This is a genomic window from Acinetobacter sp. YH1901141, from assembly GCF_013416935.1.
Classification (GTDB): domain Bacteria; phylum Pseudomonadota; class Gammaproteobacteria; order Pseudomonadales; family Moraxellaceae; genus Acinetobacter; species Acinetobacter towneri.
The window spans coordinates 1-41206 of sequence record NZ_VPEY01000024.1; the positions used below are offsets into that span (position 1 = coordinate 1).

At 39.6% G+C, this 41206-nt stretch carries 39 protein-coding genes and 2 pseudogenes; 29 read left to right on the forward strand and 12 right to left on the reverse strand.

The genetic code is table 11. The features are described from left to right. The coding region (locus tag FTV52_RS11625) for an RNA-guided endonuclease TnpB family protein (protein WP_179990854.1) at window positions 1-300 on the forward strand (300 nt) is incomplete at its 5' end. A gap of 89 nt (window positions 301-389) precedes the next feature. Here the strand turns inward: FTV52_RS11625 and FTV52_RS11630 are convergent. Continuing rightward, the gene (locus FTV52_RS11630) at window positions 390-1277 is read right to left on the reverse strand and encodes a DMT family transporter (RefSeq protein WP_179990855.1); all 888 of its coding nucleotides are present in this window, start codon (window positions 1275-1277) and stop codon (window positions 390-392) included. 187 nt (window positions 1278-1464) lie between these two features. Next, window positions 1465-1614 (reverse strand): hypothetical protein, encoded by a 150-nt coding sequence (locus FTV52_RS11635; protein WP_004973540.1) that lies wholly within the window; start codon window positions 1612-1614, stop codon window positions 1465-1467. A gap of 207 nt (window positions 1615-1821) precedes the next feature. Between FTV52_RS11635 and FTV52_RS11640 the strand changes: the two genes are divergently transcribed. Next, on the forward strand, window positions 1822-3246 hold the full coding sequence (locus tag FTV52_RS11640) for a PLP-dependent aminotransferase family protein (protein WP_179990856.1): 1425 nt from the start codon (window positions 1822-1824) through the stop codon (window positions 3244-3246). 76 nt (window positions 3247-3322) lie between these two features. On the opposite strand, the gene FTV52_RS11645 is transcribed toward FTV52_RS11640, so the two are convergent. The 3 genes from FTV52_RS11645 to FTV52_RS11655 all read right to left on the reverse strand — a co-directional run bounded on the left by FTV52_RS11645 (window position 3323) and on the right by FTV52_RS11655 (window position 7367). Next, the gene (locus FTV52_RS11645; RefSeq protein WP_257221734.1) at window positions 3323-4681 is read right to left on the reverse strand and encodes a DcaP family trimeric outer membrane transporter; all 1359 of its coding nucleotides are present in this window, start codon (window positions 4679-4681) and stop codon (window positions 3323-3325) included. A gap of 108 nt (window positions 4682-4789) precedes the next feature. Then, window positions 4790-6163, reverse strand: a complete 1374-nt coding sequence (locus tag FTV52_RS11650; protein WP_154320738.1) for an MFS transporter — start codon at window positions 6161-6163, stop codon at window positions 4790-4792. A gap of 289 nt (window positions 6164-6452) precedes the next feature. Next, the gene (locus FTV52_RS11655; protein ID WP_096901617.1) at window positions 6453-7367 is read right to left on the reverse strand and encodes a LysR family transcriptional regulator; all 915 of its coding nucleotides are present in this window, start codon (window positions 7365-7367) and stop codon (window positions 6453-6455) included. 116 nt (window positions 7368-7483) lie between these two features. Here FTV52_RS11655 and FTV52_RS11660 point away from each other — a divergent pair, with 116 nt between their 5' ends. The 12 genes from FTV52_RS11660 (at window position 7484) to pcaD (ending at window position 18715) form a co-directional block, all read left to right on the forward strand. Beyond that, a complete protein-coding gene (locus tag FTV52_RS11660; RefSeq protein WP_004973532.1) occupies window positions 7484-8593 on the forward strand; it encodes a muconate/chloromuconate family cycloisomerase in 1110 nt (369 codons plus the stop codon). Window positions 8594-8606: 13 nt separating this feature from the next. Continuing rightward, complete coding sequence (catC, locus tag FTV52_RS11665; protein ID WP_096901615.1) at window positions 8607-8897, forward strand: muconolactone Delta-isomerase; 291 nt, start codon at window positions 8607-8609, stop codon at window positions 8895-8897. A gap of 147 nt (window positions 8898-9044) precedes the next feature. After that, a complete protein-coding gene (gene catA, locus FTV52_RS11670) occupies window positions 9045-9965 on the forward strand; it encodes a catechol 1,2-dioxygenase (protein ID WP_179990857.1) in 921 nt (306 codons plus the stop codon). 73 nt (window positions 9966-10038) lie between these two features. Continuing rightward, on the forward strand, window positions 10039-11427 hold the full coding sequence (benA, locus tag FTV52_RS11675; RefSeq protein WP_096901613.1) for a benzoate 1,2-dioxygenase large subunit: 1389 nt from the start codon (window positions 10039-10041) through the stop codon (window positions 11425-11427). Further along, window positions 11424-11915: a benzoate 1,2-dioxygenase small subunit gene (gene benB / locus FTV52_RS11680; RefSeq protein WP_096901612.1), complete on the forward strand. Its 492-nt coding sequence runs from the start codon at window positions 11424-11426 to the stop codon at window positions 11913-11915. The genes benA and benB overlap by 4 nt, the downstream gene beginning before the upstream one ends. Window positions 11916-12010: 95 nt before the next feature. Next, window positions 12011-13027, forward strand: coding sequence for a benzoate 1,2-dioxygenase electron transfer component BenC (benC, locus tag FTV52_RS11685; RefSeq protein WP_019837573.1), 1017 nt, complete (start codon window positions 12011-12013; stop codon window positions 13025-13027). 38 nt (window positions 13028-13065) lie between these two features. After that, window positions 13066-13851 (forward strand): benzoate diol dehydrogenase BenD, encoded by a 786-nt coding sequence (gene benD / locus FTV52_RS11690; RefSeq protein ID WP_004973522.1) that lies wholly within the window; start codon window positions 13066-13068, stop codon window positions 13849-13851. Window positions 13852-13910: 59 nt separating this feature from the next. Continuing rightward, complete coding sequence (gene benE, locus FTV52_RS11695; protein WP_096901610.1) at window positions 13911-15131, forward strand: benzoate/H(+) symporter BenE; 1221 nt, start codon at window positions 13911-13913, stop codon at window positions 15129-15131. 27 nt (window positions 15132-15158) lie between these two features. After that, window positions 15159-15845, forward strand: a complete 687-nt coding sequence (locus FTV52_RS11700; RefSeq protein WP_104851986.1) for a 3-oxoacid CoA-transferase subunit A — start codon at window positions 15159-15161, stop codon at window positions 15843-15845. A 22-nt stretch (window positions 15846-15867) separates the two neighbouring features. Next, window positions 15868-16521, forward strand: coding sequence for a 3-oxoacid CoA-transferase subunit B (locus FTV52_RS11705; protein ID WP_104851987.1), 654 nt, complete (start codon window positions 15868-15870; stop codon window positions 16519-16521). A gap of 138 nt (window positions 16522-16659) precedes the next feature. Further along, a complete protein-coding gene (gene pcaF, locus FTV52_RS11710; RefSeq protein WP_070155120.1) occupies window positions 16660-17865 on the forward strand; it encodes a 3-oxoadipyl-CoA thiolase in 1206 nt (401 codons plus the stop codon). A gap of 70 nt (window positions 17866-17935) precedes the next feature. Then, a complete protein-coding gene (gene pcaD / locus FTV52_RS11715) occupies window positions 17936-18715 on the forward strand; it encodes a 3-oxoadipate enol-lactonase (protein ID WP_096901607.1) in 780 nt (259 codons plus the stop codon). Window positions 18716-18814: 99 nt separating this feature from the next. On the opposite strand, the gene FTV52_RS11720 is transcribed toward pcaD, so the two are convergent. Further along, the gene (locus FTV52_RS11720; protein ID WP_096901606.1) at window positions 18815-19984 is read right to left on the reverse strand and encodes a thiolase family protein; all 1170 of its coding nucleotides are present in this window, start codon (window positions 19982-19984) and stop codon (window positions 18815-18817) included. A 438-nt stretch (window positions 19985-20422) separates the two neighbouring features. Here FTV52_RS11720 and FTV52_RS11725 point away from each other — a divergent pair, with 438 nt between their 5' ends. Next, on the forward strand, window positions 20423-21031 hold the full coding sequence (locus FTV52_RS11725) for a TetR/AcrR family transcriptional regulator (protein ID WP_004973506.1): 609 nt from the start codon (window positions 20423-20425) through the stop codon (window positions 21029-21031). 180 nt (window positions 21032-21211) lie between these two features. Here the strand turns inward: FTV52_RS11725 and cysK are convergent, their stop codons facing one another. Further along, complete coding sequence (gene cysK / locus FTV52_RS11730; RefSeq protein WP_004973505.1) at window positions 21212-22210, reverse strand: cysteine synthase A; 999 nt, start codon at window positions 22208-22210, stop codon at window positions 21212-21214. Window positions 22211-22452: 242 nt separating this feature from the next. On the opposite strand from cysK, the gene plsB reads away from it, so the two are divergent. The 7 genes from plsB (at window position 22453) to FTV52_RS11765 (ending at window position 31521) form a co-directional block, all read left to right on the forward strand. After that, window positions 22453-24957 (forward strand): glycerol-3-phosphate 1-O-acyltransferase PlsB, encoded by a 2505-nt coding sequence (gene plsB, locus FTV52_RS11735; RefSeq protein WP_178319045.1) that lies wholly within the window; start codon window positions 22453-22455, stop codon window positions 24955-24957. Between the two features lie 191 nt (window positions 24958-25148). Next, the gene (locus tag FTV52_RS11740) at window positions 25149-25460 is read left to right on the forward strand and encodes a metalloregulator ArsR/SmtB family transcription factor (RefSeq protein ID WP_004973501.1); all 312 of its coding nucleotides are present in this window, start codon (window positions 25149-25151) and stop codon (window positions 25458-25460) included. Between the two features lie 118 nt (window positions 25461-25578). Then, window positions 25579-27303: a SulP family inorganic anion transporter gene (locus tag FTV52_RS11745; protein ID WP_178866767.1), complete on the forward strand. Its 1725-nt coding sequence runs from the start codon at window positions 25579-25581 to the stop codon at window positions 27301-27303. Between the two features lie 212 nt (window positions 27304-27515). Then, window positions 27516-28712 (forward strand): serine/threonine transporter SstT, encoded by a 1197-nt coding sequence (sstT, locus tag FTV52_RS11750; protein WP_179990858.1) that lies wholly within the window; start codon window positions 27516-27518, stop codon window positions 28710-28712. 37 nt (window positions 28713-28749) lie between these two features. Further along, window positions 28750-29424: a YoaK family protein gene (locus tag FTV52_RS11755; RefSeq protein ID WP_131261946.1), complete on the forward strand. Its 675-nt coding sequence runs from the start codon at window positions 28750-28752 to the stop codon at window positions 29422-29424. Between the two features lie 15 nt (window positions 29425-29439). Next, window positions 29440-29973: a DUF2058 domain-containing protein gene (locus FTV52_RS11760; RefSeq protein WP_004973493.1), complete on the forward strand. Its 534-nt coding sequence runs from the start codon at window positions 29440-29442 to the stop codon at window positions 29971-29973. A gap of 261 nt (window positions 29974-30234) precedes the next feature. Continuing rightward, a complete protein-coding gene (locus FTV52_RS11765) occupies window positions 30235-31521 on the forward strand; it encodes a mechanosensitive ion channel family protein (RefSeq protein WP_096901601.1) in 1287 nt (428 codons plus the stop codon). A 487-nt stretch (window positions 31522-32008) separates the two neighbouring features. Here FTV52_RS11765 and FTV52_RS11770 read toward each other — a convergent pair whose 3' ends face one another. Then, entirely contained in the window at window positions 32009-32491 is a 483-nt protein-coding gene (locus FTV52_RS11770; protein WP_004973490.1) for a hypothetical protein, read from the reverse strand. A 230-nt stretch (window positions 32492-32721) separates the two neighbouring features. Here FTV52_RS11770 and FTV52_RS11775 point away from each other — a divergent pair, with 230 nt between their 5' ends. Beyond that, window positions 32722-34155, forward strand: coding sequence for a GGDEF domain-containing protein (locus FTV52_RS11775; protein WP_207973578.1), 1434 nt, complete (start codon window positions 32722-32724; stop codon window positions 34153-34155). 51 nt (window positions 34156-34206) lie between these two features. Beyond that, complete coding sequence (locus tag FTV52_RS11780; protein ID WP_179990859.1) at window positions 34207-35697, forward strand: amidase; 1491 nt, start codon at window positions 34207-34209, stop codon at window positions 35695-35697. A gap of 99 nt (window positions 35698-35796) precedes the next feature. Here FTV52_RS11780 and FTV52_RS11785 read toward each other — a convergent pair whose 3' ends face one another. From FTV52_RS11785 to FTV52_RS11795, 3 genes and pseudogenes are all read right to left on the reverse strand, one after another. Further along, complete coding sequence (locus FTV52_RS11785) at window positions 35797-36978, reverse strand: MFS transporter (RefSeq protein WP_004973484.1); 1182 nt, start codon at window positions 36976-36978, stop codon at window positions 35797-35799. A 189-nt stretch (window positions 36979-37167) separates the two neighbouring features. Next, window positions 37168-37368: pseudogene (locus FTV52_RS11790) on the reverse strand (I78 family peptidase inhibitor); the annotation flags it as partial. A 237-nt stretch (window positions 37369-37605) separates the two neighbouring features. After that, window positions 37606-37911 (reverse strand): DUF4298 domain-containing protein, encoded by a 306-nt coding sequence (locus FTV52_RS11795; protein ID WP_179990860.1) that lies wholly within the window; start codon window positions 37909-37911, stop codon window positions 37606-37608. Window positions 37912-38176: 265 nt separating this feature from the next. Between FTV52_RS11795 and FTV52_RS11800 the strand changes: the two genes are divergently transcribed. From FTV52_RS11800 to FTV52_RS11815, 4 genes are read left to right on the forward strand one after another with little or no spacing between them, the layout of a single operon-like run. Continuing rightward, window positions 38177-38530 (forward strand): hypothetical protein, encoded by a 354-nt coding sequence (locus tag FTV52_RS11800; RefSeq protein ID WP_096901594.1) that lies wholly within the window; start codon window positions 38177-38179, stop codon window positions 38528-38530. Between the two features lie 5 nt (window positions 38531-38535). After that, window positions 38536-38955 (forward strand): hypothetical protein, encoded by a 420-nt coding sequence (locus tag FTV52_RS11805; protein WP_131260874.1) that lies wholly within the window; start codon window positions 38536-38538, stop codon window positions 38953-38955. Further along, complete coding sequence (locus FTV52_RS11810) at window positions 38952-39401, forward strand: hypothetical protein (RefSeq protein ID WP_179990861.1); 450 nt, start codon at window positions 38952-38954, stop codon at window positions 39399-39401. Before FTV52_RS11805 ends, FTV52_RS11810 begins: the two co-directional genes overlap by 4 nt. A gap of 43 nt (window positions 39402-39444) precedes the next feature. Next, window positions 39445-39582: a hypothetical protein gene (locus tag FTV52_RS11815; protein ID WP_158660382.1), complete on the forward strand. Its 138-nt coding sequence runs from the start codon at window positions 39445-39447 to the stop codon at window positions 39580-39582. 489 nt (window positions 39583-40071) lie between these two features. Here the strand turns inward: FTV52_RS11815 and FTV52_RS11820 are convergent, their stop codons facing one another. Continuing rightward, window positions 40072-40233: a hypothetical protein gene (locus tag FTV52_RS11820; RefSeq protein WP_004973471.1), complete on the reverse strand. Its 162-nt coding sequence runs from the start codon at window positions 40231-40233 to the stop codon at window positions 40072-40074. A 693-nt stretch (window positions 40234-40926) separates the two neighbouring features. On the opposite strand from FTV52_RS11820, the pseudogene FTV52_RS11825 reads away from it, so the two are divergent. After that, window positions 40927-41206 (forward strand): annotated as a pseudogene (locus tag FTV52_RS11825) (IS4 family transposase); the annotation flags it as partial.

A 41206-nucleotide genomic window follows, 5' to 3' on the forward strand; every position in this document is an offset into this window, starting at 1 on the left:
GCACAAACCAGATTGGCTAAATCAGTGCTAGATGCCAGTTGGACAACACTAAGAACCATGCTCAAGTATAAATGCGAGAACGCAGGGGTATGTTATGAAGAAGTCAATGAAGCCTATACCACCCAAATTTGTTCGTGCTGTGGCTCACGCTCCAGTAGTCCGGAAGGTAGAGCAGGACTTGGAATAAGAGAATGGCAGTGTGTGGAGTGCGGTACGCTCCATGATCGGGATGTAAATTCCGCACTGAATATTCTTGCGCTCGGGCATGAGCGTCTAGCAGTAGGAATCTCCGTCCTTTAGGTCGGGGAGGATGTCAAATTTCTGAGATGCTCAAATGAAGTCAACGGATTTGACATAAGTTTGAAACTACATAGCTGTGAAATATAACACTATGCCCAAATGACCAACATTGCTGCAAGCACGACCAATCCCAATCCCCAATGATCGGTACGGGCAAGTTTTTCTTTAAAGAAATACGCTGAAATAAGTAAGCTGAATAATATTTCAATTTGTCCGAGTGTTTTCACAATCGCCACAGTTTGCATACTCATGGCACTAAACCAGCCCAGTGATGCTAAAAAACTGCAGACGCTCACTTTAAAAGTTAATCCAACCCGCTGCCACATGGCATATAAGGTATGTCGTTTAAATATACCTAAAAAAGCCAATAAGATAAAACATTGTAAGCCAATGACCCACACCAAAACCCATGCAGCACGGTGAATAAACGGTAAGAAATCCAGCTCTAGACTGGCTTCACGCACCAATAAAGAAGTCACCGCAAAGCTGAGTCCACTACCGATTCCAATGGCTAAAGTTGTGAATGAAAAATCACTACGTTGATTGCCTTTACTCAGTAGAAATACCGCAATACCGCCTATCGCAACACCTAACCAAGCCAATGCGCTTAAATGTTCTTGTAGGAAAATCACGCCTACAATTGCGGCTAAAACTGCTTCACTTTTGGCAAGTCCGACACCCACCGCATAATTTTTCTGTTGAAACAGTTTTACCATTAAAGCTGTGGCTAAAATCTGACACACTGCTGCAATAATGATATACAGCCAAAACATCGAACTAAAATGTAGTTTGGCTTGAACAGGCTGCTGCCATCGTAAAATGCTTAAATACGCCAATGCAAAAGGCAAGGCAAAAATAAAACGTGCCAAAGTCACGCCATAAACATCTACACTTGTGCTGAGTTGTTTTTGAAAGGCATTGCGCCATGCCTGCATAAATGCAGCCATTAAGGTAAAGAGCACCCAACTCGAAATCATTGCAACCACAAATGCTTTACTGATAAAGTTATAATTTACGCCTATTCCGTTATTTTTGCGATCTTTATTGCTTTTGAGTTATGCGCTTACGATCTCTTTTATAAACAAAAAAAACATTCATTAAAATTCAAATGAATGTTTTTCATATCTTGAAGCGATTATAGGTGTGCTGTTATTCAAAAACTGTTTAGAACTTATCTAAATTCACCACAACAGCCACACCGATACAAAATAAAGCTACATACACGGTAAACCAAATAATCATGTGCTTAAATGCTTTGTCTGAAATACTGCTATCGGCATATTTCTGTGGTTTGCGTGAGTTATCTTCTTGCATATCGACTCCAATCTAGCCAGATTATGGGGATATACAGATTATGTAAAATTCTAAAGCATTGCTGTAGATACAAAATATTCATTAAAAACTATAACAGTTGATTTTAGATACATGCCAATCTGTTATAAAAACAGAAATTATTTAATGTTTTAAACCTAAAAATAGATCAAAATAAGTAACAGCTGCAAAAAATGCTTGAGTCATACCATGTATAAATCTGAACAATTGGCGTTGAACATTCGGCAACTCATTGAAAATGGTGCATGGAAAGCACATAGCAAGTTACCTTCGTTAAGAGAACAATCACAAATCAGTGGTTATAGCTTAATGACCGTGCTAAACGCTTATCAAGAACTTGAAGCTCAGGGATTGGTTTACGCTAAACAAAAGTCGGGGTTTTATGTCGCAGAACGTCTCAATCAAACTGAACGACCTGTACCAAGCAGTTTGAGTTTAAATGCACATATTCAAATGAACTCTTTGGTCTTTGGCTATTTAAAATCAATTCAGTCTGCAGATGTCAGTCCTTTAGGCTCTGCCTTTCCCAATGCAGAATTACTGTTTAACCCAAAGTTAATGCAAATTTTAGCGCAGCACGCCAAGCGAAAAAGCAGTTATTTTAGCCACGACCACATGCCACCGGGCAATTATGAATTAAGAACCATAATTGCAAATCGCTACTGTTTACAAGGCATACCCACCCATGCAAATGACATTGTCATTACATCTGGCGCATTAGATGCGCTCAATTTGTCATTACAAGCTTTGACCGAACCTGGAGATTTTATTCTATTACAAGAAACTATTTTTTATGGTGCATGGCAAGCGGCTGAACGTCTTGGTTTACAGGTGATTACCATTCCAGAACACCCTGTTTCAGGTTTCGATTTAGACTCATTTGAACAAGCCTTAAAACAATACCCAATTAAAGTCTGCTGGTTGATGTTGAATATTCATAACCCTATTGGCTTTAGTGTCAGAGATGAAATTAAGCAACGTATTGCGAGTTTGCTTGAAGAATATCAAGTGTATTTAATTGAAGATGATGTCTATCAAGAATTGTATTACGGTACGCAAAAACCACTGCCCATGAAGTATTTTGACCGACAACAACGGGTACTGCACTGCGCTTCTTTTTCTAAAACTTTGGGTTCTGCTGTGCGGGTCGGTTGGGTTTATGCAGGTCAATTTTCCAATGCTATTCAGCATTTGCAACTCATGAGCACGGTTTCTGCAAGTCCCTTACTGCAAAATACTTTGGTGGATTTTCTTTCGCATCATCATTATGAAAAACATTTGCGTCAATTACGCAAACAATTGGAAAAACATAAAAAAGTGTTTTATCAGCAATTGAAACAGCGCTTAAACCCAGCTTGTAAAATTCACTACTATTCTAGTGGTTACTTTTTATGGATTGAACTGCCTGCATATATAGATGGCTATACGATTTATCAGCAATTGATTCAAAATAAGATTGGCATTGCGCCAAGTCAGTTGTTCCGTTCTGAACAGGTCAGCCAGAACTTTATTCGTTTAAACTGTTCTTTTGCTTGGAACAGTGATATTGCGACTGCACTGGATGTTTTGTCTGCGGTAATACAGCAACACATCACCCAATATACTCATGCCTAAAATTACAGAGCCGATCACCCGACAATAAAAAAGAGCTGAGTTTTGGCTCAGCTCTTTTGTGATTTACAGGGCTATTTTAGAAGTTATAAATTGCGACTGCATTGATTCGGTTATCTTCACCTGTTTTGCTGCCATTTGCTGCTTCACCAAATGCTTCACGCTCACCATAAACATATTCTAAACCAAAGCTTAACGGTTTACGTGGGCTATAGAATACGTTTGCCCAAGCTTGCCATAAGTCTTTGTTAATCGTGGTTGTGTCTTTCGTTGCTGCAATGTAGTTAGGGTCTTTGTCAAAACTCATATAACCATAACCCAAAGTGCCATGCACTTTGTCACCAAACTTTTGTGTAATACCGACCATAATTGAATCGAATTCACTTTGCGCTGCGATAGCACTCGTTGCAGTAATCGCACCTTTGTCATCAAGGTTAGTAACAGCAACACCTTTGTTGGTAAATGATACAAAGCTGCTATCACCTTTTACATGGTAATAATCGGCTTTTAAAGTCGTGCCCGGTACAACATCGTATTTAGCACCTACACCGACACCCCATGCCATTTCTTCATCAGAATTGACACGTTTTTCATGTCCCATCGCACGTACGCTGACATTTAAATTATCTGCAAATTGATGATTTAAACGCGCAGTTAATGCAGGTAAACGCTGGCTGATTGAACTGTCTTTAGGGTCTTCAGCTGCAACCACCAAATTGGTTTGTGGGCTAAACTTTGTTGTATAGCGTACTTGTGGTGTACGTTTCACCGCACCACCAACATACGCCAAAGCATCAATGGTTTCTGGCATATAGTCTGGAATTGCAAAGTTTGACCAAGTTTGACCAATCAACCAATTCCCATAGTTCAAATAAGCATGGCGAATACGTAAGTTATCAAGGTTTGCTCCACCTAAGAAGTCAACTTCAAGTTTACCCTTTACGTCTTGATCACCCACTGGGCTTTTAAAATCTAAACCTAAACGGGTTGCAGAAAGTGTTGATCTTAAACGATCACTTTGTTCTTTATTGCCTTCAAGTGGTACACCGTTAATTTGGTTATACGGCATATCTTTAGCGCCACCTTCTACCTGATAAGAAGCATCTAAACGCACATTACCATATAGATTAAATTCGGCACCTTTGGCAGTTTTTAACACAGGATTAGCAACTGGCGCTGCTGCAGTACGTTGCACATTGGCAATTGCTGTTGCAGTTTGTGCATTTTGTACTTTTTGCTGCTCAATCAAACCACGTAAAGCCTGAACTTCTTGTCTAAGTTGTTCAATTTCTTTTTGCTGTTGAGTTTGCGCTTGTGCTGCAACACTCATACCGCCCATGCTCAATGCAATCATGCTCATCATGAGCGTACGCTGCATTGTTGGTCGAACCGTTGTAGATTGAAAATGTGTAGATTGGGTTAATATTTTCGCGTTCATCCTAAACTCGCTTGTTATTGTGCCATCAAATTCTAGCAACAGATCACCATCTCTTACGATGGCGATCTATATCATTGATGACTGTAGATTAATGGAAAGGTAAAGAAATTATTGGGTTGCTTTTTGTGCGACTGGATTGCTTTCTACAGCAGGCTCCGCAGCGGCTTTAGCTTCTACAGACGTTTTTAAATTCACCATGAAGATTGCTAAGGCAGCAATTACACCTGGAATCGCAATAGCAAAGAAGTTCATTTGGTGCGGTAAATTCATGGTTAATAGTGCACCTGTGAGTACTGGCCCAACGATTGCACCGATGCGACCAATACCTGACGCCCAGCCCATACCTGTAGAACGTACAGTAGATGGGTAATATTGTGCGACGAAAGTATAAAGTAAGATTTGTGAACCAATGGTTGCTGCCCCAGCAACTGCAATTAAGGTGTACAACACAATTTGTGGACTGTTAAAGCCAAGCAGAATTAATGCTGCTGCACCACAGATAAACATAATGGTGAGTACTTTTTTGATATGGAAGCGGTCAGCCAATGCACCACCACCAATTGCGCCAATCATGCCACCAATATTCAGTGCGAATAAGAAGATCATACTTGCACCCAATGAATAACCCGCTTGGATCATTAATTTTGGTAACCAGCTGCCCAAAGCATAAACCATTAACAAGCACATGAAGAATGCGATCCAGAACATGAACGTACTGAACATACGGCCTTGCTGGAACAATGCTTTTACAGGTGCTTCATCGCCTTTAGTCACTTCATTCAGTACAAACTCAGTGTCACCATTTAATTGTTGGCTTGGTGAAATTTTTTGCACAATACTACGGGTTTGCTCAATTTCTTTCTTGTTGGTCAAATACATGAGTGACTCAGGCAAGAATTTCCAAATTAATGGTAAAGCCACCAATGGAATAATTGCGATGTAAAACATGATTTTCCAACCAAACTCTGGCACTAACCATGCACCCAACAATGCTGAAGTCATACCGCCAATGGCATAACCACTAAACATCAGCGCAACCAAAGTACTACGAATACGCTTTGGCGCATATTCTGTCATAAGGGCCACAACGTTTGGCATTACACCGCCAATACCAAGCCCAGCAAGGAAACGTAAAATACCAAATTCAACTGGATTACTTGCAAACGCACCTAAGAATGTAAAGCCACTGAAAATAGCCACACAGATCATGATGGTCTTTTTACGACCTAACTTGTCCGATAAGGTACCGAAGGTCATGGCACCAAACATCATGCCAAACAATGCCGTACTGGCCAGTAAACCTGCTTGTACTGCACTGAGCGCCCACTCTTGCATCAGTAGTGGTAATGCAACCCCATAAATGACCAAGTCGTAACCGTCAAAAATAATGATCATCAAACACCAAAACAATACGCCCCAATGGAATGGCGTGAACTTGGCCTCGTCAATCAAGGTATTAATATTAATTTTATTGCTTTGCATCTTGCTTCACCTCCTAATTGTGAAGTCCGTTACTCCAACTCAGATGCACACAATGAATAATAAGTTAAAATTTGTCCAAAACTGAATAGGCATGGATACATACCTAAAAAGTCTATAGTTTTGTAAGATATTGATTTTAAAATAGATAAAAATAACAAGGCGAAAAAAATACTGTAATGTGATGCTTAAAAAAGTTTTTTCAGGCAATTCACATAACAGTATTTTGTTAAAAATATCTGTGCTTTTATATAAAAAATATAGTTATAAATATTTGTTTTATATGGCTTTACTAGAATACATTGCGATCATAAGTAAATGCTTCCAAATCATAAACTTGATAAATGCAGTCAAACAAAGATCGAATGTCTTCACTTTCATCCATATTACGAATTGCCATAAACACAGGACTTACAGCCGAGTCATCTAATAAAGGTATAAAGTGCAAATGTGCCAAATGAATATTTTGTGCGCTTTCTGGCACGATACACAAGCCCTCACCTGCAGCAACAAAACCCAACGCCAATTGTAATTCACGCACTTCACGAATTTTGCGAGGTTCTAAACCATACTCAGAAAACACGCCACGAATTTGGGTAGAGAAGTTTGGCTTGTTGTGATTTGGATATAAAAATAGTTGTTGATCAACAACATCCGCCAAATATACACCTTCTTTTTGTGCCGCAAATGGGTGGCTCGAATGTACTGCAACCATCAAGCGTTCTTCACGTAATAAGATACGTTTAACTGCAGGATCAGAAATTCTTAAGCGTCCAAATCCAACATCTATGCGCCCTTCTTTAAGTGCCTGAATTTGGTCATTGGTGGTCATTTCCACCATTTCTATTTTTAAATGCGGATGCTGCTGCTTAAACAAATACACAATTCTTGACAATAATCCGAACAATAAAGAACCAACGAAGCCAATAGTCACAGTACGACCAGCAATACCGACACGTTTTGTCATCGACTTGATTTCTTCCGCATTAGACAAAAGTTTAACGGCATGTTGGTAAAAGAATTGGCCTGCTTCGGTGGTCTTAAGCGGTCTACTTCCACGCTCAAATAGTTGAATTCCAAGCTCTTGTTCTAAATTTTGGATCTGTCTGCTCAAAGGTGGTTGAGCAATAAAGAGTTTTTCTGCTGCCTTGGTGAAACTTTGCTCTTCTACAACAGCAACAAAATAACGTAAATGTCTGAGTTCCATAGCTCAAAATACCTTTTAAGTATAAAAAAATGCATATTTGATCTTCGACCAATGCAATTTATTCTTTTAAGGTATATCACATAACTGTAATAAAGCAATGATATGAAGGGCAAACCATGTATAAGTCAGTAGAAACTTTGCTGGTGGAAATACCAACCATCCGTCCACACAAGATGGCGGTTGCAACCATGCAAACCCAAACCCTTGTATTAGTCAAAATCACCACTGAAGATGGTTTTGTTGGCTGGGGCGAAGCAACCACGATTGGCGGCTTGGGCTATGGTGAAGAAAGCCCAGAAAGCGTAAAAACCAATATCGAAACATATTTCGCATCATTGCTAAAAACTTTAGCTGGCTTGAATGTTGCGCAAACTTTACAGGTCATTAAAAAGAATATCAATGGCAACCGTTTCGCGAAATGTGCCATTCAAACTGCTTTATTAGATATTCAAGCGCAGCGCTTAAACCAACCTTTAAGTGAAATTTTAGGTGGTCGCCTACGCAACTCGGTTCCTGTGTTATGGGTACTTGCATCTGGCGATACAGAAAAAGACATCGCTGAAGCACAAAAAATGATTGCGGCTAAACGCCACAACACATTCAAGCTCAAAATCGGTTCACGCCCAGTAGAGCAAGATGTAGAACACGTATTGGCAATCAAACAAGCATTGGGTAAAGACGTTTCTATTCGTGTAGACGTAAACCGTGCTTGGTCAGAACTTGAAGCAATTAAAGGCATCCAGCTTTTACAAGATGGTGGTGTCGATTTAATTGAACAACCATGTGCAATTGACAACATTGATGCCATGGAGCGTTTAACACGTAAATTTGATATTGCCATCATGGCAGATGAATCATTGATGGGCCCACAAAGCGCTTATCAATTGGCAAAACGTAATGCTGCATCTGTATTTGCAGTTAAAGTTGCCCAATCTGCGGGTCTAATCGAAGGTTGTGAAGTTGCAACAATTGCACAGTTGGCAGGCATCGACCTATATGGCGGCACAATGCTTGAAGGCCCTGTCGGCACGATTGCATCTGCGCATGTGTTCTCGACCTTCCAGAATTTAGCTTATGGCACAGAATTATTTGGTCCGTTATTGCTGACCGAAGAAATTTTAAAAACTCCACTTCAGTACCAAGACTTTGAATTACACCTTCCAACAGGTGCAGGTTTAGGTATTGAGTTGGATGAAGACAAAATTGACAACTTGCGTCGTCAGTAATTAGGAGAAACCCATGCTTTTCCACGTACGTATGGATGTAAACATTCCATTGGATATGCCAGCAGAAACTGCTAACGAAATTAAAGCCGTTGAAAAAGCATATTCGCAGGAATTACAGCGTCAAGGTAAATGGCGTCATATTTGGCGTATTACTGGCCAGTATTCAAACATCAGTATTTTTGATGTTGAGAGCAATGAAGAACTGCACAACATTCTGCAAGGTCTTCCGCTCTACCCTTACATGAATATTGAAGTGATGGCATTGAACCGCCACCCTTCATCAATTCGTGAAGATGACACCTGATTTAATTCGGAAACTGGAGTAAGCACCTTACTCCAGCACCAAAGTAAACATTTAGCAAACCAAGTAAACAAGGAAAGTGGCAGCCAATTATCTCGTTTTTAGTCCAGAGATATTCGCCACCAAAGCACACCTCCAAGGAGAATGAAAATGAATCGCCAAGAAATTGATGCATTAGTTAAGCAAATGAACGTTGATACAGCGACAGGCCCTGTAGATGAACGTGTACAACAAGTTGTTGTGCGTTTATTAGGTGACCTTTTCCAAGCGATCGAAGATCTTGATATTTCTCAGTCAGAACTGTGGAAAGGTCTGGAATACTTTACTGATGCCGGTCAAGCGAACGAATTAGGTTTATTGGCTGCAGGTTTGGGTCTGGAACACTACCTAGACTTACGTGCTGATGAAGCGGATGCTAAAGCAGGCATTACTGGCGGTACGCCACGTACGATTGAAGGTCCACTTTATGTCTCTGGCGCACCTGAAACAGTAAGCTTTGCGCGTATGGACGATGGTTCTGAAGAAGGCAAAATCCCGACGCTGATCATTGAAGGTACAGTGACTGATACTGACGGCAACCGTGTTGAAGGTGCTAAAGTTGAAATCTGGCATGCCAACAGCCTGGGCAACTACTCATTCTTTGACAAGTCACAGTCTGACTTTAACCTGCGTCGCAGCATCATTACCGCTGCCGATGGTCAATATACTGCATTGACGACAATGCCAGTGGGTTATGGCTGCCCTCCAGAAGGTACAACTCAGTTTGTACTGGACAAGCTAGGCCGTCACGGTAACCGTCCATCGCACGTACATTACTTCGTATCTGCACCGGGTTACCGCAAGCTGACTACTCAATTCAATATTGAAGGCGACCAATACCTGTGGGATGACTTTGCATTCGCGACTCGTGAAGGTCTGGTGGCAACTGCGGTTGACGTGACTGATGAAGCTGAAATTGCAAAACGTAGTCTGAAAGGTCCTTTCAAACACATCCAGTTCAACATTGTTCTTCAGAAAGATCAAGCTGGCGTTCCTTCTACTGAAGTTGAACGTCGCCGCGCAAGCGCATAATTTGAAATGGAATCGGGATGTGGTCGTTGCCCCATCCCGATGACTGCCCTCCTTGGAAAGTCGGAGAAAGGACATGCCTCGTATTCCTGTTATCAATACTAGCCACTTAGACCGTATTGACGAATTATTGGTTGATGATTTTGAATCTGGTGAATTTAAATTACACCGTTCAGTATTCACAGACCAAGCCCTGTTTGACCTAGAAATGAAATACATTTTTGAAGGCAACTGGGTTTATTTGGCACATGAAAGCCAAATTCCAAACAACAATGACTACTACACCACTTACATTGGTCGTCAGCCAATCATCATTGCGCGTAACCGCAATGGCGAATTGAATGCCATGATCAACTCGTGTTCACACCGTGGTGCACAATTATGTCGTTACAAGCGTGGTAACAAAGCAACTTATACTTGCCCATTCCACGGTTGGACTTTCAACAACTCTGGTAAGTTGTTAAAAGTTAAAGACCCAGCAGATGCAGGTTATTCAGATTGCTTTAACAAAGACGGTTCACACGACTTGAAAAAAGTTGCCCGCTTTGAAAGCTATAAAGGTTTCTTGTTTGGTAGCTTAAACCCAGATGTTCCTTCTTTAGAAGAATACCTAGGCGAAGCGACTAAAATCATTGACATGATTGTGGGTCAATCTCAACAAGGTCTTGAAGTTTTACGTGGTTCTTCGACTTACACCTATGAAGGTAACTGGAAGTTAACTGCTGAAAACGGTGCCGATGGTTACCACGTGTCTGCAGTACACTGGAACTACGCTGCAACAACTCAGCAACGTAAAGAAAAAGAAGCTGGCGATAACATCCGTGCAATGAGCGCAGGTTCATGGGGCAAACAAGGCGGTGGTTCTTACGGCTTTGAAAATGGTCACATGCTCCTTTGGACTCAATGGGCTAACCCAGAAGACCGTCCTAACTTTGCCAAGAAAGATGAATACACCGAGCAATTCGGTGAAGCAATGGCGAAATGGATGATCGAGCGTTCACGTAACTTGTGTATCTATCCAAACGTGTACTTCATGGATCAGTTCGGTTCACAAATTCGTGTGTTACGTCCTCTTTCTGTCGATAAGACTGAAGTGACGATTTACTGTATCGCACCTGTAGGTGAAGAGCCAGAAGCACGCGCACGCCGTATTCGTCAGTACGAAGACTTCTTTAACGCATCAGGTATGGCTACACCAGACGATCTTGAAGAATTCCGTGCATGTCAAGTTGGCTACGCAGGTATCGCACTTGAGTGGAACGATATGTGCCGTGGTTCTAAGCATTGGATCCAAGGTCCAGACGATGCTGCAAACGAAATCGGTTTAAAACCAAAACTTTCAGGTATTAAAACTGAAGACGAAGGTTTATATCTTTCACAGCACCAACATTGGTTAGATCTAATCAAAAAAGGTATTGCGACTGAAAAAGAAATTGCTGCATCTACTGAAGGAGAAAACGCATGAGCGCGATTACTTTAGAAAATATTGCTCAATTCCTTTATCAAGAAGCTCGCTTCTTAGATGATGAGCAATGGGATGAGTGGTTACAGTGCTACGCTCCTACTGCTTCTTTCTGGATGCCAGCTTGGGATGACGATGACCGTTTAACTCAAGATCCACAGTCTGAAATCTCTTTGATTTACTATCCAGACCGTCAAGGTTTAGAAGACCGTGTGTTCCGTATCAAAACTGAGCGTTCATCTGCAACCATGCCAGATACACGCACAAGCCACAACATCAGCAACATTGAAATTGTTGAACGTGATGGCGATAAAGTCACTGTACGTTTTAACTGGAACACTTTAAGTTTCCGTTACAAAACTAACTACAGCTACTTTGGTATGTCACGCTATGAAATCGATTTTTCTGGCGACAAACCGCAAATTTTAAGCAAGTACGTGGTGCTGAAAAACGATTACATCAACCAAGTAATCGATATCTACCACCTCTAAGACTGTATTCATTTACAGCAAGGTAAAAACCTTTCAGCCAGATGGAATCTTGGCTGAAAGGTCTAGTTTCAAAGATTTATATAGGATATTCAGCCATGTCAAACCACAATGTTGCACTTCAATTTGAAGATGGCGTTACACGTTTTATTTCTGTTACAGATGGTGAAACACTGTCAGACGCAGCTTACCGTCAAAAGATCAATATTCCTTTGGACTGCCGTGACGGTGCATGTGGAACGTGCCGTGCGTTTTGTGAATCAGGTTCGTATGACATGCCTGAAGAAACTTATATTGAAGATGCATTGACACCAGAAGAAGCTGAACAAGGCTACATTCTTGCATGCCAATGTAAACCAACTTCTGACGCAGTATTCCAAATTCAAGCAACTTCTGATGTATGTAAAACTGAAATTCATGCATTTGAAGGTACTTTGGCTCGTGTCGAAAACTTATCTGACTCGACGATTACCTTTGATATTCAGTTAGATGAAGGTCAACCAGACATTCACTTCCTTGCAGGTCAATACGTGAATGTGGGTATTCCTGGTACAACAGAAACCCGTTCATATTCTTTCAGCTCTAAGCCTGGTAACCGCTTAACTGGTTTTGTAGTACGTAACGTACCAAACGGCAAAATGAGCGAATTCTTAAGCCAAAATGCCAAAGCTGGCGACAAAATGACCTTTACGGGTCCATTTGGTAGCTTCTACTTACGTAATGTAGCACGCCCTGTAGTGATGTTAGCAGGTGGTACAGGTATCGCACCATTTATGTCTATGCTGCAAGTACTTGAAGAAAAAGGTTCTGAGCACCCTGTACGTTTAGTTTTTGGTGTGACCAATGACTTTGACTTGGTTGCAATTGAAAAATTAAACGAACTACAAGAAAAATTCTCTTGGTTCGAGTACCGCACTGTAGTGGCAAATCCAGAATCTGCACACGAGCGTAAAGGTTACGTGACTGGCCATATCGAAAACGAATGGCTCAACGGTGGTGATGTAGACATCTACCTATGTGGTCCAGTGCCAATGGTAGAAGCGGTACGTGGCTGGTTAGATGCAGAAGGTGTTAAACCTGCAAGCTTCCTATTTGAAAAATTCTCTGCCAACTAAGTTTGTTATACAGTCTAGAAACATAGTCGGAGAATACAATGAATCGCACAAAAAGATTTGAAAACAAAGTTGTAATCGTGACTGGTGCCGCTCAAGGCATTGGTCGCGGTGTGGCTTTACAAGTGGCGAGTGAAGGTGCCCAAGTGGTTATGGCAGACCTTTCTCCCTATGTAGAAGAAGTGTTGGCCGAAATTGAAGAACACGGTGGCGATGCAGTAACCGTAAAAGCCAACCTTGAAACTTTTGCAGGTGCAGAATCTGTGGTTGCTAAAGCACTTGAAACCTATGGTCGTGTTGATGTGCTCATCAACAACGTAGGCGGTGCAATTTGGATGAAACCTTTTGAAGAATTTTCTGAAGAAGAAATTATCAAAGAAGTGAATCGTTCATTGTTCCCTACTATGTGGTGCTGCCGCGCAGTATTGCCTGAAATGGTGAAAAACCAGAAAGGTACCATTGTAAACGTATCTTCAATTGCAACACGTGGTATTAACCGCGTGCCATATTCGGCGTCTAAAGGTGGTGTAAACGGTTTAACCGCTTCCCTCGCCTTTGAACATGCCAAAGATGGTATTCGTGTGAATGCTATTGCAACTGGCGGTACAGAAGCGCCACCACGTAAAGTGCCACGTAATGCCAACCCACTTTCAGAATCTGAAAAAGAGTGGATGCAACAAGTAGTCGATCAAACCATTGATCGTACCTTCTTGGGTCGCTACGGCACCATTCAGGAACAAGTGAATGCGATTTTATTCCTTGCTTCTGATGAATCATCGTACATGACAGGTACTGTTGTACCTGTAGGTGGTGGTGATCAGGGCTAAGCCAAGATCATGACCAACTTCAACAGGATCATTGCTTGACGCAAGGAGGCAAATCGTCAATGAGTCACCTGTTCCAAACTTTAAAAAATGACTGGTCAATTTCAGCCACTGTTGCAGGATTCTTAGCAGTGCTGATCTCCTATTCAGGGCCATTGATCATCTTTTTCCAAGCGGCACAGCAAGCCCAAGTTTCCCCAGACATGATGATTTCATGGATTTGGGGAATTTCTATTGGTGCTGCTGTCGCAGGTATCTTTTTGTCCATTAAATACAAAGTGCCTGTGGTCACCGCTTGGTCTGCACCCGGTACCGCATTGCTGGTCACACTGTTTCCCGATATTACCCTAAATGAAGCAGTTGCAGCCTACATCACCTCTGCTGTGGTGATTTTTTTGATTGGAATCACAGGTTATTTTGACAAACTCCTGTCTTGGATTCCGCAAGAAGTCGCAGCAGGCATGATGGCAGGTATTTTGGTTCAATTTGGCTTAGGCTTATTTACTGCAACCGATACCCTGCCATACATTGTATTTGGGATGCTAGCGGTATTTTTATTGGCAAAGCGTTTTAGTCCACGTTATGCCATGATTTGGGTGCTTGCTGCAGGCATTATACTCAGCTTAATGCTCGGTAAAATTAACCCTGTCACCACCAATTTTAGTTTGGCAATTCCACAGTTTATTGTTCCTGAATGGACGTGGAATTCAACCTTAAACTTGGCATTACCTTTAATTTTAGTCAGCTTGTCTGGACAGTTTTTACCGGGCATGGCAATTATTAAAATTAGCGGTTATGACATGCCTGCTAAGCCTATTATTAGTGCGACCAGTATCGCTTCTCTTGCCGTTGCATGTGTAGGAGGAATTACCATTGTACTTGCCTCTATTACTGCAGCATTATGCTTAGGTAAAGATGCGCACGAACTGAAAGAAAAGCGATATATTGCAGGTGTTGCAAACGGTATTTTCTATATTTTAGGTGGGTTATTTGCGGGTAGCATCGTCATGCTATTTAGCCTATTGCCCAAAGAACTGATTGCAGCGTTGGCTGGACTTGCACTTTTAGGTGCAATTGCCACCAATATTTCAGTTGCAATGAGTAAAGAATCACAGCGTGATGCAGCCCTCATCACCTTTTTAGCAACCGCCTCTGGCATGCAGTTTTTAGGGCTAAGTTCTGTATTTTGGGGTATCTGTATTGGTTTGATCGCACATTGGGTATTAACCAAACGCGACAGCTCAGCAGCACCCCTACCTTCAACTCAAAGTTCCAAAAGTTAATGGACAGGCAATTGTCTAGGACACATTATGATTGATAAAAGTCAAACTTCTTTAACAGAAGTCCTTTCGCAAATTAAAGATGGTTCAACCATCATGATTGGTGGTTTTGGTACCGCAGGTCAGCCAGCGGAACTCATTGATGGTTTGATTGAACTTGGCATCAAAGATTTAATTATTGTAAACAACAACGCAGGTAATGGTGACTACGGTTTAGCGAAACTGCTAAAAGCTGGCGCGGTACGTAAAATTATCTGTTCATTCCCACGTCAGTCTGACTCTTGGGTATTTGATGAACTTTACCGCGCAGGCAAAATCGAGCTTGAACTGGTGCCGCAAGGTAACTTGGCATGCCGTATTCAGGCTGCAGGTATGGGTCTAGGTCCAATCTATACCCCTACAGGTTTTGGTACTTTACTTGCAGAAGGCAAACCAACCTTAAATTATGAAGGTAAAGACTACGTACTAGAAAACCCAATCCGCGCAGACTTTGCTTTAATTAAAGCACAGCAAGGCGACCGTTGGGGTAACTTGGTGTACCGTAAATCTGCACGTAACTTTGGCCCAATCATGGCGATGGCTGCCGATGTGACAATTGCACAGGTTTCTGAAGTGGTTGAGTTAGGCGCGTTAGATCCTGAACACATCATCACTCCGGGTATTTTCGTTCAGCACGTTGTTGCCGTTGGCGCAAAACAACCTGAACAATCTGCATAACTGTCACGTGAAGGAGAACATCATGAGCTATACCAAATTAACACGTGATCAAATCGCTGAACGTGTGGCACAAGACATTCCAGACGGTGCTTATGTCAACCTCGGCATTGGCTTACCAACTAAAATTTCAAACTACCTGCCTTCAGACAAAGACGTATTCTTACACTCTGAAAACGGTTTATTGGCTTTCGGTCCACCACCTCCTGCAGGTGAAGAAGACCCTGAGTTAATCAACGCAGGTAAAGAATTCGTGACCATGCTAACAGGCGGCTCATTCTTCCATCATGGTGACTCTTTTGCCATGATGCGTGGCGGTCACTTAGACATCGCAGTATTGGGTGCATTCCAAGTGGCTGAAAATGGCGACTTGGCAAACTGGCACACAGGTGCGCCAGATGCGATTCCTGCTGTTGGTGGCGCAATGGACTTAGCCGTTGGTGCGAAAAAAGTCTTTATCACAACCGATCACGTCACCAAAAAAGGTGAACCAAAAATCGTGGCTGAATTGACTTACCCAGCAACTGGCTTGAAATGTGTAGACCGCATTTACACTGACTTATGTGTGATTGACGTAACTCCTGAAGGCATGAAAGTTCTTGAAAAAGTTGAAGGCTTGAGCTTTGAGGAATTACAGTCATTGACTGGTGCAAAGCTGATTGATGCGACTCAGGCTTAATCGTCTTTAAATATAATTTTTAATCCCCCTAAATCCCCCTTTTTCAAAGGGGGACTTCCATCAAGTAATTTTAGGTGGGAATCTCCTCCCTTTTTTAAAGGGAGGTTGGGAGAGATTAAGATATTTGGAAAATAAAATATGAAAAACGCATATATCGTCGATGCCATCCGTACCCCATTTGGTCGTTATGCAGGTGGTTTAGCTCCAGTCCGTGCTGATGACTTAGGCGCATTACCGATCAAAGCACTTATGCAACGCAATCCATCTGTAAACTGGGAACAAGTTGATGACGTGATTTACGGCTGTGCCAACCAAGCAGGTGAAGACAACCGTAACGTGGGTCGTATGTCTGCACTTTTAGCAGGTTTACCGTACCAAGTGCCAGCAACCACTGTAAACCGTTTATGTGGTTCATCGCTAGACGCAATTGCAATGGCCGCACGTGCAATTAAAGCAGGTGAAGCAAACCTGATTATTGCAGGTGGTGTTGAATCAATGAGCCGCGCTCCATTTGTGATGGGTAAATCAGAATCTGCTTATGGTCGTAGTCAAAAAATTGAAGACACCACAATGGGCTGGCGTTTCATTAACCCGAAACTCAAAGAAATGTACGGCGTAGAAACTATGCCGCAAACTGCTGAAAATGTAGCGGAACAGTTCAATATTAACCGTGCCGATCAAGACTTGTTTGCTCTAACCAGCCAACAACGTACTGCTGCTGCACAAGCACGCGGTTTCTTTGACAAAGAAATTATTGCAGTGGAAATTCCACAACGTAAAGGCGAGCCTGTCGTTGTTGCTGCAGACGAACATCCACGTGCATCAACCACAGCAGAAGCATTGGCAAAATTAAAGCCAGTGGTAAAAGCAGACGGTACTGTGACTGCAGGTAACGCGTCAGGTATTAACGATGGTGCGGCTGCCCTACTGATTGCTTCTGAAGAAGCGGTTGCACAACACGGCTTAAAACCACGTGCCAAAATCATTGCTTCAACTGTTGTTGGTGTTGAACCACGTATTATGGGCTTTGGTCCTGCGCCTGCAATCAAAAAATTGTTGGCACAAACAGGTTTGACCATTGAACAAATGGACGTGATTGAACTGAACGAAGCCTTTGCTGCACAAGCATTAGCATGTACTCGTGACTTAGGCATTGAAGATGGTTCAGAGAAAGTCAATCCAAACGGTGGTGCAATTGCTTTAGGTCACCCACTTGGTGCATCTGGTGCGCGTTTAGTCACTACAGCACTGAACCAACTTGAACAAACTGGCGGTAAATACGGTTTATGTTCAATGTGTATCGGTGTTGGTCAAGGTATTGCTTTGATTATTGAACGTGTTTAATCCTCATTAAAAGTTCCCCTTTCATAAAGGGGGATTTAGGGGGATTTATAAGATTAAGGATTTAAAAAAAATGCCAACTTTTACCTCAAATGATGCGCAAATCAATTACCAAACTTTTGGTGATGCTACAAAACCTGCACTGATTTTTTCAAACTCGCTGGGTACAAACTTCAAAATGTGGCAAGCACAGATTGATTTTTTCCAGCAAGACTTTTTTGTAATTTGCTACGACACACGTGGTCACGGTGCATCATCAGCTCCGCAAGGTCCATATAGCATTGATCAATTGGGTCAAGATGTTGTAAATCTACTCGATCACTTAAATGTTGAAAAAGCGGCATTCTGTGGTATTTCTATGGGCGGTTTAACAGGTCAATGGTTAGCGATTCATCGCCCTGAACGTTTTAATCAGGTGGTGGTGTGTAATACTGCGGCAAAAATTGGTCAAGAACAGGCTTGGAATGACCGTGCCGCATTGGTACGTGAACAAGGTTTACAACCGATTGCTTCGACTGCAGCATCACGCTGGTTTACTGAACCCTTTATCCAAAGCAACGCGACAGTGGTCAACAATCTTCAAAACGACTTGGCAGCTGGCAGCGCCGAAGGTTATGCGAGCTGTTGCGAAGCTTTGGCTAAAGCGGATGTACGTGAACAACTTAAAGACATCACTGTGCCTGTTTTAGTGGTTGCAGGTCAGCAAGACCCTGTGACAACAGTTGTCGATGGTCAATTTATGGTTGAACGTATTGCCAATAGCCAATTGTTTGAAATCAATGCATCGCACATTTCTAACGTAGAATTGCCAAATGAATTTAACCAAGCAGTGAAGCAGTTTATCCAAGCATAAAACTTCATTGTTATTGTTAATAAGTTAAAAGTTAAAAAAATAGAGTTCTTTCGAGAACTCTATTTTTTATAGATGAATCTGCAGTTAGACGAGCTGGACTTAAACTAACTCCACCGCAATCGCTGTGGCTTCACCACCGCCAATACATAAAGATGCCACGCCTTTTTTCGCGCCTATACGTTGCAATGCATGAATGAGCGTCACAATAATACGTGAACCTGAAGAACCTAGAGGATGCCCCAAAGCACATGCACCACCCTGAATATTCACTTTGGCAGGGTCTAAATCAAAAGCATCTATCGCAAGCATGGTTACCATGGCAAAGGCTTCATTAATTTCCCACAAATCTACATCGGCAACCGACCACCCTGCTTTATCTAGCACTTTTTGAATCGCCCCTACAGGAGCAAGAGTAAACTCAGAAGGATGTTGTGAATGTGTCGCGTATGCCACAACTTTTGCAAGCGGTTTTAAGCCACGCTCTGCCGCAACCACATCTGATGTAATCACCAGAGCAGATGCGCCATCTGAAATAGAGCTGGCATTGGCGGCTGTAATCGTGCCATCTTTTTTAAATGCGGGACGCAAACTGCTAATTTTATCGACTTTGGCATTTAACGGTTGTTCATCCTGATCGACAATCACATCACCTTTACGTGAATGAACAGTGACAGGCACGATTTCATTTTTAAAATAACCGTTTTGAATGGCTTCTACCGCGCGGTTTAAAGAGCGAATTGCGTATTCATCCTGCTGCTCACGGGTATAGTTTTTCTTGTCTGCCATGTCTTGCGCCAGCACGCCCATCGACAAGCCTGTTTCAGCATCTTCTAAACCTTCCTGAAACATGTGGTCTGTGACTTTGCCGTGTCCCATACGGAAACCTGCACGTGCTTTATCTAGCAAATACGGCGCATTCGACATAGATTCCATACCGCCAGCGACCACAATCTGCGCTGAACCTGCCTGAATAGCATCGGCTGCCTGCATAACAGCTTTCATGCCAGAGCCACAAATTTTATTGATGGTGGTTGCACCTGTACTATCGGGTAAACCCGCTTGACGCATCGCCTGACGTGCAGGGCCTTGCTTCAAACCTGCAGGCAATACACAACCAAAAATTACTTCATCAATGTCAGTCCCACTTAAACCTGCACGTGCAACTGCGTGTTGAATTGCAACCGCGCCTAAATCGGGTGCTGTACAACTTGCCAGTGAACCTTGAAAGCCGCCCATTGCGGTACGTACAGCATCTACAATTACAATCATTTTTAGTCCCTTATTACCGTCTTTTTAAAGTGATTACCGTAAAAGCCATGCTTTTTAAAATTACAAATAACATCCCTGTGAGTTAGCAAGTAATTCACGTTAAATGTAAATCAAAAGATGAGCATTGCAATCTCGCAAAGTGCTGAATTGCTATGCTTGATTGATCTTAGACTTTTAGGCCTTGCTTATGAAAAATAGAATAAAAGTTTTAGAAATCCAATTTTATTTCACTAAAATGACCTGTTTGGTTCAGTTTTATTGACAACCGATTTGGCTTATGGATTGTGCTATTTTTCACATGATATTTTTTAAATTCATTGGTTCACTGATGAACATACGTTAAAACTTACCTTTTCAAGACCTTGGTGCTATTTTCAAGTTGCTCAAACTGCACTAGACTCCAACATGCTTAATTGGTTGTAATTGGAATATTGATTGATGACGACTCTACGCCAAGAAAATTTCCGACGTCGTAAAGAGAAAATTTTGGCAATGGCTGAGGTTTTATTACTGGAAAATCATAATGATATTACATTAAGTGAGTTGGCTGCAGAGTTAGATATTGCCAAAGGCACAATTTATAAATATTTCAAAAGTAAAAATCAGCTCTATTTAGAGTTAATTATTTTAAATGAACAGCGTTTATTGGATATTTCCAAACAGTATCACCATAACTTTCAAACTTATGTTTCGCAGTACATGCTGTATAACATGCTTAATTCCAACCGTACGATTTTGCTGCACTCAATTGAAGAACGCTTAACCAATAATGAACGTAAACTAAATGAATTGTTTGAACAGTTATACGATATTCGTGAGCAGCGTATTTTAGAAATTAAGGACATCACCCAAGCCTATTTAGAGTCCTTTAACAGCGCGATGTCGATCCGTGATTATCTGTCTTATATTTGGACAGTAACTTATGGTGCGTCGTTATTACTCAATTCTACCCATTATCAAAAAGCTATTGGGTCACGTGAACGCTTAATCAAGCTATATATTAATCAAGCACTGATGACGCCAGATAAAGTATCTGCGATTGTTTGATTTTTACATAGTTAGCTTCGTTGGATTCATTGCTGATCCCGCTAAATATTAGCGTCTAAGTAGAAAGAAATTTGCTTTTCAGAACGTATTAACTCACCTCATAAATTTATTCTCTAAATAAAAAATCCCAAAGTTCAAACTTTGGGATTTTTCAAATTCTTTTGACTGTCTAAAGACACATCATTCTGCACTAATATCTTCAAATAATACTGAAGATAAATAACGCTCACCACTGTCAGGTAAAATCACCACAATATTTTTACCTGCATTTTCAGGACGTGCCGCCAATTTTGCAGCAGCAGCCATTGCTGCACCACTTGAAATACCGACTAAAATACCTTCTTGGGTTGCTGTTTTACGCGCCCAGTCAATTGCTTCAGCACTTTCAATCGCAATCACTTCATCCACCAAATCTAAATCTAGGTTTTTTGGAATAAAGTTAGCGCCAATCCCCTGAATTTTATGTGGTGCAGGCGTAATGGCTTCACCACGCTTGGCCTGAGCGATAATTGGAGATTCAGCAGGCTCGACTGCAACAGTATGCAATGCCTGACCTTTTACCTTTTTGAAATAACGCGAAATACCAGAAATCGTACCGCCTGTACCTACACCTGCAACAAGAATATCGACCTTGCCGCCTGTTGCTGCCCAAATTTCTGGGCCTGTGGTTTCTTCATGAATTTGCGGATTGGCAGGGTTATTAAACTGCTGCGGCAAATAATAAGTTTCAGGATGTTCGGTTGCCAAACGCTCTGCTTCATCCACCGCGCCTTTCATACCTTTTGCAGGCTCAGTCAGCACCAAATTTGCACCCAACGCTTTCAACACCTTACGGCGCTCAATACTCATGCTTGCAGGCATCGTTAGTGTAATCTCATAACCTTTTGCTGCAGCTACAAATGCCAAAGCGATTCCTGTATTACCACTGGTCGGTTCTACAATATGCATACCTGCTTTTAACACGCCACGTTTTTCAGCATCGGCAATTAAAGCAGCACCAATACGGCATTTCACAGAAAATGCAGGGTTACGGCTTTCCACTTTGGCTAAAACCGTTGCATCGCCAGAAATTAAACGGTTAATGCGTACCAATGGCGTGTTACCAATCGCTTCTGCATTATTGCTATATACGGCAATCCCTAAATTTGCTGGTGTTGAAAAAGCTGCATCTGTGGTCATGATTATTCCCTAAGTTATATCTATATAAACAAAATTTAAATTATCATACCTTTTTATAAAATTTTTGCCGATGTTTCACGAAAATTGTTTTATACAAAAATATGATTAGCTTTCAACAAAATGCGAATTAGAATAAAGAGATGACGACCTCAGTTTAATTGTCGATTTTCTCGGCACTTGGGTTTGAAATTCGCTATTTATTTTTTGACAATAGCAACACATAACAAAATGTAGGGAATGCAATGTCTAATAAACGTTACAGTCAGCTTTATCGTAATTTCACTAAAAAAATCTTAGATAAGATTGTGACGCCACAAGTATTAGGCACGACTGCAGAATTAGAACATCGTGTTGCACAAAGCTCTGAAAAAACACAATTTTGTTATGTGCTGCAAGATGCCTCTCTCAGCAATACCGTATTGATTGATCAGCAGACGCAATCTCGTGGTTTACCTTCTGTGTATGCGCCTTTAAACATTGCCGAGCATCAGGAAGACGATTCCATTTTGGTCTTGCGTGAGAAAAACCCACAGCACAGTGCTTATCACTACTCTGCTAAATTGATTCGACTCATTGAAACCTTAGAGCAACATCCTGAACATGATGTGTTGTTAGTTCCCGTAACTGTACTTTGGGGACGTTCACCCGAATACGAAGACTCTTGGTTTAAAGCATTATTTGCCGATGCATGGTCTACGCCAAACAAGCTTAAACAAACCATTAATATTTCGCTCTATTCACGTGATAACTACATCGAGTTTCATAAAGCAATTTCCTTACGTCAGCTTATTGAACAAGCCACACAACAACAACCACACTTATCGCCTGCGCACTTTATTGAGCAACATCTGGAACACAATTTTAATCAACACAAAGAAGCGATTTTAGGCCCAGACTTATCTGACCGCCGTAATTTGATTCATGCGTTGATGAAAAGTGAAGCAGTACAACAAGCTATTCGTAAAGAAAGTATCGAACAAAAAGTCAGTATGTTTGAAGCAGAAAACCGTGCTAAAAGCTATTTAACTGAAATTGTATCGGACTTTTCTTATTCGACTTTGCGTTTTGCTGAACTGGCACTGACCAAGCTTTGGACACAGCTCTATGATGGCATTGAAGTGCATCACTTTGACACGGTACGCGAACTCGCCAAAGACTATGAAATCGTCTATACCCCTTGTCATCGTAGCCACATCGACTATTTGTTGCTGTCTTATGTAATTTTTAATCGTGGCTTGATGGTGCCGCATATTGCAGCAGGTATTAATTTAAATTTACCAATTGTGGGTCAATTAATGCGTGGTGCAGGTGCGTATTTTATTCGCCGTACTTTCAGCGGCAATGAATTATACACCTCGGTATTTAAAGAATATTTACACAGTTTATTGTCACGCAACACCCCACTCGAATACTTCATTGAAGGTGGACGCTCACGTACAGGTTTATTGTTACCGCCGAAAAAAGGCATGTTGTCGATGACCATTCAAAGCCATTTACGCGGAGCAACCAAACCAATTGCATTTATTCCAACGTATTTTGGTTATGAAAAACTGATTGAAGGCACATCTTATTTAAATGAATTAAACGGCAAACCGAAAGAAGCCGAATCTTTATGGGGTATTTTAAACTCTGCCCGTAAAATTGAAAAAGTCTTTGGTCAGGTCTATGTCAACTTTGGCGAACCTGTATTTTTAGATGATGTTTTAACTGCCAACCAAGCACGCGATGTAAAACTGAACATAAATGATGAACTACCGACCTCTGTGATTCACACGGTAGATCATACTGCGCATGCAATCTTGGAAAATATCAATAAAGCGGTGGTGATTAACCCAATCGCCCTCATCTCTCTGATTTTATTAAATGCCGATCAGCATGCATTGAAACAAGATGAGCTGCTCGCCCGAATTGAACAATATCGACGTTTGCTCAAACAATTGTGCTACGACCCACGTATGATTATTACGGGTTTAAATCCACAAGAAATTATTGAATATGCGCTAAAACTTAAACAAGTTGAGCGTTATAACCAAGATGGTGTAGAACAGATTCGAGTCGCAGAAAGCCAAAAAATCTTATTGAGCTATTTTAGCAATAATATTTTGCACTGCTTTATTTTGCCTGCGTGTGTAGCATTAATTGTGCAGCAGTTTAATGAACAAAATTTAGCATTATCATGCGCAGATTTAATGCAAAAACTGCAGGCGATTTATCCATATTTGAAGCAAGAGTTTTTCTTGGCATGGACGGCGCAAGAACTTTCTCAAGAAATCGAAAAAATTGTGGCGTACTTTATTCAGCAAAATTGGGTTACAGAAGCAAATCTGCAATTACAGCCGAACCCAGCTACACAGCATGAACTCTATGCCTTAGCTGAACTGGCAAAACCAAGTTTAAATAATTTCGTATTGATTCAAGGGCTTTTGCAGCGTTATAGCGCACACATCCCTTTAAATCTGAAAGTTTTGGAAAAAATGACCAAAACCGTATTACAACGCGCTGCAGATTCTGCACAATTTAAGTCTGCATATTATTTTGATAGTGCCACCTTAAAAAGTTTTATCAGCAGTTTAGATCAGCAAGCCTTGTTGCAACACAATGCTACGCAGATAAGCCTAGATGATACTTTTAGTGCAAAAATGTCGGAATACTTTGCTTGGTATAACCCAGAAATTCACGAATTGTTAGCTGCATCGAGTGAATTTAGTGAGAAAGAATTAAAAAGTTTTGAACAAGTGAAAAAATAGGTTTTATTGTAACTCAGCCACTTTTTTATCAATTTTTTGATTAGAATATCAGCCCATTATTTATGATTGGCTGATATCTTTTCTTAAATGATACTTGTTCTCATATATAAATAATGATTTATGTTATATAATTTATCTTCCACTCCCGCCTAATATATATTGGGTTAGCTGTAAATTAAGAGAATAAAACAATGAACGATGGTCTTGAAATCACATCAATGCGTGAATCTGCGGATACCGTTGTTGGAATTTTAAAATCTTTGGCGAATAGTGACCGTCTTTTAATTCTTTGTCATTTATCTCAACAAGAATTAAACGTATCGCAAATTGAAGAAATAACTCAAATTCATCAGCCTACTTTATCGCAACAATTAATGATGCTGCGTAAAAGTGATGTGGTGAATACCCGCCGTGATGGCAAGCAAATTTTTTATTCAATTAAAGATGAAAAAATGGTGCAGGTACTTAATACCCTCTATGCACTTTATTGCCCGCAGGTCTAAATGATAATGCCTGTATTATCAGGCATCACCATAAAACTTGAATACTCTCCTGCTATTTCAAAGACTTCTTAGCATTTTTTGTTCATAATATATCTAAATTTATGATTTAGATTTCAGTATGTCAGATTTCAATTCACGTTTGGCTCGTGTACTACCTGCTTGGCAATGGCTGCGAAAATACAATGCAGAAACATTGAAATCTGATCTGCTGTCTGCGTTTATTGTCATTGCCATGTTGGTACCTCAAGGAATGGCCTATGCCATGCTTGCAGGTTTGCCTCCTGTCATGGGTTTATACGCGAGCGTGATCCCCATGATCATGTACGCCTTGGTTGGTGGCAGCCCAACCTTGTCCATTGGCCCAGTCGCCATTATTTCCATGATGACCTTTGCGACGCTCAATCCATTATTTGAAGTCGGCTCGGCAGCTTATATTCAAGCAGCCTGTTTACTTGCTGTGATGGTCGGCATTATTTCGCTACTTTTAGGGATTTTTCGCTTCGGTTTTTTAATTCAACTCATTAGCCATCCTGTTATTAAAAGCTTCATTATTGCCTCTGCATTAATGATTGCGATTGGACAGCTTAAATTTGTGTTAGACATCCCCCTTAAAGCCAATAACTTACCTGAGTTCTTATACAGCTTTTGGAAATATGTGGGACAAACCCATTTTTATAGCGTGCTCTTGGGTGTTGCTGCCATTTTATTTCTAATTTATGCCCCTAAAATCATCAACAGTAATGCCATTCGTGAGCGTGTTCGAGGTAGCGGCTTTATCTTAAAAGCCTTGCCATTGGTATTGGTGATCGGTTCAATTGCTTTGGTTTATTCATTGCATTTGCAACAAATCGGCATTAAAACAGTCGGAGAAATTCCTTCAGGATTTCCGCCTATTCAATTCCCTGAATGGAATGCACAACTTGTTCTACAACTCCTTCCTGGCGCAGCCATGATTGCCATGATCAGTTTTGTGGAATCTCTGTCTATTGCGCAAGCCACCGCCTTACAACAACGTAGTCACTTAAATAGCAATCAGGAACTGATTGCACTCGGTTTAGCCAATTTTGGCGCAGGTGTTAGCTCCTCTTTTCCCGTCACAGGCAGTTTGTCGCGTACCGTGGTCAATGCCGATGCAGGTGCAAAAACACCAATGGCAGGTGTATTTACCTCCATCGTGATTGTTATTGTCAGTTTATACTTCACGGGATTTTTCCAAGACTTACCACTGGCTGTTTTGGCTGCAACCATTATTGTTTCAATTTGGAAACTGGTCGAGTTCCAATCTTTTAAAGAAACTTGGCGTTATTCCAAAGCCGATGGTCTGGCCATGTGGGTGACGTTCTTTGGTGTTGTATTCATTGATATTTCGACAGGTTTAATTATTGGGATTGTGTCCACCTTTATTCTAATGTTGTGGCGTATTAGCCGACCACATATTGCGGTAATTGGTTTACTTGAAGGCACACAACATTTTCGTAATATTCAGCGGCATCAAGTGCGTACCGCGCCACACGTGCTATCCATGCGAATTGATGAAAATCTAACCTTTTTAAATGCCAATACTTTAAAAGGCTTTTTTATTAATCAAGTCAGCCAAAACCCTCAGTTAAAGCATGTAGTGGTGAATTGTTCGAGTATTAGCAGTATTGATTTAAGCGCACTCGAAATGCTGGAAGATTTAAATCTTGAACTAAAAAAATTGAATATTTGTCTGCATTTTTCTGAAATTAAAGGCCCGGTAATGGACAAATTACAACACTCAAAACTTTTGCAGCATTTAAATGGAAAAGTTTATTTGTCACATTATTTAGCCATGCAAGAGCTTGCGCCTGAACTGACTTAAAGATCAAGAAATTGATCTTTAATTTTATCTTTAAAACTGGATGCTCAACACACATGCTTTTTGATCAAAGAGTACTTTTATCTTGCTGAAATTTAAGTAGTTTAATAAATATCACTTTTAAAAATATAGACTTAATTTTTATATAAAAATTATTTTTAAGCACATGGATATTTCAGTATAAAATAGCCGCTTTTCTTTAACCTTGTTTTCGTATGTTTTCAGCTTTTTTGCGTTTGAGTTTAGTCTCCCGAATTATGATTGCAATTGTACTCGGTGTGGCTGTTGCAATTTTATTTCCAGAATCTGCGCCTTATTTAAGCCTTTTGGGTGATATATTTATTAAAGCCCTGAAGTCTGTTGCGCCAATTTTAGTCTTTATTTTGGTCATGGCATCGATTGCCAATTTTAAAATTGGAAGCAGCAATGCCTATATCAAACCGATTATGCTGATGTATGCGATTGGTATGTTCTTGGCTGCGCTCAGTGCAGTTATTGCAAGTACGCTTTTCCCAAGTACATTATTTTTAGATGTTGCAACACATTCAGAATTAACCCCGCCGGGCAGTCTTGCTGAAATTTTGAAAAATCTTTTACTTAGTTTTGTTGCTAACCCTGTAGTTGCCATTGCCGAAGCCAACTTTATTGGTATTTTGGCTTGGGCTGTGGCTTTAGGGATTGCCTTCCGCCATGCTACAGAGTCCACCAAAGCATTGTTGAATGATGCAGCCAATGCAGTCAATCGCGTTATTCGCTTGGTGATTAACTTTGCACCTTTCGGTATTTTTGGCTTGGTTGCCGTGACATTTGCCGATGCAGGCTTGAGCACCTTAGCCAGTTATGCTCAATTATTGGCAGTCTTGTTAGGTACGATGTTCTTTGTCGCGTTGGTCATCAACCCAATCATGGTGGCATTTGTGACCCGCAGCAATCCTTATCCTTTAGTTTTTCAATGCTTACGCGAAAGTGGCATTACTGCTTTCTTTACCCGTAGTTCTGCAGCCAATATCCCTGTCAATTTAGACTTAGCCAAGCGTTTAGGCGTACAGGAATCAACCGCGAGTGTTGCAATTCCGTTAGGTGCAGTAATTAACATGGCAGGCGCATCAGTCACCATTACCGTTTTGACCTTAGCTGCAGTAAATACCTTAGGGATTTCTGTCGATTTTAGCACCATGCTGATTTTATCTGTGGTTGCAACGGTGTCGGCCTGTGGTGCTTCAGGCGTTGCGGGCGGCTCGTTACTGCTGATTCCTGTAGCGTGTGGCTTATTTGGTATTTCTTCAGATATTGCCATGCAAGTTGTTGCAATTGGTATGGTCATTAGCGTATTGCAAGATTCAACCGAAACTGCACTTAACTCATCTACCGATGTGCTATTTACTACTGCGGTTGACCGTGGTTTGAGTTAAGATACAATGCGTTAGGAAACTTACGCAATCATCCATTATGCCTTTTCAAACTTTACCCCTTTGGGTGCAATTTGGTGCTTTTTTTCTAGCCGTCAATGCTGGAATTATTAACGTACTCGGATTGGTGACCGTATTGCACCAGTCCGTTTCGCACATGACTGGTAACGTTAGTATCTTGGCGATGGCGCTAATCGACTGGAAACCAGAAGCCATGATTTTCTTGTTTCTGGTGATTTTGTGCTATGTGATTGGCTCATTTTATAGCGGCGTCATTTTAGGAAATAGCAATTTTCGCTTAGGGCGTCGTTATGGTTTGCCCATGAGTTTGGTGGCATTTTTTATTTTAATCTGCTGGGCATTATTGCCTTATTTCCCACGTTATGCCCTGCTTTGGGCATCGGTTGCCATGGGCATACAAAATGCCATGATCAGCTACTATAAAGGCACCATCATCCGCACCACACATTTATCTGGGGTATTGACCGATTTAGGCTTAGCCCTCGGTTATCGAGTGCGGGGCTTACAAGTTGAAAAAAGGCGTATTGTTTTACACCTACTGATTTTAATTGGTTTCTTTGTGGGTGGATTACTCGCTGCAGCCATTTATCCTACATTTAAACTGAATTCTTTTCTGGTACCTGCAGGACTCAGCCTAAGTTTGAGTTTGGTGTATTGGATTATTTATTTTCGCTATCGACATCTTCAACATTAAGTTTCGGAAATTATCATGGTTAAAAATGCACTACAGGCACAATTGCTCAAAGCGGGTTTAGTGGATAATAAAAAAGCAAAAAAACTGTCTAAACAAACCTTACACGAACAGCGCACAGGTGAAAGTAAAGATGCTGAAGTGAAAGCCAAAATTGCACAGGCACAGCAAGAAAAACTCGCCAAAGACCAAGCTATTGAGCAAGAAAAGAAAGCCGCTTTACAGGAAAAAGAACTGAAAGCAGCAATTATGCAAATGATTCAGCAGCATAAAATTCGTGATACCGATGGTGAAGTGGCTTATCAGTTTTTAGATGGCAAGATTAAAAAAGTGTATATCAATCAACAAATTTACAATGCACTCGTGGCAGGTAGTTTGGTGATTGCCAAAGAAAATGACAGTTATGCGTTCCTGCCTAAAGCTTTAGCTGAACGTATTAATAGCAAAATGGAAGGCTTTATTATTGTCAATAATGCCGAGAAAAATGAAGCCACGACAGATGAAGAAGATCCATACGCAGCCTATGTGATTCCAGATGATTTAATGTGGTAGATCACGCAAGTATTTATGCTAGGTATCTATTCAAAGCCAGTATCTGTACTGGCTTTTTTATTATGACTGCAACTTGATTGAAAACTTTCAGTAAAAACAAATAATTGAAATGTAGCAAAAAGTTACTCAGCCTTCAAATTTAAACTTTAGTCGATACACTATCTAACAATTTCATACATCAATGAAGAATTAAGGTGAATTGCAGGCCAAAATTCTAAGTGCCGTGCAGACGAAAATCAGCAACCTTAAAGCGAGGACCTTTTGCAAGAATTTAATTTTATTCAAAATATTCAGGAATGGTATAACCAATACCCTTGGTTAGAAATGCTGACCTCACTCAGTATTGTGATTCTACTGGCAATTTTAGCCAACTTTATTGCCAAGCAAATTGTAGTGCGCGGGATTCGCAAACTGATTTCTAAAATGACCTTTGCCAATAGTGAAATTATTTCACAGCATAGTGTCATCCGACGTATTGCCAACATTGTCCCAGCTGTCGTGATTATGAACGGCATCACCACCGTACCGCATTTGTCAGATAAAGTAGAAAGCTTTGTGCAAATGGGTGCGCAAGCCTTTATATTCCTGACCATTGCATTGGCAATTTCTGAATTTTTAAATATTTTTAACCTGTTCTATCAACGCAACCCTAAGTCACGCAACAAGCCAATTAAGGGCTATTTGCAGTTAGTTAAACTCATTATTTATGTGGTCTGTGCCCTCATGATTTTAGGCACTTTCCTGAAAAAAGATGTGTTTACCTTACTCGCAGGTTTTGGTGCGATGGCTGCTGTTTTGATGTTGGTTTTCCAAAATACCATTTTATCTCTAGTGGCTTCGGTACAAATTTCTTCCTACGATATGGTACGGATTGGTGACTGGATTGAAATGCCTTCTTTAAATGCCGATGGTGATGTCATTGATATGTCATTACATACAGTCACCGTGCAAAACTGGGATAAAACCCTGACCACTATTCCAACCAATAAACTCATTACCGATACCTTTAAAAACTGGCGTGGCATGCAGGAAGCTGGTGCCCGACGTATTAAACGTGCCATTTTAATTGATCAAAGTTCTGTGCACTTTATGACTGAACATGAACAAAGCAAACTTAAAGAGTTTTTGTTATTGGATCAATATTTACATAGCAAAAATGAAGAAATTGAGCAGTTTAATCAGCAGTTAGCAAATCAATCACAATACAACCAACGCCGTTTAACCAATTTAGGGACGTTCCGTGCCTATGTTGAATTTTATCTGAAACAGCATCCTGGCATTAATCAATCTCAGTCATTGATTATTCGTCAACTACAGCCAAGCAGTGAAGGTTTACCACTAGAAATTTATGCCTTTACCAAAACCACTGCATGGAAAGAATATGAAAGTATTCAATCCGATATTTTTGATCATTTGCTGGCAATTATTCCGGAGTTTGGCTTAAAAGTGTATCAAGCCCCATCGGGTTCAGATTTAAAGCAAATTGCTGCACCATTTAAAGCAAGTTCTGTCCAAAGTCTAAATCCTTTAGAAATTGACGAGGCATAATTATGGATTTATTGCTGAGCCATGTGTCGCAAAATGCTTGCATGGCTCAGTAGCCGTTTTTATTTTCAGCAAGACGATAAAATTTTCATTAAATTAAAATGCACTCGTACACTCGTATATGAATAAGAGAAAATAAAGTCTTATTTGTAAGAGCTTTGTTGAAACAAATATCTAACACTATGTTTTAATTATATTTAAATTTCCTCAAACCTTTAAATCACAGCTTGCTCCAAATTTATGTAATAAGGTCATTGCCGGTTGAAAAAGTCTAATGATTCTAAGAATTCACCTAACTTTTCAACTCACTAAAATGTGTCGCTCTTGTTAATTGATTCTGGATTCGAAAAATGATCATCAATAATTCGTCTAATGAAAGATTGAAATTCACTACTTTTGTGCTTTAGCGCTCTAGATGATCAATACACGCGCTACAGGATGAGGGGTACGAGTTTATAAAAGATCTCTAATAGACCAAATAATGAAAAGTTTAAGGCAGGACGCGGTACAACGTCGCAAAACATTGTTCTGCTTTTTCATTACTACAGAAATTAATGGTGTGCGCATTTTTCCATTTTACAAAATATTGTGAAATGTCCCCTGTTTGGTCTTCCTGATATCCAGAACAATCCACTTCATTATTGTCATATTTAACTTGCAAAATTAAAGCCGGTAACGAATTTGCAGGGTCTTGTGAAGGTTGATAATCATATACACCTGCAGACCATTCTTGACCGCTTTTAATCACCACATCGCTATTACTTTTAAAGTTGTAATATTCAATACATTTACGATTATTTGGGATTTGCATGCCCCACAGCCCCACAATTTCTGGACGGGTCACCACACGAAATTTATTGGTCGTTTCTGCTGCTACTGGCGTTAACTTGGCTGAATCTATTGTTGTATTTTCATTCGCAATCGCGCAGACAGAACATAAGCTTAAAACTGTGGTTAGATATATTTTTTTCATACATTTATTTAAAGATATAAACCGTTTAGACAACTTAGCATATTTTTAATCCAAATCTGCAAGCATAAACATAAGACAACAATTTTATTTAACGAAAATGTGACTTAGTTTACATTTAATCGACTTTGTAGGTAATGGTTATTTGATATGATCGCCTTTCTGTTGTGAACGTCACACTCATTCAAGTTTTTTTCTTAATTATCAACCCATTGCAAAAGTGAGTTTAGTACTTGCAAAACTTTAGCATACCGCAAACTATATCTTCGACTCAAAAGCAAATATTTGCCTTTGGACTGCTAGCCGTTGTGGTATTTTTTTCTTGTTTATTGGGTATTTTTACTCGCCCACTTAGCTACTTTTCTTTTTTTTGGCCAAGCAACGCCCTCTTGTTGGGGCTACTCATTCGCTTTCCATCTTTAAAAAGTTTTGGTGGAATTTTGGGTGCTTTTTTTGGCTATATGGGCGCCGATTTGGTCACAGACAATACTTTCCTGATGACGCTAGGTTTAACGCTTTCCAACTTTGTAGCTGTTTTTAGTGGGTTGTTTTTCTTTAATTTTGCCCGCGCTAAACTTCCAGCGAGCAATAATAATGTGTCAGAGCTATATCCACATATTATTGCTGTAACTTTAGGCTGTTTCTTTGGGGCTTTATTTGCCATTCTTCTGCTGCCAAATTTGCCGCACACCTTTATGTTAAAAGAAAATCGTTGGATTGATTTTTTTACTTGGTGGTCTGGTGAAATTTTAAATGCGGTAATTGTCTTACCTTTAATTTTGGCTGCCCCAGGCTGGTCTAAATTCAAAAAACTTATAAATAATCAATATGCTAAAGAAACTCAAATTCAGGATATCTTGCCCTTTTTTGCATTACTGATCTCTATCGCCTGCACCCATATTTTTTATGGACCAGGCGCACTATTATATCCATTGGCTGCGTTAATTTGGGCAGCTGCCAGCTATCAACTTTTTAATTTGGCACTGATTAATAGCTTGGTCTGTTTAACTCTGTATCACAGCGTCACAGGCTTGTTTATAGATCAAGTGAATTCGAGTTATTTAACCACCATTATTTCTATTCGTGTGGGTTTAATTATTTTAGGTCTTGCCACGTTAATTTTATGTGTGATTAGCCAAAACCGAAATCAGTTGTATAGAGAAGTATTGTATTTGGCAAATCATGACAGTTTAACCGAAACACTGAACCGCCGTAGTTTTACTCAGTTAAGTGAAAAAGCTTTAAAGCATAAAAACAATCATTCATTGTCTTTAATTATGTTAGATATCGACGATTTTAAAAAAATGAATGATCAATATGGGCATTATGTCGGTGACCGTGCTTTGCAACATCTCTCTAACATCGTTAAAAGCAATTTACGTGATCACGATTTATTTTGTCGCATTGGTGGTGAAGAGTTCATTATTTTGCTGAACAATAATAACTTAAATAAAACTCAACGCATTGCAGAACGTATTCGTATGTGTATTGAACATCAAGCGTTAAATTTAGAAAACCTTGAACCCATTCATTTTACAGTAAGCATGGGCGTGTCACATACACACTTACCCACCAATCTCCCTTTACAAGATTTAATTATTCAGGCAGATCAGGCGCTATATCAGGCAAAAATGCAAGGTCGTAATCGGGTCATTCTTGCTTCTTAAACAAAAATAGCATACAACATCAATTTGACAATACAGATTTTCAGGATTGAAATGAAACTTGCAGAATACCTCCAATATGATGCTTTAGGCTTGGCAGAGCTGGTTGCCAAAAAGGATGTTCAGGCCTCAGAATTATTAGATATTGCGTTACAACGTGCTGAACAAACGAATCCACAAATAAATGCCATTATTATTCCTATGCATGAACATGCACGGCAGCGCACACAAACAAAATTAACAGGCCCATTTGCAGGTGTGCCCTTTTTAGTCAAAGACTTATTTCAACAATATGCAGGCTATCCGACTTCATTTGGTTGTCAGGGTTTAAAACGTGCGCATCATCTTGCAGAACAAAATGCAGAAATTGTAAATCGTTGGGAAAATAGCGGAATCGTTACCTTTGGACGTACCAACACGCCTGAATTTGGGATTAAAGGGATAACCGAGCCAGATGCTTGGGGTGCATGTAAAAATCCATGGAATTTGAAACACAATAGTGGTGGTTCTTCTGGTGGTTCTGCGTCTGCAGTTGCGGCAGGTATTGTGCCGATTGCAGGGGCAAGTGATGGCGGTGGTTCAATTCGTATTCCTGCGTCTTACTGTGGTTTGTTTGGTTTAAAACCAAGTCGTGGACGCACCCCGTGGGGGCCACAACTCAGTGAAGCCATGCATGGTGCAGCGATGCAACATATTTTAAGTAAAAGTGTACGTGACAGTGCGGCAATGCTCGATGCAACGCATGGCGCAGATGGTCATTCACTTTTCAAAATTGAAGCTCCTGAACGCAGTTATTTAGATGCAATTCAGCAAGCGCCAAAAAAATTAAGAATCGCATATTCGACCCAATCTCCGATTGGTACAGCTGTTTCACAAGATGCCATCAATGCCATTCAAAAAACCGTACAGCTTTTAGAATCTTTAGGGCATGAAGTGGTTGAAGACCGTCCTGCTATTGATGGCATGCAATTGGCCAAAGATTTCATTACCACATGGTTTAGCCAATTTGCTTATTTAATTGCTGAAATTCAAACTCGCCTGCCAAATCATTCCGATAATTTTGAGCTAGACTCTTTGGCTTTGGCTGCCTTTGGCGCAAAAACCACGTCAGTAGATTACATTCGCAATTTGAATAATTGGGGGGTATATGTCGCACAAATGAATCAATTCTTTGAGCGTTATGATTTATACCTCATCCCTGCAACTGCCTCAGTTGCACCAAAAAATGGCGAAGTTAAAACTCCTGCATGGCAAAAACCAATTTTAAAAACACTATTACATGCAGGTAAAGCACATTGGTTAGCGCAAGGTAAATTGGTCGATCGCATTGTCAAAGAAAACCTAAAATGGGTGCCATTTACTCAACTTGCCAATATTACTGGGCTGCCAGCAATGTCTGTGCCATTGTATTGGAATAAAGATAACTTACCATTGGGTTCGCAGTTTATTGCGCCTTTTGCACGTGAAGATGTGCTTTTACAACTGGCTGCACAACTTGAAACGGCTCAACCGTGGTGGCATCAATACGCTAAAATCCGTATTTAATGTAGCAATCAATTAGTAAGAAGCAAGCAAACTATACCCATCCAACTTTGCTTGCTTCTATTTTTGATAAAAGAACGGTATCACTGCAAAATCACCAATCTAGGCTTTGGTATCACTCGACATTGACTGCGATTCTAATTGCTTTGGCAATCCCCAAATAAAACACAGACCAACGAGTGTAGATAATCCTGCAAAAATAAAAATCCATTCGCCTGAAACAATATCCCAATAATGCCCTGCCAAAATACTCCCCAGTGCAACACCTAAACCCCACATGGTACTGTAAAGTGCTTGCCCACGACCTTGTTGCCCTGCAGAAAAGTTTTGAAAAATCACCCGCATGGCAATGATATGAAATAATCCAAAACTAAAGGCATGGATGCTTTGTGCAAAAAAATGTGCAAAAAATATGGATGGAAATAAACCAACTATCACCCAACGTAAGCCTGTTAAAATTAAACATACGGCAACCAGTGAACGCCAAGACCAACGCTTTAAAAACAAACTCGCATAGGCAAACATAATGATTTCAGCAACCACCCCGACAGACCACAATAAACCGATCTGACTTGTGCTAAATCCTGCCTGACTTAAAAAATTACTATAAAAACTATAAAATGGTGCATGCGAAAACAGTAAAATCAATTCAATTATAAAAAATGAATAGACTACTGGGCGCTTTAAAATAGGCAATAAGGGTTCAAGTTGTTTTTGTGCAATGGGTGCGGAGCTTGGTTCTTGAATACTGAATGACCATAGAAATGCCAGTAAAGAAATACTGAGTAGCAACATCGGTAACATGGAGATTGGTATAATTTCTAAAATAGCACCTATGCCAAAAACCCCGACAATAAAACCTATAGAACCCCATTTACGCACTTTGCCATAGAGTTCTGCACGTTTCTCGCCCAACCAAAACAAAGTCACGCCTTCAAATTGTGCCAAAATTGCATTTTGAAAAAAGCTAAAAATCAGCATAAGTAATGCAACAGACTGAAAGCTATTCGGAACAATAAAAATCAGTAACCAAATGCTGGCTTCCATCCAAGTTGCGATGCGTACCAAAAGCATCCGTTTGCCTGATTTATCTGCAATCCATCCCCAAATAAAAGGCGCGAAAAATCGAGTTAAAATGGCAATGGAAGATAAAACACCAATTTCCTGATAATTAAAGCCCTGATCTTCTAAGTACAGGCTCCAAAAAGGCAAAAACGTCCCAACAATTGCATAGTAGAAAAAGTAGAATCCACCTAAACGTGTCGATATATTCAAGGCTTGCATCAATGTATATTTCCTTGATTTTTCAAACACATAAATAAGTGCATTATCTGACCTGATCTAAAATTTTAAGACAACCGATATATTAACACTGTAGTACTTTAATTTTGAGTGATTGGCTGATTAAAACGAAAAACCCTGAAAATCAGATCAAATTTTCAGGGTAATATTGAGAAAATTTCTTAAAATTGTTTAGCCGCAAGAAGCTTGTAGAATAATTTTAGTTTTCGGATCGACCACCACAGTGACTCGATTCATACGATAATCCATTGTTACAGGCTGACCTGGTGTAACCATTCTCACAATTTCAGCTCGGGTAAGCGCTTTAATTTGTGTTTCAGTCAAACCTGTTTTACCAACTAACTGCGCAGCAGATTCTGGGACACAATTTTGCATGGTCTGTGGCACCTGAGTTTGTTCATTGATAGGCTGATTACTACACGCAGCTAAAGTTGCCACACTTAAAACAGCCAAAACACTATATAACTTTTTCATGTTGATACTCGTTTTTAATTTCTTCAAACCAACTCAAAATAACATAACTGATTAAATATGCAGTAAATTTACTGAATAAAACTGTGATGATAGTTTTATTGATCAAAATAAATTAGATGTAAGTTTGGATTAAGTTTAATTCTCAATCACACTTAAACTCAGTTTCATCCAATCAATTGCCTGTTGGCGACGCCCTTCTAAAGCATTCCATAGCGTATCTTGCGATAATATAAAATATTCCCCTTCGCGGCAGCTAAGTTCAGGCGCATTTTCATAGTCCTCAAGCCATTGTTCACTTTGATAATAGGCCTGTAATTCTTGCCAGAGCTTTTCTGCAGCTTGCCATTTTTGCTGCGCTTCTCGCATCTGTCGATGTAAATCATGCCATTGCTCATATTGTTGCTGTAAAACCTGAGCATCGTACATTTTATTTTTACTCATAGCTGAAATTCAAAAATTAAGATGACATGAGCGTACAATAATTCAAGATCAAGGAATGTGAGTGTATGTAGGTTTTATTTAAAGAAACATATATTGCTATATTTTTTTGCATTAATTTTTAAAGAAGACAATTCCTGATTTATTTAGTCAACTTTAGCTTCATTACTTTCAGTAAAATTTAGTATAAAAGTGTAATTCCATCTTTTTATCAAAAGTTAAAGTCATTAGTATAAGTTTGCTTCAATTTTTTAGAAAAGGTACAAAAATGAAATATTTTTTAGGGGCAACATTACTTGCATTCGGTTTAATGGGATGTAACTCAAATTCGAATAATGAAGTGAGCCAAGAAAAAGTACAAAGTAATGCACCTGCAGAAACACAAGTTATTTATTTTAATGGCCCACAAGACTTAACCATTGAATTAAAATCTTCAGATAATTTTGAAACTGCAGAAATGGTAGATAATTCAGACACAGTTTATCATTTAAAACGTGCTGTATCTGGTAGCGGTATTTTACTGAGCAATGATGATGGTGTATCTATTCATTTTAAAGGTGGTGAAGGTGTACTTGAGTTAGTCAAAGATCAGCCTATTAATATTACTGAATTTAAAAAATAGATTTTTTGCTGATTTTAGGCATACATAAGGACGAAAGTAATAATACTATTGGTAATTACATAGTCGAAGGCACCAAGCCATCAACTAAAGATAAAGTTATTAATGTTGAAACACAATATTATGAAAATCCAGGACATCATGACTTGAAAGATGGAAATATGCCTTATAACTCTACTAAAGCAATAATTCCTGACAATCATGTAAAATTATGGGAAAACAGTGTAAAAATTGATAGTGATCCAAAAAATAGATGGGCAATTGAAAATAAAGATGGGAAGGTCATTTATCATAGGTTTCAAGATGATGGTAATGGCAATTTCCATTGGAATGGTTCGACAAAAGGTATTACGTCCTCAGGAAAGGAACGAAATATCAAGATTTCTGATGTCCCTTCTGACTTGATAAAAATGGTAGATAGCAAATGAATAGAATTGGAAACGATCAAGTTTTTATAGAGTTTGATGGAAATTATCAGAATAGTAATTTCATCCCATTGCGTTTATGTATTGAGGGGGAGTATCTAGGAACTTTAGACTCTCCTACTTATGTGACTAGCTTTATAAATTCACTAAAAAACTTACTAAATGATAATTACTATTATAGCAATGTGATAAATGATGAAAATTGTAAAAAATTTTTCTATCCTAAAGGTTTATTATCTGAGAATTACAGAATCAATTTAGAAGAAACCTTTGATGATTTCAGTAAAAGGGCAGCAAGGAATAATAATACTATTTATTTTACTTGGTTTTTATATGAAGATCATTTTTTTGAATACAAAGATAACATTGTAAATAAGGTAATTTTTTCTAAATGTAAAAGTCTAGATTTACTCAATTTAATAGATGATTTTCTTGAAGTAATTAATTAAGGGGCTGTAGTCGATAAGGCTAAATACCCACCAAAATTAGGAGATGACAACAGCACTCAATGGTCTTTCAGCAGCGATTAGTACAGGGATGGTAACGGTTGCGAAGAAAGGTGGTGGTATTGTTATTGATACTGCTAAAAGTACTAAACGTATTTTAGAGCCTGTAAATTATTTTGTGTAAGTTCGATTTTTTAATCGATCATCGAACGTAATCGTAAATCAGTTCATCGCTAAATGATATAAGTCGCGCTGTTGTGCAATATTGGCATTTGAATACTTTTTATGAGGTTCATTCTTCTTGTAATTCTATTACTGAATAAACCCTAAGTGGCCGACTTGGAATAGGAATGAGTGGTAGGGAACGAATAGGAATAGGTGGTAGGTTTATGCAGGAATATGCACCTTATTTTGATCTTTATAATAAAGGTCACTTTTGTACATAAAAATAATGACTTATCTTAATAAATACTGCGCTAGTCTAAATTTTAGACAAAAAAAATCCCACATGGGAATGTGGGAAAACTAAGAAACTACAGCTATGTTTCGTTCATTTATTTTATCGTCATCTGACCGACAAACAGTGGCATAAAATTACTTTTTTAAGTCTATTTTTCACCTTTAACATATCCCATTGGATCCGCATCGAAGTATACGATTTACACCTAGATTATTATTTCCGATCTAACTCTACTAGACCCTGTCTTGCTTCTGTAATGATCAGCTGAATTTCTTCATTTTGCTTTCTCTTTTGTTCAAAATACACATAAATGCCTAGAGAAAATCCCACAGCTAAAATGATCAGCGTCATCATGATAATTGCATTATGATTCATTATATTTAGCCCCTTTAAACTTCCTCACTATTGTGAGATGCAAGGACTATACACAGCAATAACAAAAATGCTCAATTCCAATAAAGAAAATACACTGTTTTTTTTAATTTTATCTAAGAAAAACACTTTATTATTTAACAATATAATAAAAACCAAAATGTAACACGCATTCAAAAAATACGTTAAAATTCAATTATATTTTGTTCTATCTGTCATGATTTTATTTTTAAGATATTTTAATTAATTTTCTCTCTATCTCAATTATCAGTCTGTTAAAATAAAAATTGATCTAAAAAACATAAGCTTATTTAAGCCATTACAGCCCGTTTGAAAAATGCTAATCTACAAAAATACCAACACAAATATGTGACGTAGTTAGCATTTTTAATCAATTCTTCAATTTTTTCTTGTGATGTGAAATACAATTTTTTGCATCCAGTGACTAAAAAAACACCAACTTCGATACGCTCCACTGATGCTCAATCATTCTGCTGTTATATTGAAGCTCTGACTAATCTAGATTGAAATGACTTTAAATCACCAAAACTCTGACAATGATGGTTTGATGTTCTTCATTTTCCTCAATCAACTGTAAACGCTTTTGTTCTTTACTCACCACTTTCTCTGTACACGACAAAAATAGATAACTCATTGAAATAATGTCACAATAATTGTTTTCTAACGACGAATACTATGACACATCTCAATGAGTTATATCTTATCTTAAACAAATCTCTAAAATGGAACAAGTCACATTTAAAGTGCTTTGCGCTCATCATGCTTGTGATTATTTTAAAGCAAACATGTAATCTTTCTTCTGCATCTAAAGCCTTGCCCATCAAGTGTTTACCACAATCATTTTATCGACGTATGCAGCGCTTCTTTGCAGGTCAGTATTTTGATTATCGTCAAATTTCTCAGTTGATTTTCAATATGTTTTCATTCGACCAAGTGCAACTGACTTTAGATAGAA

What these genes read in the sequence shown, in the direction of transcription:
- FTV52_RS11630 (WP_179990855.1), bottom strand. Translation starts at nt 1,277, where the DNA reads ATGATTTCGAGTTGGGTGCTCTTTACCTTAATGGCTGCATTTATGCAG.
- FTV52_RS11635 (WP_004973540.1), bottom strand. Translation starts at nt 1,614, where the DNA reads ATGCAAGAAGATAACTCACGCAAACCACAGAAATATGCCGATAGCAGT.
- FTV52_RS11640 (WP_179990856.1), top strand. Translation starts at nt 1,822, where the DNA reads ATGTATAAATCTGAACAATTGGCGTTGAACATTCGGCAACTCATTGAA.
- FTV52_RS11645 (WP_257221734.1), bottom strand. Translation starts at nt 4,681, where the DNA reads ATGAACGCGAAAATATTAACCCAATCTACACATTTTCAATCTACAACG.
- FTV52_RS11650 (WP_154320738.1), bottom strand. Translation starts at nt 6,163, where the DNA reads ATGCAAAGCAATAAAATTAATATTAATACCTTGATTGACGAGGCCAAG.
- FTV52_RS11655 (WP_096901617.1), bottom strand. Translation starts at nt 7,367, where the DNA reads ATGGAACTCAGACATTTACGTTATTTTGTTGCTGTTGTAGAAGAGCAA.
- FTV52_RS11660 (WP_004973532.1), top strand. Translation starts at nt 7,484, where the DNA reads ATGTATAAGTCAGTAGAAACTTTGCTGGTGGAAATACCAACCATCCGT.
- catC (WP_096901615.1), top strand. Translation starts at nt 8,607, where the DNA reads ATGCTTTTCCACGTACGTATGGATGTAAACATTCCATTGGATATGCCA.
- catA (WP_179990857.1), top strand. Translation starts at nt 9,045, where the DNA reads ATGAATCGCCAAGAAATTGATGCATTAGTTAAGCAAATGAACGTTGAT.
- benA (WP_096901613.1), top strand. Translation starts at nt 10,039, where the DNA reads ATGCCTCGTATTCCTGTTATCAATACTAGCCACTTAGACCGTATTGAC.
- benB (WP_096901612.1), top strand. Translation starts at nt 11,424, where the DNA reads ATGAGCGCGATTACTTTAGAAAATATTGCTCAATTCCTTTATCAAGAA.
- benC (WP_019837573.1), top strand. Translation starts at nt 12,011, where the DNA reads ATGTCAAACCACAATGTTGCACTTCAATTTGAAGATGGCGTTACACGT.
- benD (WP_004973522.1), top strand. Translation starts at nt 13,066, where the DNA reads ATGAATCGCACAAAAAGATTTGAAAACAAAGTTGTAATCGTGACTGGT.
- benE (WP_096901610.1), top strand. Translation starts at nt 13,911, where the DNA reads ATGAGTCACCTGTTCCAAACTTTAAAAAATGACTGGTCAATTTCAGCC.
- FTV52_RS11700 (WP_104851986.1), top strand. Translation starts at nt 15,159, where the DNA reads ATGATTGATAAAAGTCAAACTTCTTTAACAGAAGTCCTTTCGCAAATT.
- FTV52_RS11705 (WP_104851987.1), top strand. Translation starts at nt 15,868, where the DNA reads ATGAGCTATACCAAATTAACACGTGATCAAATCGCTGAACGTGTGGCA.
- pcaF (WP_070155120.1), top strand. Translation starts at nt 16,660, where the DNA reads ATGAAAAACGCATATATCGTCGATGCCATCCGTACCCCATTTGGTCGT.
- pcaD (WP_096901607.1), top strand. Translation starts at nt 17,936, where the DNA reads ATGCCAACTTTTACCTCAAATGATGCGCAAATCAATTACCAAACTTTT.
- FTV52_RS11720 (WP_096901606.1), bottom strand. Translation starts at nt 19,984, where the DNA reads ATGATTGTAATTGTAGATGCTGTACGTACCGCAATGGGCGGCTTTCAA.
- FTV52_RS11725 (WP_004973506.1), top strand. Translation starts at nt 20,423, where the DNA reads ATGACGACTCTACGCCAAGAAAATTTCCGACGTCGTAAAGAGAAAATT.
- cysK (WP_004973505.1), bottom strand. Translation starts at nt 22,210, where the DNA reads ATGACCACAGATGCAGCTTTTTCAACACCAGCAAATTTAGGGATTGCC.
- plsB (WP_178319045.1), top strand. Translation starts at nt 22,453, where the DNA reads ATGTCTAATAAACGTTACAGTCAGCTTTATCGTAATTTCACTAAAAAA.
- FTV52_RS11740 (WP_004973501.1), top strand. Translation starts at nt 25,149, where the DNA reads ATGAACGATGGTCTTGAAATCACATCAATGCGTGAATCTGCGGATACC.
- FTV52_RS11745 (WP_178866767.1), top strand. Translation starts at nt 25,579, where the DNA reads ATGTCAGATTTCAATTCACGTTTGGCTCGTGTACTACCTGCTTGGCAA.
- sstT (WP_179990858.1), top strand. Translation starts at nt 27,516, where the DNA reads ATGTTTTCAGCTTTTTTGCGTTTGAGTTTAGTCTCCCGAATTATGATT.
- FTV52_RS11755 (WP_131261946.1), top strand. Translation starts at nt 28,750, where the DNA reads ATGCCTTTTCAAACTTTACCCCTTTGGGTGCAATTTGGTGCTTTTTTT.
- FTV52_RS11760 (WP_004973493.1), top strand. Translation starts at nt 29,440, where the DNA reads ATGGTTAAAAATGCACTACAGGCACAATTGCTCAAAGCGGGTTTAGTG.
- FTV52_RS11770 (WP_004973490.1), bottom strand. Translation starts at nt 32,491, where the DNA reads ATGAAAAAAATATATCTAACCACAGTTTTAAGCTTATGTTCTGTCTGC.
- FTV52_RS11780 (WP_179990859.1), top strand. Translation starts at nt 34,207, where the DNA reads ATGAAACTTGCAGAATACCTCCAATATGATGCTTTAGGCTTGGCAGAG.
- FTV52_RS11785 (WP_004973484.1), bottom strand. Translation starts at nt 36,978, where the DNA reads ATGCAAGCCTTGAATATATCGACACGTTTAGGTGGATTCTACTTTTTC.
- FTV52_RS11795 (WP_179990860.1), bottom strand. Translation starts at nt 37,911, where the DNA reads ATGAGTAAAAATAAAATGTACGATGCTCAGGTTTTACAGCAACAATAT.
- FTV52_RS11800 (WP_096901594.1), top strand. Translation starts at nt 38,177, where the DNA reads ATGAAATATTTTTTAGGGGCAACATTACTTGCATTCGGTTTAATGGGA.
- FTV52_RS11810 (WP_179990861.1), top strand. Translation starts at nt 38,952, where the DNA reads ATGAATAGAATTGGAAACGATCAAGTTTTTATAGAGTTTGATGGAAAT.
- FTV52_RS11815 (WP_158660382.1), top strand. Translation starts at nt 39,445, where the DNA reads ATGACAACAGCACTCAATGGTCTTTCAGCAGCGATTAGTACAGGGATG.
- FTV52_RS11820 (WP_004973471.1), bottom strand. Translation starts at nt 40,233, where the DNA reads ATGAATCATAATGCAATTATCATGATGACGCTGATCATTTTAGCTGTG.